Origin of the sequence: Methylosinus sporium, from assembly GCF_003113265.1 — a bacterium.
GTDB lineage: Bacteria > Pseudomonadota > Alphaproteobacteria > Rhizobiales > Beijerinckiaceae > Methylosinus > Methylosinus sporium.
The window spans coordinates 1-57,162 of sequence record NZ_PUIV01000020.1 but is presented as its reverse complement, the minus strand read 5'-3'; the positions used below and the strand labels follow the sequence as shown (position 1 = coordinate 57,162).

The window sequence follows — 57,162 nt, the reverse complement described above, 5'->3', positions numbered from 1 at the left end:
GACATTATCCATGATCTTGTAGGAGGTCTTCAGATTGACGATGCCCCAGGACGGCAGCGTCTTGTCGAGATTTGCCTCGTCGCCCGCCAGATGCACGCCGCTCGTGAAGACATAATCGAGACCGAATTTCCACTCCGGCGTGATATTGTAATCGAAACCCAGCTTGACGCGATGGCGCGGAATTCCCGGCAGCACATTGCCCGGACGCACATGAATCTGGCCATTTTCATCGGCGTAGGGATTGTCGCCGGAGTTCAACGTCATCGAATTGCGGAAGGTGGCGTCGATGAGCGCGTAATCGGCGTAGAGGGCCAGGAAATCATTGCGCCATGTGGCGCCGGCTTCCACGCCCTGCCGGCGCGTCTGCCCGACATTGGCGTAATAGCCGCGGCCCTGGATCACGTCGGAAGGCAGCGCGAGAATGTCGTCCGTGCTCTCGGTGCGGAAGAGTCCCGCGTGATAGTCGAGACGGCCATTGTCGGGGCCGATGGGGTGATAGCCGCGAAAGCCGACTTCCCAGGTGCGCGCCACCACCTGCTTCAGCGGCGGATCGGAGACGAGGAAACCATCGATCATGCAGGGATGCAGGCGATCCGAGCAGCCGTTCTCCAGCGCCGTCGGTGCGCGATTGGCTTCCGAGTAATTGCCGTAGACGGTGAATTCGGGCAGGAAATTATAGGTGAGGCCCGCGACCGGATTGACCCGCTGATAGACCGCGTTGCTATTCAGCGAGACGCCGCGATGGTCGAAGAGCGCGATATCGGCGCTGTTGAAGCGCAGGCCGGCGGTGACGGTGAGCTTGTCGGTCACATCCAGCGTGTCGAGCGCATAGACGCCCCAATAGAAATTGCGGCCGCCGACGCTCACCGGCTGGAAGCCGCCCTCGGGAACGGCGTTCTGATAGACGAGCCCGGTCGATGCGACGGAGAGATCGGGCTGCAGCACGCCGAGCTCGGAATAGCCGCGGAAGTCGACATGCTGGCGATCATGCGAGCCGCCGACGACGAGCTTGTTCTTGAAGCCGAAGATCGCCTCGTCATAAGTCCCCTGCAGCGCGAAACCGAAAGAGCGCGAATCGGTCTTCGTCTTGTCCACGCTCGCGGGCACGCCGCCGGCGAGGACCGAGGCGGGAATGAGATTGCCGGAGACGTCCCGCAAGCGTCGCTGGGCGTTGGTCGGCACATTGACCAGGAACGGATCATTGTCCTGACAGATGAAGGCTCGCGAACTGCAGGTCTCGACATCGGCGAGATTGCCGTCGACATGCTCCTGCCGGAACTGCCGGAAATAGGCGTTGCCGTTGAACTTCAGATGGTTCGTCGCCTCATAGGCGCCTTTGAAATTCACGAAGGCGAGGTCGTTATTGGTTGTCTGCGGCGTCGTGAAGACGGAGCCGTAGCCGCCATTGTTCAAAAGGTCGACGGGCGTCGCCGCCGCGTTGCCGAGCCGCGTGCCTGCGCCGGTGAAGTTCAAATGAAACTCGGTCTTGTCGCCCTTATAGCCGAGATCGGCGAAGCCGCGCAGCACAGAGGAGCCCGAGCGCTGACGCCAGCCGCCGTCGCCAATGCCCTCGAAGGCGAAATAAGCGGCCCAATTGTCGATCTGCTTGCCATATTGCAGCGTGCCGACGCGGCGCCCATAGGAGCCGCCGCGGCCGTCGGCCTCGAAACCCTGCCAGGTGAAGCCGTTCTTCATCTCGAGCGTCAGCGCGCCGCCGATCGCATTGAGGCCGAACAGCGGATTGCCGCTGACGATGTCGCCATTGGCGATGGCGACGGTGGGGATCAGATCCCAATTGACGGCGTCGCCGAAGGCCTCGTTGATGCGCACGCCGTCCTGATAGATGGCGAGGCCCTGCGGCGTGCCGGACACCGGCGAGGCCGAGAAGCCGCGATAGGTCACATCCGGCTGGAAGGGATTGCCGGCCACCTCGTTGATGTTGATCGAGGCGTTGCGCCGCGCCAGCGTCTCGGTGAGGGTGAGCGCGTGATCGCGGTCCAGATCCTTGCGCGAGATGGTGATCGGATTGGTGGAAATCTTCGACTTTTCGATCCCCGCGCCCGCCTCCGGCGATGTCGCGACAATGTCGATGTCGGGCAGGGTCTCCTGAGCGTGCGCCTGCAACGCAGGCGCCGCGGCGACCATCAGCGCGACGAGGGAAATTCGGGAACCAAGCATCGTTTCTCTTCCACTTCCGGCCCGGCCGCTCGGGCGATTGTCTCGTCGAAGGCGGCGCGTCGCGGGTGGACGAACGCAGAATCAGAGCCAACGCCCCGCCTTCGGTTCGTGGAAGTTACGGGGAGTTAACCTACGTACCTATTTCAAAGATTCACATTCGAATTGCCTGTTTTTCCCGTTTTTGTCCGAAACCCGGCCGTAAATCGCCATATTCGCCAAAGCCGAGCTCTAGTCGCTGCGCCTCTCGAAGACAGATTGTCCCGCGACGAAGGTGGATTTCACCCGGCCTTGCAGCCGCGCCGTATCGAAGGGCGTGTTCTTGCAGCGGGAATGCAATTCGGCCGGATCGACCACGAAGGGCTCATCGGGATCGAAACGGATGAGATCGGCCGGCGCGCCTTTGGCGAGGCGACCCTGCTCGAGGCGCAGAATTTCGGCCGGCCGCGTCGACATGGCCCGCAGCAGCGTCGGCAGCGGAACATCGCCCGAATGGACGAGCCGCAGTCCCGCCGCCAGCATGGTCTCGAGGCCGACGGCGCCGGCCTCGGCCTCGGCGAAGGGCATACGCTTCATTTCCACGTCCTGCGGATCGTGATCGGAGACGATCACGTCGATGAGCCCGTTCGCCACCGCCTCGACCAGAAGGCGTCGCTCGTCCTCATGGCGCAGCGGCGGCCGCAGCTTCAGGAAGGTGCGATAGTCGCCGATGTCGTTCTCGTTGAGAGTCAGATGATTGATGGTTGTCCCGCAAGTGACCGACAGGCCGCGGGCCTTGGCCTCCTCCAGCGCCGCCAGCGACAGGCCGTTGGCGACGATGGAGGCGTGGTAGCGCGCACCCGTCAGCTGGACGAGACGCAGATCGCGATCGACGATGATCGCCTCCGCCTCTCGGGGGACGCCGGCGAGGCCGAGGCGCATCGCCAATTCGCCCTCGTTCATCACGCCCTCGCCGACGAGATCGCGATCCTCCGGAAAATGGATGACCAGCGCGTCGAAATCGCGCGCGTAGGTCAGCGCGCGGCGCATCGTCTGAGCGTTGCGCAGCGAGCGCTTGCCGTCGCAAAAGGCGATCGCTCCAGCCTCGCGCAGCAGGCCGAATTCGGAAATTTCCCTACCTTCGCGCCCCTTGGTGAGCGCCGCCAGCGGCAGCACGCGCACCCGGCCGGTGTCGCGCGCCCGGCGCAGCACGAAATCGACGACCGCCGGATCGTCCACGGGCGGCGAGGTGCCGGGCGCAGCGACGATGGTGGTGACGCCGCCCGCCGCGGCCGCCGCAGTCGCGGTGGCGATGGTCTCGCGATGCTCGGCCCCTGGCTCGCCGACAAAGGCCTGCATGTCGACGAGGCCGGGCGCGAGCACATCGCCCGCGCAGTCGACAATGCGCGCGCCTTGCGGGGCAGCCTGCGCGATCAGAGCGGGGCCGAGATCGGCGATCCGGCCGTCGAGGACGAGAAGCCCCCCGCGCGTCTCCACGCCGGAGGCGGGATCGACGAGGCGGGCGTTGACGAAGAGGAGAGGCGCGTGCGGCGGCATGGATGGCGGCATGGAGCCTACTTAGGCCATTTCGCGCGCCAAGGGAATTTCGTCGTCTATCGCACCGATTTTTCCGTCTCGTCGAGGCCGGCGAAACGCACCAGCACATCGGCGCCGTCGGCGGGCGGCGAGGCGAGACGGGCGCGAAATTGGACGCTCTCGCCCGGCGAGAGCCGCATCTTGGGCGCGGCGGCGGTCCAGGCGTAGCGCTCGCGGCCGTCGGCTCCGCGCACGGCCAGCGCCATGGGCGGCACGCGATTGGCGGAGCGCCGCAGATTGACGATCTCGCCCTCGACGGTCAGCACTTTGCGTTGGCCTTCGGTGACGATCTTGGAAGTGACGCCGCGCAGATCGAGCCCGATCGCATCGACCTTCAGTCCCATGGCCGAATAGAGCGCCGTCGCGACGGGGAGGACGCGCACGATCCTTTCGCGCATTCCGATGAGCGCCATGGCGCCGAAGACGATGGCGATGATCGCCGCGATCACCGGCAGCAGACTCTCGCGCCGCTTATCGACGAAATCGCTCTCGCGCGGGGGCTCACGCCATAGCTGGGCCTCGTCCATTTTCTGGGGAAAAGACGAGTCGACCTGGGACCGAGGCTTGACGAGGTCGTTACGCATAGCCGCTCTCCGAGCCCGCTGGCGGCCGTCTTCGGAATCGGCCGCCGGATCATCGTCGATTAACCGCCGATATGGTTAATAGGCGGTGAACTGCTAATCTTCGGAAGGCGCGATTCTCGCGCCGATGGATGCACGCCTTTGCTGAGCTTCGAGAACGTCGGCCTGCGCTATGGAAGCGGCAGCGAGATATTGAGCGATCTCGCTTTTTCCATAACGCCGCGGTCGTTCCAATTCCTCACCGGACCCTCCGGCGCCGGCAAGACGACGCTGCTCAAGCTCGTCTTGATGTCGCTGAAGCCGACGCGCGGGCGAATCAGCCTCTTCGGCAAGGATACGCAGACGCTGGACAAGGATTCGGTCACCGACATCCGCCGTCGGATCGGCGTCGTCTTCCAGGATTTCCGCCTGCTCGAACATCTCAATCTATATGAGAATGTCGCTCTGCCTTTGCGGGTCATCGGCCGCGAGGAGACGAGCTATCGCGCCGAAGTGCTGGAGCTCTTGCGCTGGGTGGGGCTCGACGAGCGAATCGCCAGCCGGCCGAGCGTACTCTCGGGCGGCGAGAAGCAGCGCGCCGCCATCGCCCGCGCGCTGATCGTGCGTCCCGAGCTGCTGCTCGCCGACGAGCCGACCGGCAATCTCGACCCCACTCTGGCTCGCCGGCTGCTGCGGCTGTTCGTGGAATTGCACAAGAGCGGGACCTCCGTGGTCATCGCCACCCATGATCTGGCGTTGATGGAGCAATATGAGAGCGCGCGCCGGCTGGTGCTCGCGGACGGGCGGCTGCATGTCTTCGAATGACGCGAAATCCCGCGCCGCGCTGCGCCGCCTGTCGCCGGCCGCGAGCCCGGCTCCGAGCGACGCCACGCTGGAGGAGACGCTCGGCCGCGAGACGCCGCTGGTGCCGACCTCCTCCATCGCCGGCCGCTCGCTCGTCATCGTCATCGCCATCATGACCTTTCTCGCCTCGCTCTCGGCCGGAGCGGCGCTGATGGTCGCCGACGCCAGCGTCGATTGGCGGCGCGAGGTGGCGCGCGAGGCCAGCGTCCAGATCCGTTCCGCGCCCGACCGCGACATAGAAGCCGATGTGAACCGGGCGACCTCGGTCCTCGTCGCCGCCGAGGGCGTGCGCGACGTGCGCGTCTACACCAAGGCGGAATCGGAGGCGCTGCTCGCGCCCTGGCTCGGCCAGGGCCTCGATTTCGCCGAGCTTCCCGCCCCGCGCATGATCGTCGTCAAGCTGGACGAGAACCGCCGCGCCGATCTCGACGCGCTGCGCCGCGAGCTCGCTCAGGCGATCCCGACCGCGGCGCTGGACGATCACCGGCTCTGGGTGGAGCGGCTCGGCCAGATGGCGCGCACCGTGGTGGCGGTGGCGGCGCTGGTCTTCGTGCTGATCGTCGTCGCCATGGGCCTCGCCGTCGCCTTCGCCACGCGGGCGGCCATGGTCGGCAATCGCGAGATCATCGAAGTGCTGCATCTCGTCGGCGCGGCGGACAAATACATCGCCCAGCAGTTCCAGCGCCGTTTTCTAGCGCTGGGGCTGCGCGGCGGCTTTATCGGCGGCGCCTCCGCTATGGCCTTTTTCCTGTTCTCCGGCTATCTGGCGAGCCGCTGGACGGCGACGCCGGACGGCGACCAGCTCGAGGCAATGTTCGGCAGCTTCTCGCTGGGGCCGCTCGGCTTCACCGTCGTCGGCTGCATTTCCGCAGCGGCGGGTCTGCTCACCGGCTTCATGTCGCAGGAGATCGTCTTCCGGCAGTTGCGACGGTTGGACGGAGCCGAATAACCCCCTCCGCATAATTGCTTCTCGGCCCTGGACGGCCTCGAGCGCCGCTTCCATCTTGTCGGGGAGCCGACGACCAGGGAGCCGACGACGAGGTGAATCGCTTGCGAGCGCGAGGACGAGACGCGGGAACGGCGCGGACCCCAGCGCTCGGTCGCTGGGGCATAGCGGCGCTCGCCCTCGTCTCGTTCCTCGCCGCGGCCTTCGTCGCCGGCTTCATCGGTTTCGCCCTCTCGCTCGAGCGGAGCGAATCGACTCTGACCGTGCAGGCCGACGGCGTCGTCGTGCTGACCGGCGGCTCCGATCGCGTCTATGAGGCCGGCGGGCTGCTGGCGCGCGGCCAGGCGCGGCGTCTGCTGATCACCGGCGTCAATCGCGCGACGCGCGGCCATGAGATCGCCAAGCTCCTGCCCGTCTCACGCGAGCTCTTCGACTGCTGCGTCGATCTCGGCTATCGGGCCCGCGACACGATCGGCAACGCCCTGGAGACGCGCGATTGGGCGCAGGCGCGCGGATTGGACCGCGGGTCGCTGATCGTCGTCACCTCCAATTACCACATGCCGCGCGCTCTGGCCGAGCTCTCGGCGGCGCTGCCCGAAGCCTCGCTCTATCCCTTCGCCGTGGTCAGCGATCATGTGCGCGTCGAGGACTGGCTCGACGACATCGCCGTGACGCGGCTCATCGCGGCCGAATATTGCAAATATCTCTATGTGGCGCTGCGCAACCGGTTGCTGGAGCGAAGCCCGGCGGCGCCGATCGGAAGCGCCGCCGTCGCGGAGCCGCGCTGACGCCGCCGAGCCTTTTGGAAAAACCCGATTTTATCGAAAATGCGGCTCCGGCGCTGCCGAACGGCGAGAAATGCGCTAGGAAGGCGTCCCCGCCCCGGCCCCATGCGAAACCATCAGGCGACAAGGCTATGCTCTTCCTGCGCTCGCTGCTGTTCCACGTCGCTTTCTTCGCCAACCTCATAGCGCTGCAGATCGTCTGGCTGCCGGCGCTGCTGATGAAGCGGCAGGCCTCCATGACGCTCGGCCGCGTCTGGGGGCGCAGCTCGCTCTTCCTGCTCGACAAGATCGTCGGGCTGAAATTCGAGTTTCGCGGGCTCGAGAATATTCCGCAAGGCCCGGTCATCGTCGCCTGCAAGCATCAGTCGACCTGGGAGACCTTCGTCCTGCCGCTGCATTCGCCGGACTTCTCCTATATTCTCAAGCGCGAGCTGGTGCTGATCCCGTTTTTCGGCTGGTATCTGATGGGCGCGGAGCAGATCGGCATCGATCGCGCCAAGGGCGGCAAGCTGTTGCCGCAGCTGATCGAGAAGACCAAGGCGCTGTTCGCCCAGGGCCGGCAATTGTTCATTTTCCCCGAAGGAACGCGGAGGCCGGCCGGCGCGCCGCCCATCTATAAATTCGGCGTCGCCCTGCTCTATCGCGAGACCAGCGCGGCCTGCCTGCCGGTGGCGCTGAATTCCGGCCTGTTCTGGCCGCGCCAGGCCTTCATCCTGCGGCCGGGGACCGCGGTCATCGAATATCTGCCGCCGATCCCGCCGGGATTGGAGCCACGGGATTTCTTCGAGCGGATGCAGGACAGGATCGAGAGCGCCTCCGACCGCCTCATCGCGGAGGCGGTCGCGCGCGATCCCTCGCTCGCCGCGGTGGTGGAGCGCGGACGCCGAACCGCCGAAACGGCGGCCTGAGCGCGAAGAGCCTATCTTCCGTAGGCGCGCAATTCGCTCGCGCCGGCGGGAAACGCCCGGCGATCCTGCAGCGGAAAGGCGGCCTCGACGAGATAGGGGCCGCCGCCGACCGAATCGCGCGAGGAGAACAGCACGAAACGCGCCGCCTCGAAGCGCAAAGGCGGAAAATAGCCGCGCGTCCCCAGATAGGTGGCGACCGAGGCGCAGGACGCTCCGCGCAGCCGGGCGAGCGTCACATGCGGCGCGAATTTGCGCGGCTCGGGCGGAACGCCGATGCGCCGCAGCAGCCGCTCCTGCTCTGCCTGCAGCTCGGCCAGCGCCCGATCGGCGCGCGCCTTCACCACCACCGCGCGCGGCTTGTCGCCGCCGAAACTCGACAATTCCTCGAGCGTGACCGTGATCGGGGAGCGGCGGATGGCGGCCAGCGTCATGGCCGCGTCATGGGCGAGCGCGTCGTCCACATCGCCGATGAAGCGCAGCGTGATGTGGTAGTTCTCGGCGTCGATCCAGCGGGCTCCCGGCAGGCCTCCACGCAATGCGGCGAGACTGCCGGCGACGAGAGGGGGGATTTCGAGGGCGGTGAACAGTCTGGGCATCGGAGGTCCTCCATCCTGGCCTCGCAAGGCGCGCGGGAGCGGGTACAGGCCGAAGTCGCTGTCTGTTCGCTGGGCCCCGTCTCGGCCGTATCGCGGCGGAAACGAAGGGCCTCGTGTCGGCGCCTCCTCGCAGATCGGCGCGCCGCGGCGGGCGCGCGCAAAGGATGGTGAGCGCACTATAGCCCGAATGCGACAGCTGTAACGACGATCGCGCGCGGGCCGACGGATTTTTTGACGATGGCGGCGCGACCTCGGCGCCGGGCCGCGCGGGGACCGTCCCCTCCCTCCCCGGCCGGCGCCCTACTCCTCGATCGGCTCCGGCTCCTCCGGCGCGTCCGGCTCCTGCAGAAAATCCATCTCGAGCGCCGCCTCCGCGTCGCCCTCCAGCGGATCCTCGTCCTCCTTGAGCGCGGCGTCGTCGGTCGGCTGCGGCACGTCGAAGCCCTTGGGCAGGCGGCCGTCGAAAAGGCCCGCGCCCTTCAGCTCGTCGAGGCCGGGAAGATCGCCGATCTGCTCGAGGCCGAACTGCATGAGGAAACTATCGGTCGTGCCATAGGTGAGCGGCCGGCCGGGGGCGCGGCGACGGCCGCGCAGACGCACCCAGCCGGTTTCCAGCAGCACGTCCAGCGTGCCCTTGGCCACGGCGACGCCTCTTATGTCCTCGATCTCGGCGCGCGTGACCGGCTGATGATAGGCGACGATGGCGAGCGTCTCGAGCGCTGCGCGGGAGAGCTTTTTCTGCTCCACCTGCTGGCGCGCCAGCACCCAGCCGAGATCGGCGGCGGTGCGGAAGAACCATTTGTGGCCGGCCCTCGTCAGCGTGACGCCACGGTCGGCGTAATCCTGCTTCAGCCGCGCCAGCACCGCCTCGACATTGGTTCCGTCGGGAAGACGGCGGGCGATCTCGCTCTGCTCCAGGGGCTCGCCGGCCGCGAACAGAAGCGCCTCGGCGATGCGGGCGGCCTCGCGCAGCGCCGCCTCCTCACCTTCGAGGGCCGCATCGTCTTCGAACAATTCGACGGGTCGCAAGGCTCGCGCCAAATTTCTCTCCCTCGCCTTTGGATCATGAGCCCTATGGCTCACGGCTCCGAGGCTTCGCTCAATGAGCCCGAAGGCTCGCGGTCCAGTTCCGTCTCCCGCCGCCGCAGCCAGATCGGCGCGAAGGCGCGGTCCTGGCGAATGTCGAACCGCCCTTCCCGCACCATTTCCAGAGAAGCGGAAAAAGACGAGGCGCGGACGGTGCGCGCGGTTTGAATATCCACACAATATTCCAACAGATAATCGTCGAGCGCTGTCCATTGGGCGGCGATTCCGGCGAGCCGCTCCAAAGTCTCGCGCGCCTCCGCCAGCGACCAGACATTGCGCTGGCGCAGCGTGACCTTGGAGATCGCCTGCTTCTGCCTTTGGCGGGCGTAGGCCGACAGAAGATCATAGAGGCTGGCCGTGAAGGTCGACGCCGTCTTGGTCTCTATCCCTTCCGGCCCGCCGCGCAGGAACATGTCGCGGCCGAGCCGCGCGCGCTCCTGAAGCTTGTCCGACGCCGCGCGGATCGCCTCCAGCCGGCGCAGCCGATCTGCGAGCGCCGCCGCCAGCTCTGCCGCCGAGGGCTCCTCGCCCGTCTTGGGCTGCTCCGGCAGCAGCAGGCGCGATTTCAGATAGGCGAGCCAGGCGGCCATCACCAGATAATCGGCGGCGAGCTCCAGCCGGACGCGCCGCGCCTCCTCGACGAAGGCCAGATATTGCTCGGCCAGCGCCAAGATGGAAATGCGCGCGAGATCGACCTTCTGGCGGCGGGCGAGCTCCAGCAGCAGGTCGAGCGGACCTTCGAAACCGTCGACATCGACGAGGAAGGCGGGCTCCGCCTCCGCGCGCTCATGTTCTCCGGCGATGTCGAAAGCCAAATCCTGCGCCATCTCGCCTCACGGCGTCGTCTCACGCCTCCGCCAATCGGGAAGGCGAGAGATTGGCCCGATCAGACGCCGGCCGCAAGAGCCGCGTCGAGCTGGCGGGCGCCGTCCACAGGATCGAATTCCTTCGGCGCTTTCGCCTTGGCCGCGCGCGCCCGCTCCAGCGCCCGGCCGACGAGATCGCCCGCCCCTTCCGCCACGGCGCGGGCCTCGGCCAGATCGCCGTTGCAATGCAGGACCACATCGCAGCCGGCGGCGATCGCGCCCTCGGCGCGCGCGCGAAAGCCGCCCGAGAGCGCCTTCATCGAGAGATCGTCGGTCATCAGCAGGCCGTCGAAGCCGATGAGGCCGCGAATGATCTCTTCGATCACGGCTTTGGAGAGCGTGCCCGGAAGCTCGGGATCGATGGCCCGATAGACGACATGGGCGGTCATGCCGAGCGGCAGATCGGCGTCGGCGCGGAAGGGAATGAAATCCTGCGCCTCCAGCTCGGCGCGGGAGGCCTCGACGACGGGCAGCTCGAGATGGCTGTCCGCCCGCGCCCGTCCATGGCCGGGGATATGCTTGATGACCGGCAGCACGCCGCCGTCGAGCAGCCCCTCCGCGGCCGCGCGGCCGAGCCGCGCGATCTCGGCGGGAGAGCGGCTATAGGCGCGGTCGCCGATGATATTGTGGGAGCCGTCCACCGGCGTGTCGAGAACCGGCAGGCAATCGACGTCGATCCCGACCTCGCGCAGGTCATGAGCGATCAGCCGCGCGCCGAGCCGGACGAGAGCGGCGGTCTCCTCGGCGGGAAGCCCCAGCCTCTCGAAGGCCGCCGCGGAGGGGTAGGCGCGCCAGACCGGTGGGCCAAGACGCTGGACGCGCCCGCCTTCCTGATCGACGAGAATGGGGGCGTCCGTTCCCAGCGCCGCGCGGATCTCCGCGGTGAGGGCGGAAAGCTGCTCGCGCGAGGCGACATTGCGCTTGAACAGGATCGCGCCCCAGGGCCGCGCCTCGCGCAGAAAGGATTTTTCCTCCTGCGAGAGGGCGAGGCCGGCGCAGCCGCAGATGAAAGCGCGCGTCACGGAGCCGCTGTCTCCATCAATTGGCGGCGACGAAGCAAGAGCCGCCGGAGGCCTTCACCTTCTCGCAGACGCCGACCGCGGCCTCGCGGCTCATGCCGGCGGCACGAACGCGATAGACGCTCTTCTCGCCGACCTTGGCGAGGCGGAAACCGAGCCGCTTGCCGCCGAGCTGGGCGCTGAATTTGGAGTTCACCGTCTGGATCAGCCGGCGCGCTTCATCCTCCGAGCCGGCGGCGCCGAATTGCACGGCGAAGCCGCCATTGCCGCCAGTCGCCGCCTCCGTCTGCGCCGGCTCGATGGCGGCGGTCTGCTCGGGCGGGGCGGCGGGCTTGGGACGCGGCGGCTGCGCGACCTTCGGCGTCGTCGCCGGCTTGGCCGGGCTCTTGGGCGTCGCGGTCGGCGGCTCGATCGGCGCCTCGACGGCGCTCGGCCGGGCGGCGAGAGACGGCGGCCGCGCCGGCGGCGCGACATTGGTCGCCGGACGCGCAATGGCCGGCGTCGGCGCGTCATTGTCGATCACAGTGCCATCGGGCCGCACCGAGACAGTCTTCACCCGTCGCGGCTCGGCGCCATAGGGATTATTGGGCCCGCCGACGGGAGCCGGCTCATGCGGCGCATCGACCGGCCCTTCGCCGCCGAGCTTGACGACGCGCACCGCCGCCGCCGGATCGACGGGCTGCTCCTGCTTGGAGACGACCTTCTTGACCGGGGCGTTCTGATTGCGATCGAGCACGGCGGCGCCGCGGTGGGGCGCAGCGGCTTCCGCCACGGAGGAAGGCTGCACCTTGGCCGGCCCCTCCGGCGCTTTGATGGTGGCGAGCTCTTTCGGCGCGACGACGCCGCCGCGATGGCCCAAGGCCAGTCCGACGCTCAGCGCGCCGACGCCGGCGAGCGCGACGACCGCGTGCCAGGGACGCAGCCGATCGCGCAGCGCGCCGAAAAAGCCGCGACGCGCGGGCGGCTCGTCATAGGGCTCGTCCTCGACGCCATAGTCGAGATAATCCTGCGGCTCGTGATGCTCCCATTGCGTCTCGCCGGGCGCGTGCGCCGCGTAATAATCGTTCGATTGCGGCTGCGATTGCGACATAGGCGGCGGTGCGACAGACGGCGACGGCGACAGCGCGCCGCGCAGCTCGGCGGCGTCGAAAATATCCCTGTCTCTCTGGCCGATGGTCGGCTCCCGCCGCTGCCGATCGGCGAAGACTTTGCCGTAAGGGTCCGCCGCGGCGGCCGCCTCGTCGCCGTGCAGCAACCGCGCCAGCTCGGCGAGCGGATCGCTCTTCCCCTCGCCTTTGCCGGGCGGATTCGCCTGGCCCGGCTGATTTCCCTGCGGCTCGCCGCCACGCAGGCGCCGCTCGAACTCGCTGATGTCGATGGAAGGCCCTCGGGCCGTCGCCTCGCGCATGATGCACCTTCCTGCTCACTACCCGACGGACGCGACGTCGCCACTCCCGGATGCGAGCGCGCGCCGCGCTCTAGCAAAGCGCCGGCCGCGATCACCGCATCTCGTCGGGGGCGCTCACGCCTAGGAGTCTCGAACCCGACGCCAGGACGCAAGTCAAAGAAACGACCAACGCCATCCGCGCATAGGTCGAATTTCTATCATCTGCATTAACAAAGCGTAATTGTGGCCGATCTTTGCCTTTGTTCCAATGCGAATGAAAGACGCTGGCGAGATCGTAGAGATAGAAGGCGATTCTGTGCGGCTCATGCGCCGTGGCGGCCGATTCGATCAACCTCGGATATTGCGCAATGGCTTTGGCGAGCGCGATCTCGCCTTCGTCCTGCAACAGATCCAGCGGCGCGGCCGCGAGCGCCTTGGGCGTCAGATCGAGATCGGGAAAAGCGCCGAGCGCCTGACGCAGCGCCGATTTCGCCCGCGCATGAGCGTATTGCACATAGAAGACGGCGTTGTCCTTCGACTGCTCTATGACCTTGGCGAGATCGAATTCGAGCGGCGCGTCATTCTTGCGATAGAGCATCATGAAACGCACGGCGTCGACGCCCACTTCGTCCACCACCTCGCGCAGCGTGACGAAATCGCCGGCGCGCTTCGACATTTTCACCGGCTCGCCATTGCGCATCAATTTCACGAGCTGGCAGAGCTTCACATCGAGCGTGACCTTATTGTCGGACAGAGCGGCGACGGCGGCGGTCATGCGCTTCACATAGCCGCCATGATCCGCGCCCCACACATCGACGAGCGCGGTGAAGCCACGGTCGATCTTGGATTTGTGATAGGCGATATCGGCCGCGAAATAGGTGTTGGAGCCGTCGGATTTCTTCAAAGGACGATCGACGTCATCGCCGAAATCCGTGGAGCGGAACAAGGTCTGCTCGCGATCCTCCCAATCATCCGGCAATTGGCCCTTGGGCGGCGGCAGGCGGCCGTCATAGACGAGGCCGCGCGCGCGCAGCTCGTTTATTTCCTTGTCGATCTCCGACAGCCCATTGATCTTCTCATGCAGCGTGCGCTCGGAGAAGAAGACCTCATGAGTGATGTCGAGCGCGGCGAGATCGTCGCGGATCATCGCCATCATCGCGTCGATCGCCGCGCGTTTGACCGGCTCCAGCCATTCGCTCTCGCTCTTGTCCAAAAGCTCGCGGCCATATTGTTTCGCCAGAGCTTCGCCGGCGGCCTTCAGATAGTCGCCCGGATAGAGCCCCTCTGGAATTGTGATCGTCTCGCCGAGCGCCTCGCGATAGCGCAGGAAGGCCGAGCGGGCGAGAACATCGACCTGCGCGCCAGCGTCATTGATGTAATATTCGCGCGTGACCTCCGCGCCCGCGAAGGCCAGGAGATTGGCCAGCGCATCGCCGAACACAGCGCCGCGGCCGTGGCCGACATGCATCGGCCCGGTCGGATTGGCCGAGACATATTCGACATTGATCTTGCCCGTGAGCGCCCCCCTGCCCTGCGGCCTTCCATAGGCTTCGCAGTCGTTCAGCACGGCGCGCAGCACATCGGCGTAGAGGCTCGGCTTCAGGCGGATATTGATAAAGCCCGGCCCGGCGACCTCGGCCTCGGCCACATTGGGCAGCTCGGCGAGCGCCGCCGCGATCTCCACCGCGAGCTGGCGCGGATTGGCGAAATTGGCCTTGGCCTCCTTGGCGAAGACCATGGCGGCGTTGGTGGCGAGATCGCCATGGGCGGCGTCCTTGGGCGGCTCCACGACGAAACGCGCATAATCCAGCGTCTCCGGCAGGCGGCCGGAGGCCTTGATCGAATCGAGAATGGCGGCGATGGCGACGTGGAAGTCGGAGAAGATGTTCATCGAATGTCCGGGCCGGGGGCGATTGCGGCCGGGGGTTTAGCAGACAGAGGCGGAGAAAGCACGCCATTCGAAGTCGGCCAGCGATCGAGCTGCGTCGCCTGGCTAGCTTTCATCCACAGATCAACGACGTAAGCCCCTTGCGTCGTCGCGGGCCATGCCATCAGATTGCGCCGGAACCAAAAGGGGCTGGACCGTGACGCATTATCGTTCTATGTTTGTTCTATGAAAACCGAGCGCATTCGAGACCCGATCCACGGACTGGTCACATTCGAAGACGAAGGTCTCGTCGATGAGTCCGTATGGCGTCTACTCCAAACGCCAGACCTCCAGCGTCTCCGCCGCATCAAGCAGCTTGGTGTGTCTGAATTTGTTTTTCCGTCCGCTTCTCATACCCGCTTTGCGCACTCTGTTGGAGTTTTCCACAACGCACGTCGTTTGGTGAAGCTCATTGAACGAGAAATTAAACTCGGGCGAGTAGACGGCGAATTCAATGTCGAGCGTGCCAAGGTCGCCCTGTTCGCCGCTCTTCTGCACGATATTGGGCATGGCCCCTTCAGTCACGCCTTCGAAGAGGCACGTAAGTCCCTTGCTTCTGACGGGTCTTTCACACGACGAAAAATTCGGAAGCACGAGGAATTTACGGCAGATATGATTGATGACCCACAGGGAGAGATCAAGGAGATTTTGTCGAGTGGCGGTGTGAGTTCCGAAGCAGTAGCCGAATTGATACGAGCCGAGACGCCCACGGATATGTATCATTCCGTGGTTTCAAGTTCGTTCGACGCTGATCGGCTCGACTATCTTATTCGTGATCGGTACATGACGGGGACGGGAGCGGGGGCCATCGATCTTGATTGGTTGATGGACAATGTTCGCGTCGCGGAACTCGACATATCGCTACCAGACTCGGAAGACGCGACTCCAATTTATAGTCACGGATTTTGTCTCGGATATAAAGCGCGCGATGCAGCAGAAGATTTCCTACTGGCCAGATATCGCCTCTATACTAATGTATATTTTCACAAGACAACTCGCGGAATTGAACAGCTTGTTGCTGCATTTTTTCGCTTTCTCGCGAGAGAGGTTGCGACTAATACCACTGCCGCAGGCCTTGCCGATGCTAATCCGCTGGTCCAATTCTTTCTACCCGGCGGAGAAACGATATCCAACTATCGCGCTTTAGATGATTCGGTCGTGTGGAACGCATTTCACGCAGTTGCGGCCTCCGGAAGCGGACAAGCCAAGGTGATCGCAAAACGTATTCTCGACCGACAAAAGCCGATCTGCCTCGATATTCAGCAATGCTTTCCGGAAGACGCAGAGTCGCAGCGTCGGCTCAAACACGCTCTCAATGAGAAGTTCAAAGACAATTTCGACGAGAGTGTATTCCGCGATTCGGCGAAGCTCTCGATCTATGGCGAAATCGGCGCCGATGACGGCCGAGCCCAGAAGCGGCTCATGATTCAAATGTCCGACAGAAGGCTAAAAGAAATCACTCATTTCACGGATGCCACAATAGCAGCTACAGGCGGGCAACGTTCGTTCGAGCGATATTTTTTTCTCAACGATTCAGAATACAAGATAGCTGAAGGCATAATCGATTCGGTCAAAAGGAGGCGCGCATGACCATAGATATTCCTAGCCTCATCGTCGCCGCTGGTGGAGAGATCGTCGGAAAAATTCGCCTTCAAAAAGTTGTCTATCTGCTGGATCAGATGGGCCTGGGTAGCGGTTTTTCGTACGAATATCACCACTATGGCCCCTATTCGGCTGACCTCGCCGAGGAAGTGGAAGACGAAGTGATTATCGGCCATGTCGAGTCCGAACAACGGAGACGCCTGAGCGATGGCGTTCCCTATATTGTTTTTCGAGCCAGCACGGCGGGCGACGGAGAACCTTTGGATTCGTCTATTCCCTTGGATATAGCAAAAAATGGGCTTTACGAAATGCAGCGACGATCCGCCACGGTCCTGGAATTGGCAGCGACGATTCATTGGTTGGCTGTGATGGAAAACCGCGCTGACTGGCCTACCGAATTAGTCCGACGCAAAGGCGCTAAGACGCAGAACGGCCGCGAGCAGGAAGCGATTGAGTTGTTGAAAGTACTTGGCCTTCCTCCAGCGGTTGCTTGTTCAGCTGGATAACTACTTCAGCTGTCGTCTATGCTCCAGCTCGCGACCTCCCGCCCATCGCTGTCCAATATGCGGAAGCCATGCGGCAGCGGCTTGTGCTTGCGCTGGACGATCACATTCGAGAACAGCGACTTGGCGTGCGTGACCGCCTTGCGCACGTCGCTGATGTCGGTGTTCATCCGATCGATGACCTGCGCGTTCATTCCCTCTGGCGCGGCGCCGACGAATTCGATGACGAGCATGGGAGCCTCCCGGGTCAGAACCAGGAGGTCGGGCGCGCGAGGGGCGCCGTCAAGGCGAGCTGTGGTCCGCCCTCAGGGCGATGGGGGAAATGAGCGGCGTCGCTCGAAAGCGCGTTGCCACCTCCCCCTCGAGGGGGGAGGTCGAGCGCCGAAGGCGATCGGGAGGGGGTGACGCCCCGAGTTTTTGCTGTTGAACCCCACCCCGTCCGGCTATCGCCGGCCGACCCTCCCCCTAAAGGGGAGGGTGAGCGGGGCAACCGTTCAGCCCAGGGACATTTTCTCCCCGAACAGCTTGCGATATTCGCCGAGCGCATAGCGGTCGGTCATTCCGGCGATGTAATCGGCGACATGGCGGGCGCGGGCGGCGCCCTGCTCGGCGCGGGCGAGCTCGGCCCATTCCGGCGGCATTTGCGCCGGATCGTCGAAATAGACGGGGAAAAGCCGCGAGATCACCTGCTCGGCGCGGTCCCAGACGCCCACGACTTTCTCGTGCCGATACATTTTGGGGAAGAGAAAGGCCTTGATCGAGCGATCGGCCTCGGCCATGGGCGGCGAGAAGGCGATCGTCGCCACGCCGGCGCGGCGCACATCCTCGACGCTTTTCGCCCCGACGAGGCGCAGCCGCTTCTCCGATTGGATGATGGCGTCCTCGACGAAGCGGGTGATGACGCGCCGGCCCAGCTCGTGAATGACGCGCGTGCGCTCCAGCGCGCCATAGACGGCGCGTATCTCGTCCAGCATCACGCCGATGAAGGGCACGGCGGCGATATCCTCGAGCGAGAACAGGTTTGCGCGCAGCCCATCGTCAATGTCGTGGGCGTCATAGGCGATATCGTCGGCGAGCGCCGCCGCCTGCGCCTCGGGCCCGGCGAATGTGTCCAGCTCCAGCGGAAACAGCGCGTCGAATTCCGCCACATAAGGAGCGAGCGCGCGATTCGCGCGAGGCCCGCGCAAAGGGCCATTGTGCTTGACGAGGCCTTCCAGCGTCTCGAAAGTGAGGTCCAGCCCATCATAGCGGGCGTAGCGGCGCTCGAGCAAAGTGACGACGCGCAGCGCCTGGGCGTTGTGGTCGAAGCCGCCATAGACCTCCATGCAACGGTGCAGCGCATGCTCGCCGGCATGGCCGAAAGGCGTATGCCCGAGGTCATGGGCGAGCGCCACCGCCTCGGCGAGGTCCTCGTCCAGCGCCAGCGCGCGGGCGAGCGCGCGGGCGATCTGCCCCACCTCTATCGTATGGGTCAGCCGCGTGCGGAAATGGTCGCCGTCCAGCGGCACGAAGACCTGAGTCTTATGCGCGAGGCGGCGAAAGGCCGTCGAATGGATGATGCGGTCGCGGTCGCGCTGGAACTCGCTGCGCGTCGGCGAGGCCGGTTCGGGAAAAAGGCGCCCGCGCGAGGCCGAAGGGTCGCTGGCGCAAGGGGCGCGGCCGCGGACGGCGGGATCTTCGATCGCCAATCGTCTGCTCCTGTCATTGCAAGGTCACGCGGGCGGCCATATTTTCGCTTCGCATATCCCGCCCGCCCCGTGGAGCGCAAGCGAGCTGGCCGGCGAGACAAAAGCCAAAAAAGAGGAAGGCGCGCCCAAATGACCGATACGGCGACGATTGCGAAGATCGAGATGAGCGAGCGCGCGGCCGAGCGCATCAACGCCATCCTCGCCGGCGAGGCCGAAGCGAAGGTGCTGCGTCTCTCCGTCGATGGCGGCGGCTGCTCCGGCCTGCAATACGCCTATACGCTCGAGACCGAGCCCACAGCGGACGATATCATCGTCGAGCGCGACGGGGCGCGGCTCGTCGTCGATTCGATTTCCGCCGCCTATATCGCCGGCGCGCGCGTCGATTATGTCGAGGATCTGATGGGCCAATCCTTCCGCGTCGAGAATCCGAACGCCACGGCCTCCTGCGGCTGCGGCTCCAGCTTCTCGGTCTGACGACGCCCTCCTCCTCTCCTCCTATCGAAGAGTCCTCGCTTGCAGTCACTATTCATTGGCCATTCCTATATCGACGTGACCATGCGCACGCAGGTCATGCCCAAGGGCGATGAAAAGGATGTGGCGGAGGATTACGCCGTTTCCTTCGGCGGCAACGCCGTGACGGCCGCCTTCGCCTGCTCCAAGCTGGTCGGCGACGGCGTCGATCTGCTGACGCAGCTCGCGCCCGACTGGCTCGGCCATATGTTCATGGACATGGCCGCGACCTATGGGCTGCGCGTGCATCCGCGCCGGGTGCGGCGCTCCTCGCTCTCCTTCGTCCTGCCCAAGGATGGCAAGCGCGCCATATTGCGCGCCCGCGACAATAAATTCCTCGAAGATTTCCCGCGTCTCGATCTGACCGGGGTGCGCGCCCTGCACAGCGACGGACACATCGCCGACGCCGCCCTGCATTACGCACGCGCCTGCCGCGAATCGGGCGCGCTGACCTCGCTGGACGGCGGCGCGCTGCGGCCGGGAATCACCGATCTGCTGGAGTTCATCGACGTCGCCATCGTGGCCGAGCGGCTCTGCGAGCAGATGAATCTATCGGAGGCCGACATGCTGGCCTTTTTGAAGAGCAAGGGCTGCCGCATCGGCGGCGTCACCAATGGCGAGCGCGGAATGCTCTGGTACGACGAGAATGGCGAGGTGCAGCGCCTGCCCTCGCTCCCGGTGCCGGCTGAGCGCATCGTCGATACTTCCGGCGCGGGCGATGTCTTCCACGGCGCCTATATGGCGTCCTATCTCCAGCGGCCGGAAGCGACCTGGCGCGAGCACTTCCGCTTCGCGCGCGTGGCCTCCGGCTACAAGATTCAGCACCTCGGCAATGAGGCCGGCCTGCCCTCGCAGAACGACATAGTGGCGACACTCGCGCTTTTTCCCCCTGCCGATTGAAAGGCTTGTGGGCGAATGTGAAGGAAATCGAGAAAGGCTGCGAACAGGGCTTGGCAAGAGTGCTTAGAGCTTGCTATATGCCCGCCACCGTTCCCCGATAGCTCAGCCGGTAGAGCAAGCGACTGTTAATCGCTGGGTCGCAGGTTCGAGTCCTGCTCGGGGAGCCAGCCGCCTTTTTCCAAACATCCGCCAGCGTCCGGCAAAGGCCGCACTTCCCCTCAGAAATCTGGCGATTGGCCGTGCGCGACAGCGCAACGTCCGCTCGGCGACTATCCCGAACTACGTTCGAGATTGCGCGGAGCGCGCCCGCGATATTCGCCAGCGCATCACTACGGCCGAGACCCGAGCCCGCGCGCTTCTGTCCACGATCCCGCGTAGCGCCGGCTCAACTCATTCATCAAATCGAAAACCATCATCCGCAAAAGATGATGCTGGCCCAGGAAAAGCACTCCGCTCTCGCTCCGACGATCGTCGCGCTCGAGCAATAGCCCTGCCATTAGTTGTTTTCCGATGCGTAATCCCTACGCATTGATAATATATTACGATCAAACTGATTACATTTATTAATATATCAAAATCCGTGAAACCTCTTATCTAGCGCTTATTGACAGAATCGCTATGAAGTCTATCATTTAATTGCGTGATATCTTAATAGACTCGGAGAATGACAATGCTGAAGAGAATCGTTTTGGCTTTTGCTATCGGCCTGGTTTGCTCCTCCGCGCTCGGAGTTCCCGCTTTCGCTCAAAACAACGGAAACGGAAACGGAAACGTCGGCAGCAACAATGGCAATTATAATCGCGGCAGCGGAAACGGAAACGCGAACGTCGGCGGCGGCAACGGCAACTCGAATGCCGGAAACTATAACGGTAACAATAATTTCGGCAGCAACAACGGCAACGGGAATCTCGGCAGCAACAACGGCAACAATAATCGCTGAACGATCGGACGAAGGGCGGTCGAAGCCGCCCTTCGCTCCTCGCAGATCGTCCCTTCGCACCCCCTCGGGCAAACCGCAGACCCTGCCTGAATTTCGGTGGATTTGCTTGAAATTATTCCGATAGGGGAGCGGCCCCTGTGAAATCCGTCTCTCGACGCCTAGATTGGCGGCACGGGAGCCTCGCTATGCAAAAATCCATCGTCGTCACCGTGAGCCATGATCTCGGCGTCGAAACCGCGCGGGCGCGCGTCGCGGCCGGGCTCGATCAGCTGCGGAGGGACTATGTGGACAAGCTCGCCCATTCCGAAGTCGCCTGGACCGAAAACGCCGCCGATCTGAAAGTCGGCGCTTTCGGCCACAATATGCAGGCGCGCATCGACGTGCTCGCCGATTCGCTGCGTATAGAGGTTTGGATGCCGTGGATTCTGGCCGCCCTGACCGGCCGCATCCAATCCGCGCTGGCCGATCGCGCCGGCCAGGCGCTGCGGATCGATCATCGGCCGAAGGGCTGAGCTCGGCGACTATCCACAAAAATTGAAAAAATCTTGCGGTGCGCCGGCGAGCGAGAGGCGCGCTTAACCACATCCGCGCGCGGCGCGGACGATCGGCGGCGCCATGGTCTAGACTGCGCTTCGATTCATGATCGGAGCCGCTCCATGTCGAAAGTCCTGCTCGTCGCATCGATCGTCGCCGGCGTCGCGCTCGCGACCGCCGCCGAGGCCGAGCCTTTCGGCGCCCCGCGCGCCCGGGAGAGCGCAGCCCCGCAACAGTCCCGGGCCGCCGAGGAACAGCGCCGCCATGATCTCTGGGAGGCGCGCGAGCGTCTCGCCGAGCAGCGTGAGCGCCAGCGCAGCCGTCACCGGAATGCGGGCGATTATCCGGGGGGCGGTTACCCGGGACAGGCGCCCTACGCCTATGGCGCCCCGAGTGGCGGCTATGGCTATGGCGACGACGTCGCCCCGCCGCCGCGCCCGGCGCCGCCGCAGTCGCCGCGCGGGCTGCACAATGGCCTCTGGTATTACTGAAGCGTCGGCGTCGCGTTCTCGCCGCCGGAGCGGCGCTCCAGCGCCGAGGTCACGATCTCCAGCGCGATCGCCAGCAGCGCCTCCGCGTCATTGGGCTTGACGAAGACCTTGTCGGCGCCGGCGCGCATCGCCTCCTCATGGATCGACGGCGCGGTCGAGGTCGTCAGCACATAGACCGGCAGGTCCTTCAGCAGCAGCGAGCGGCGCAGCGACTTGAGGAACTTCACCCCGTCGAGCCGCGGCATGTTGAGGTCCAGCACCAGCACGTCCGGAAGCTTGTCCGTGATCTCCTCGCGCGAGACGAGAAAGATCGCATCGAGGCCATTGTCCACCTGCTCGCATTCTATGTCGCGCTCCAGCATGGAACGCACGGATTCGAGCGCCCGCTTGAACAAGAAGACGTCGTCCTGATCGTCCTCGATGATTAAAACGCGGCAGGCCCGGTTCTTCGTCTCGACAGCCGACATCACAATCCCCATCTTCTCGATTGCGCTCGTTTCTCCGACGCTGTTTCCTCTAAGATAGGATGCGGCCGCCCCGCGCGCAGCCGACGAGCGCCGCGAATGCGCACGAAAGGGGTGCGAGGATGAGTTTCGACAGCATAGGCGACGACCACTTTCGCCTGGCGGTGGAATCGGCGCCCGCCGCCATGATCGTCAGCAGCGCCGACGGCCTCATCCAATTCGTCAACGCGGAGACCGAGCGAATGTTCGGTTATCGTAGCGACGAACTGGTCGGCAAGTCCATCGATATTCTCGTCCCCGCGCATATGCGGGCGACACACGCCAGCTTGCGGCGGAGCTTCTTCGCCCATCCGAGCAAGCGACCGATGGGAGTGGGCCGCGATCTCAAGGCGACGCGCCGCGACGGCAGCGAGTTTCCGGTCGAGATCGGGCTGACGCCGATCGAGAGCGAGACCGGCTCCATCGTGCTGGCGACAGTGCTCGACATCACGGCGCGACGAGAGGCCGAGAATGCGCTGTCGCAACGGGCGGCGGAGCTCGAGCGCGCCAATGAGCGGCTCGCGCAATTCGCCTATGTCGCCTCGCATGATCTGCAGGAGCCGCTGCGCAAGATCGCCGCCTTCTCCGATATTCTCGAGCATGCGATCTCCAGCGCCAATGCGACCGACATGAGCTACGCCAATAGCGTCATGCGCTCCTCCGCTCTGCGCGCGCGCGAGCTCGTCGACGACCTCCTCACCTATTCGCGCGCGATCAATGACGCGCAGAATGTGCAGGAGCTCGATCTGCGCGAGGAGATAGAGCTCGCCGTGAACGATCTCTCCGAGACGATCGCGGAAACCAACGCGCGCCTGCACATCGAGGCGCCGCATGTCCCCATTCGCGCCGACCGCTCGCAATTCGCGCGGCTGACGCATAACATCGTCTCCAATGCGCTCAAATATCGCAAGCCAGATTGCGCGCCGGACGTCGTCATCCAGGCGACGCAGAGCGAGCGCGAGATCGTCGTTTCCTTCGCCGATAATGGCATAGGCTTCGAGAGCAAATATGAGCATCTCGTCTTCGAGCCGTTCAAGCGCCTGCATCCCAAAGGCAAATATCCCGGCACCGGCATCGGCCTCGCGATCTGCAAATCGATCGCCGATCGCCATGGCTGGCGGCTGTCGGTGACGTCGCAGCCCGGGCTCGGATCGGTATTCTATGTCGCGATTCCGTTGGGAAGAGCGAATAGCGAATAGCGAGTAGCGAGTAGCGAGTGGAAAATAGCGGCGGAGCGATCGCTACTCGCTCCCCTCACGCGACACGGAGCCGCGACATGATCGACCTCCACTACTGGCCGACGCCCAATGGCCATAAGATCACGATCTTTCTCGAAGAGGCGGGGCTCGCCTATAAAATCGTTCCGGTGGACATTTCCAAAGGCGAGCAATTTGCTCCCGCCTTTCTCGCCATCTCGCCGAACAATCGAATGCCGGCGATCGTCGATCATGCGCCGGTCGATGGCGGCGCGGCCGTGTCGCTGTTCGAATCCGGCGCCATACTCGTCTATCTCGCCGAGAAGACGGGCCGCTTTCTGCCGAGCGATCTGCGCGGCCGCGCGCGCGTGCTCGAATGGCTGTTCTGGCAGGTCGGCGGGCTCGGTCCCATGGCCGGGCAGAACCATCATTTCCGCAATTACGCGCCGGAGAAGATTCCTTACGCGATCGATCGCTATGTGAACGAGACCAATCGCCTCTATGGCGTGCTGGACAAGCGCCTCGCGGGACGGGACTACATCGCCGACGATTATTCCATCGCCGATATGGCCGCCTATCCTTGGATCGTCCCCTATGAGCGGCAGGGACAAAATCTCGACGATTTTCCCAATGTGAAACGCTGGTTCGAGACGATGCGCGCGCGGCCGGCGGTCGAGCGCGCCTATGCGAAGGGCGAGGCCGTTTCGCGTCCGCGCGACGGCTTCACCGAGGAGGAGCGCAAAATCCTCTTCGGCCAGACGGCGGCGAGCCTGCGCGGCGGCTGAGCGCGTTCACTCGCCCTGTTTCTGGCGGCGCTTCTTGTTGCGCCAGGAGGCGAAGAAGATGACGGCGAGAAAGACATTGATGGCGAGGACCCATTTGTCGCTCCACGACAAATAGCCCCAGATCGTCTGCAGATAGGACAATTGGCTCTCCCTTTGCGCGCGCTCGCGGCCCGCTTTTTATCGTTCTCGCCGCCGCGGCGGCGCAGGTCTGGAATTTACGCGCAATGGCGCGCGCGATAAAGGCCCGGCGCTCCGACCGAACGAATGAGACGCGCGTCGGAAGCGGCGCTTCTATCTCAGCCTCGAGGGCCCTCGCGACATCCTGCCCCGGCCAGGACGGCCGCAGCGCCTGATGATGTGCGAATCCGATCGCGCTATCGCGGGAGGGGCGAACCCTACTCTTTCTCCAAAGGCAGATTTGCGTCGGCGACGCCGCCGATCAAATTGGCGGACAGCAGCAATTCCGTCGAAATCTCCCCGCCCATGGGACGGAGCCGCACGCCCGCGTCGACCGCCTCGCTCTGCGCGCGCCGCGCCGCGACGGCCTCCTCGATCGACACAGCGGCAAAGGAAAAGGCCTCGCCCGGCCGCCGCTGCGCGAAGCGGCCGATATCGGCGCCGATGACATTGGCGATCTTCGGATAGCCGCCGGTCGGCTGGCGATCCGCCATCAGCACGAGCGGCGCGCCATCGCCCGGAACCTGAATCGCGCCGAGCGCCACCCCATCCGAGACGATGTCATGGCCTTTGGCGTGAGCGAGGCGCGCGCCCTCCAGCCGATAGGCCATGCGATCGCTCCGCTGCCCGACCCGCCAGCGCGCCGACAGAAATTCGTCGATCGCCTCTGGCGTGAAATAATCCGCCTGCGGCCCGAGCACGGCGCGGATCGGCTCCTCCGAGGCGGCGAGCCAAGACGCCTCGAGCGCCAGCAATGCCCGCGGCGGCGCGGCGAGATCGGCGAGCGGCAGACTATCGCCGGCGCGCAATCCCCGCCCCTCGAGGCCGCCCATGGAAGAGCGCGTATGCGTGGCGAGCGAGCCCAGCGTCGGCGGCAGATCGATGCGGCCCGCGATTGCGACATAGCACCAGGCCCCACCTCGCCCCGCGCGGATGACGAGATGCGCGCCGGGCTCCAGCGCGAGAGCGCAAGCGAAGGGAAGCGGCGCGCCGTCCAGGCGAATGTCGAATTCGCCGCCGGCGATGGCGAGGCCGATCGTCTCGCCTTCCGCCGTCAGCTCCAATCCGCCGAGCGAGACCTCGATCGCCGCGGCGCCCATTGCGGCGCCCGCCGCGAGATTGGCGGCGGCGAAGGCGCGGGCGTCCATCGGCCCGGCCGGCGTCACGCCGAAGCGCAGGCTGCCGCGCCGCCCGGCGTCCTGCACAGTGACGCCCGGCCCCGCCGCGCGAATAATCAGCCACGCGCTCATGTCATCGTCTCGCGCCGCGCGATCATCTCGCCGCAGGCGCTCTTCTGCTCGAGCGCGCGAAATGTCGCTTCGTCGATCGGCTCGAAGCGCAGCGCATCGCCGACCTCGACGAAAAAGGACGGATCGCGCTCCGGCGCGAACATCCGCTCTGGCGTGCGGCCGAGGACATACCAGCCGGTCGGCATGGGATCGGCGCCGATGAGCGAGAGGCCGCCGCCGATGAGCACGGCGCCGCGCGGCGTCGGCCCGCGCGGAGAGGCGCGGCGCGGAACGGCCAGCGCCGAAGGCAGGCCGCCGAGATAGCACCAGCCCGGCGCGAATCCATACATGTAGGCGCGATAGTCGGAGCCCGAATGAAGCGCCGCGACTTGGCTGGGCGAAAGCGAAAGCGCCTCGCCCGCCGCCGCGATATCCTCGCCATGCGGCGGTGCGTAGCAGCAGGGAATGATCCAGCGGACGCTCGCAGCGGCGCGCGCCGGCGCCGCTCTCTCCAGCGCCTCGACATGAGCGACGAGCGCGGCGCGCGTGAGCGCCAGCGGATCGTAGTGAATCATCAGCGAGCGATAGGTCGGAACCGTCTCGACGATTCCAGCGAGCGGCGCGGCGCGCAGAGCCGCGTCCAACGCCAGCGCCTCGGCGTTGATCGCAGGATCGACGCTGTCGCCGAACTCGACCACCAGCGCCGCCTCGCCGGCGTCGAGACAGCGCGGCGCGGCGTAGCGCATCAGCTCACGCCTGCGATGGCGCGAAGGGCAGCAACTGATAGCCCGCGCGCTCCAGCGCCGCGCGCAGGCGCCGCGTCATTTCGACAGCGTGGGCGGTGTCGCCATGCACGCAGATGGAGTCGATCGGCGTCGGCAGTCGCTTGCCGCTCTCGGTCACGATCGCCTGCTCGCTCAGCATGTTGACCGCGCGCGCCGCGGCCCAATCGGGGTCCTCGATCACCGCGCCCTTCTGGCTGCGCGACTTCAGCCGTCCATCGTCGAGATAGGCGCGATCGGCGAAGACTTCATGGGCGATCGCAACGCCCGCATGTTCGGCCGCCGCCACCTGCTCGCTGCGCGCGATGGCGAGCAGAGTGAGGCCGGCGTCGACGGCGCGCATCGCCCGCGCCACGGCGAGCGCGATCTCCGGCTCGACCTCCGCAACATTGGCGAGCGCGCCATGGCATTTCACATAAGTGAGACGATGGCCGCTATAGAGCGCGAGCGCCTGCGCCGCGCCGATCTGATAGGCGACGAGACGCTCCACCTCGGCGGCGGAATAGGGAATGCGGCGCCGGCCGAAGCCGGCGAGATCGGGAAAGGACACATGCGCGCCAATGGCGACGCCGCGCGCCTTCGCCAGAGTGAAGCAACGCGCCATTATGTCGGGATCGCCGGCGTGATAGCCGCAGGCGACATTGGCGGAGGTGACGAGATCGAGCATGGCCTCGTCGTCGCCCATGCGCCAGGCTCCGAATCCTTCTCCGAGATCGGCGTTGAGATCGATTGTCACTGTCACCGGGCTCCCGCGCGCCACGACCTCGGCGATATCTGCTCCGATCGGAGATGCGCTTCGAAATGCTCCTCATCAATTCAGGACGGCGGCGCTCGCGGCCGCTTCTACTCCGCTGCGAGGACCTGCGGCGGCGGAAAGGCGACCTCGATCAAAGTGCCCTGATTCTTGCGGCTCTTGATCGAGAAGGAGGCGCGATTGGCCTCGATCAGCGCTTTCGTCACCGGCAGGCCGAGGCCGGTGCCGCCGCGCGACGCGCCCACCTGTCGGAACGGCTCGAGCGCCGTCTCTATCTCATTCTCCGACATGCCGATCCCTGTATCCTTCACGCGGATCACCACATAGCCGGCGTCGGTCAAGGCGCTCGACACGATCACCTGCCCGCCCGCCTCGTTGAACTTCACCGCATTGGACAGAAGGTTGAGCAATATCTGCCGCAGCGACCTGCCGTCGGCAAGGATGCGCGGCAAACGCGGCCACAGCGACAGGCGGATCACCACGCGGCTGCGGTTCGCCTGCGGCTGCATGATCGACACACATTCGGAGATCACGGCGTTGGCGTCGATGCGCTCGACGTCGAGCTCGAACTTGCCCGCCTCTATCTTCGAAAGGTCGAGCAGATCATTGACGAGGCTCAGCACATGCTCGCCGGAGGTGTGGATGTCCTTGAGATATTCCTTGTAGCGCTCATTGCCGAGGGCGCCGAAGCGCTCCTCCATCATCACCTCCGCGAAGCCGATGATGGCGTTGAGCGGCGTGCGGATCTCATGGCTGACCTTGGCCAGAAAATCGGTCTTGGCGGCGCTGGCGCGCTCGGCCTCGCGGCGGGCGGCCTCGAGCTCGTCGTCCGAGCCGCGGCGACGAACGACATGAAGAATGACGCAGCGCCTCTGCTCGGGCGGCGGGCCGAGCGGCGCGAGGGTCAGCTGCACCGGGAGCAATTGGCCGATGCGCATATGCGCCTGGAGCGGGAGCTGAAGCCCCTCCTCTTGCGTCGGGGGACGGCGGAGGAAATCGGCGACCGCGCCCTGATCGGCGTCGCAGAACAATGAGGCGAGGCCGGAGCCGAGCAGCACGCGCGCCTCGCCGCCGACGAGCCGGCCGAAAGCGGCGTTGACGCTGCGCAGACGTCCATCGGCGTCCACCACCACCACGGCGTCGCTCACCGCGTCCAGCGTGGCGCGCAACTCCTCCGCCTCCAGGCGACGCGACTCCAGCTCCTTGCGTAAGGCGCCGGCTCGCGCCGACACGGGCGCGGCCGAAGCCGGGCGCGCGCTGCGCAAGGTGACGAGCGTGGCGGCGAGGCCGTCCCATTCGATCGGCTCCAGCCGCGCGTCGGCCTCCAGCGGCTCGCCATCGCTATCGATCACTTCGAGGACGCCGCCCGCGCTTCCGTCGGGCGCGGTCGGCGGGCGGCGGCCGGCGAAGAGCCGAGTGGCGCCGCCATCGCCGGCGAGCGCCGCAGCGTCGCCATAGCCGAGATAATCGAGCAGCGTGCGATTGGCGTAGAGGACCTCCGCCCCGCGCGCGACCATCACGCCTATGGGCAGGCGGTCGAGCAGCGCCTCGGCGCGCGAAAGGACGTTATTCTCATTCGACGGCGACGGCTCGCAGACGGATTCGGGCTCGTGGACCGGCTCGGGCTCCGCCGGAGCCGCGGCGGCTTGTCCGGTCGTCGCCTGCTCGATCGTCTCGAACAAGTCGCGCACCGAGCCTTTGGCGGGTTTTTGCGCGGCGGCGGCGAGCGCGCGGGCGATCTCGTCGAAGGCCGTGCGCTCGCTCGCCGACAGCGCCTCGCCGATGGAGGCGGTCGCCTCCTCGAGCCGCGGCGACGGGCGCAGCGCGACGACCTTGGCGCCGCCGGCGATCTGCGCCGGCTCGGCCTCGGCCTCGGCCTGGACCACCGCCAGGGTCGGCGGCTCGAGCGCGGCCGGCGGCGATTCTTTCTCCGGCTCCCGTTCCGGTTCTTTGCGCAGCCGGTCGACATGCAGCACGCCATAACCCTGATAGCCGCCGAAACAGCGCCCGTCGTCGAAGACGGGCAGAGCGCCCAATGTCACCGGCACGCGCGCCGAATGATCGTCGAGCGGCCAGTCGAGCTCGACCCCGCTCCAGGAGCGATGCGAGGCGAAGGCCTCGGCGAGACGGCCGTCCGGGGCGAGCCGCAGCCCGCTGGCCAGATCGAGAAACCGGCGACCGGCGATGTCGCCATTCTCCCGCCCGACGATTTCGGCGAGGGCGGAAGTGACGTCGAGAATCCGGCCGTCGGCGTCCGAACGCCAGAGAAAGCGCTCCGGCCGCACCACACGCGCCGGTTGTGGAGCCTCGGGCTCCGGCACGGCGGCCGGCTTCGGCGCGGAAGAGGCGGCAGCTTCCGCGGCGACGCCGGGAGCCGTGCTCTCTTGCCCTGCGGAGCGCATTCCGAGCATTGCGACGAGGAAAAGAGGCGATCCATTGTCGCCGGCGAGGACACGGCACAATACCGTCGCCGTCTGCGCGATCGGACCGAAAGAAAAGCGCAGCCGCTCGAGTCGCGGCGCCGCCGCGTGGCTCTGCGCTCCGGCGAGCTCGCGGAGCCGGCGCGCGCCGGGCTCCTCGCCGCCGAACAGACGTTCGCTCAGCGCGGCGATATCCCCGCCGAATATCGCGATGGCGGATTCATTGGCGTAGACGACCGAAAGCGGCGCGCCGGCGGCCGCGATGATCGGCGCCCCGGACGCTTCGAGCGCGGCGAAGGCCGGATCGGCGCTGATCCGCGCGGCGACCGCCTCGCTCTCGATCCCCAGCCTGTCGTGCTCGCTCATATCGACAGCGCCTCTTCGGACGCGACAAGCGCCGGAACGGCGCGGAACAAAGCGGCGCGGAACGCGCGTCGCGGCCGATCGAAGGTGAAGGATCGGTTAAAAGAAACTTAAAGGTTCGGCGCGGCTTGGTCTATGCGGCGTCGGACATTTTAACAAGCTTCGACGATTCATCATGAACGGATGCGCCGCCTCGAGGCCATAATTATGTTGCAATGCAGCATGAGTTGAGCCATATTCGAATCGGCGGTACCGTTCCTGTCGCGATGCGCGAGAACGGCCGCAGGCGGTCGGCCGGCGCCCCTTCTTCGGCCGACGGGCGGCCTCGGGCCGACCCGACCAGAAGGAAGCATTCGTGAACGATCCGATCTATCAGATACCGAACGAGGTCCGCGACTTCGCCGAGAAGAGCGTCGAGCAGGCGCGCAAGGCGTTCGAGGGATTCGCCGGAGCCGCGCATAAAGCGATCGGCTCTGTCGAGACGACGACCGCCACCTTCCAGGTCGGGGCCAAGGATGTGAGCGCCAAGGCGCTCGGCTACGCCGAAGCCAATGTGAACGCCGCTTTCGACCTCGCCCAGAAGCTGCTCCGCGCCAAGGACCCGCAGGAGGTTCTCCAGCTGCAAGCGGAATATGTGAAGAGCCAGGTCGAGACCATCCAGAGCCAGGCCAAGGAGCTCGGCGCCGCGTTGCAAAAGGCGACGACCGGCAAGTGAGCCGGCACAGTGAGATGCGACGGCGCCGCGCTGACGCGCGGCTCCTCGACGAGACGATATCGTGCGTTGGCGGGTGAGTAAGGCGACCGAGCCGAAGACGATTCGGGCGCGCGCGACACCAGAAACCAGGAGCCCGAAGCGATGGCCACCCATACGAGAGGTTCTTCCAAACGCCCGGCGCCGCCGAAGGAGCCGCCGATCACTCTGAAAGACGCGCTGGACGACGACGAACCCGAGGCGGCGCCGCCCGCCTCCTCCGCCCCGGCCGCTGAGATCGAGGCCGTCGCCGCGGCGCTGGAGGCCGTGGAGATAGAGGCTGTCACTGCCGCGCTGGAGCCTGTCGAGTTGGGCGTGACGACGGCCGAGGCGGTCATCGAGACATCCGCGGAGCCCGCGCCGACGACCCTGGCGGAGCCTATCGCCGAAGCGCCGATCACGCCTTTCGCCGTGATCGACGCGACGATCGAGCCCCCTGCGCCGAAGTCCGAATCGACCGCGCTCGATCCGAGTCTCTGGCCGCTGAAGACGATCGACCTCGTCAATGAGAACGCCGCCGCCGTCTTCGATCTGGCGCTCGCGCTCGGCCAGGCCCGAACGGTCAGCGACGCGCTGGAGGCGCAATCGCGTTTCGCCAGCGAGCGCTATTCGACCTTCGTGAAGCGCGCCAATGAATTCGTCGAGCTGTCGAGCCGCTGGTCGCCCTTTCGCTTCGCCGTCTCCGCTTTTGTTGCGTGAGGCGACAGCGCTCGGCCGAATGCGACGCCGGAGTCGAAGGGTTTCGAAAAGCGAGCCTAAAGGCTCGCGGTCCAGAGGCGCGCGTGGACCGCGAGCCTTTAGGCTCGGTTCTCACGTCAATTCATCTGGCGCAGGCCCCTGGAGTCTTTTGTTTTGACGCGTTTCCAACGCCGAACCGGCGTCCACTTCGGCTGGAAACGCTCTAGAGCGTGGCCTCGATCAGCGCGCGCAGTTCCGGCGTCGCCTCGGGCATGACGCCGAACCAGTCGCGGAAGGCCGGCCGCGCCTGATGGATCAGCATTCCGAGCCCATCCACGGCGACATTGCCGCGCGCTCTGGCCGCGGCCAGCAGCGGCGTCTCCAAAGGCGCATAGACGATATCGGAGACGAGCGCCGCCGCGGGCAGGCGATCCAAAGTCAGATCGAGCGGCGGCTCGCCGACCATGCCCTGATTCGTCGTATTGACCAGGAGTCCGGCGCCGGCGAGGCCCTCGGCGCGCTCCTCCCAGCGGAACGCCGAAACCGGCGCGCCGAAATCTGCGGCGATCTTCTGCGCCCGCTCGAGCGTGCGATTGAACAGCCGCACCTCCGCCGCGCCGGCGTCGATGAGCCCGGCGATGACGGCCCGCGCCGCCCCGCCCGCGCCGATGACGACCGCCGGCCCGGCGTCCGCCCGCCACATGGGCGCCGCCGCGCGCAGCGATGCGGTGAAGCCGAAACCGTCGTAATTGCGGCCGACGAGCGTTCCGTCCTCTTCCACCACGACGCAGTTCACCGCGCCGATTCGCTCGGCGCCGGCGTCCAGAGCGTCGACGACGGAAAGCGCTGCTTCCTTATGGGGGATGGTGAGATTGCAGCCCGAAAAATTCAACGACGGCAGCGCGCGCAGCGCCGCCTCGAGACGGCCCGGCTCTATGGCGAGCGGGACATACGCGCCGGCGAGGCCGTAGCGCTCGAGCCAGTAATTGTGGATTTTGGGCGAGCGCGAATGCGAGATCGGCCAGCCCATCACGCCGGCGAGGAGAAAGCGGTCCTGCCCATGCATCTGCTTCTCCCCGCTCGTTCTTCCGCCCGCGGCGCCTATTGCTTCGCCGCGCAGCCCCCCTGCCCTTGCGCGGAGAGCGCCGAAAAGAGCGCGGCGTCGGCGTCGAGGCCGGGATTGCCGGCCGTGAGCAGCTTCTCGCCATAGAAAATAGAATTGGCCCCGGCGACGAGGCACAATATCTGCGCCTCGCGCGAGAGGCCGGAGCGGCCGGCCGACAGGCGCACGCGCGACTTCGGCATGAGGATGCGCGTCGTCGCGATCATGCGCACCAGCTCCAGCGAATCGACCGGCGGGCGGCCCTCGAGCGGCGTGCCCTCGATCGCGGCCAGCGCATTGATCGGCACGCTCTCGGGATGCGGATCGAAGGAGGCCAGCACCTGCAGCATATGGGCGCGGTCGCGCACGCTCTCGCCCATGCCGATAATGCCGCCACAGCACATTTCTATGCCGGCCCGGCGCACGGCGGCGAGCGTCTGCAGCCGATCCTCGTAAGTGCGCGTGGTGACGATCTCGCCGTAGAACTCCGGCCCCGTGTCGAGATTGTGGTTATAGGCGGTGAGGCCCGCCTCCACGAGCCGCTCGGCTTGGCCGTCATCGAGCATTCCGAGCGTGACGCAGGCCTCCATACCGAGCGCGCGCACGCCGCGCACCATGTCCAGCACGGATTCGAAACGCTCGCCCTTGGGCGCCTGGCGCCAGGCTGCGCCCATGCAGAATCGATCCGCTCCGGCCTCCCGCGCGCGCTTGGCGGCGCTGAGGACTTCGTCCACCTGCATCAGCTCGACGCGGTCCAGCTTTACCTCACGGTGATGCGCCGATTGCGAGCAATAGGAGCAATTCTCCGGGCAGCCGCCGGTCTTGATGCTGAGCAGCGCCGCCTTCTGCACGTCATTGGGATCGAAGAAGCGGCTGTGCAGCGCGCTCGCCCGCGCGATCAGCTCGAGCAGGGGCGCGTCGTGGATGGCGACGATCTCCTCCAGCGTCCAATCGTGACGGAGAGTGAAATCGGCGGGAGCGTTCATCGAGCGGGCCTTCCTCGGGCTTTGGGTCAACGGGATTTCTTCGCGAGGCGTCGCTCATTGCGCGTGAGCGGACGCTGCGGATCGTGCTCGCCCTCGCTCGCCGCCGACGACGTCGGCCGCTTGCGCTGGAGCTGCGGATCGGCTCCGCGAAGAATGGCATAGACGACATAAGCGGCGACGGCCAGATCGAAACCGGTGAGGCCGAGCGTGAACCACGCCGGCGTGAACTCCGAGCCCGTGCCGAGATAATGGAACTGCAAATGCCAGAACGGATGCAGCGCGAAGCCCACGGCGAGCCACCAGGGCGAGCCGACGAGGCCGAGCAGAGCGAAAGAGCCGAAAATGGCGAAGCCGGTCATTTCTATGCCGAACCAGGCCTTGGGATTGTCCGAGGCGAAAGCGAGGCCGACATAGAGCGCGGCGGTGGCGATGAGCCCATAGGCCAGCGCGCGGCGCGAGCCCGCCTGCGGATAACGCTCCGACCAGCGCGCGAAGAACACGAAGGCCGCGCCGACGAGCGCGCCGACGGCGGCGGGAATCAGAATCGAGGACGCGTGTTCCATTGTCGAACTCGTAGGGTTACGGCCGCAGCGAGGTCTATAAGTCGGACCGGCGGAGGGGACAAGGGAGGGGACGCGGGAGGGCCGCAGCGGGCGCCGACGGCTCGCCTCCCCCGCCTCGCATCGTAATTTCGCCAAAATCTGCTATAGCTGCCCTCACCTACCGCGCCCGACGGCGCCCCCGCTCGAGGATCGACGCCCCATATGCAAGTCGAAACAGACGCCGCCAATTCCAGCTCCTCCGCCATGCTCGACGATCAGTCCTTGCTCGCCGATATTCGCCTCCTCGGCCGCCTGCTCGGCGACACTGTGCGCGAGCAGGAGGGCGTCGCCGCCTTCGAGCGTATCGAGACCATCCGCCGCCTCTCCGTGGCCGTGAGCCGCAATGGCGATATGGAGGCCGATCACAAGCTCGAGGCGCTGCTGCGCTCGCTCTCGGCGAGCGAGGCGGTCACCGTCATCCGCGCCTTCAGCTATTTCTCGCATCTCGCCAATATCGCCGAGGATCTGCATCCGCTGCAGGGCGACGAGGCCTCCGGCGCGCCGAGCCTCGCCAATACTTTCGCCCATTTGCGCAAGGCGTCCATCGGCCCGGGCAAAGTGGCGCAAGTGCTCTCCAATGGCTGGGTCTCGCCCGTCCTCACCGCGCATCCGACGGAGGTGCGGCGAAAAAGCCTGCTCGACGCAGAGCACGCCATCTCCGCCCTGCTGCAAGCGCGCCAGCACGCGCGCAGCAAAGCGGAACTCGCCCATAATGAGCTGCAATTGCGCGCCCGCGTCTCGCAGCTGTGGCAGACGGAGCTCTTGCGTCAGGCGCGACTCACCGTGCGCGACGAGATCGCCAACACGCTGAGCTATTATCGCAGCACTTTTTTGCGCCAGATTCCCCTGCTCTACGCCGATATAGAAGAGCGCCTCGGCGGATTGCGCATTCCGCCATTTCTGCGCATGGGCACTTGGGTCGGCGGCGATCGCGACGGCAATCCCAATGTGCGCGCCGACTCGCTCGCCAATGCGCTGCGAATGCAGAGCGAGACGACGCTGCGCTTCTATCTCAGCGAGGTGCATGAGCTCGGCGCAGAGCTCTCCATCTCGCGCCGCTACGCCGGTTGCAGCCAGGCGTTGGAAGCGCTCGCCGCGCGTTCCGGCGACGATAATCCGCATCGCGACGACGAGCCCTATCGCCGCGCGCTGATCGGCGTCTACGCCCGCCTCGCCGCGACGCTCGAGGAGCTGACCGGCCAGGAGGCGCAACGCCATGCCGTCGCGCCGGCGAACCCCTACCCCAATGCGCGCGCCTTTCTCGCCGATCTCGAAATCGTCGACGATTCCCTGCGCTGCCATCACAGCGAGGTGATCGCGACGCAGCGGCTCGAGCCGCTGATCCGCGCGGCGGAAGTCTTCGGCTTTCATCTCGCCACGGTCGATTTGCGCCAGAGTTCCGACCGTCACGAGGAGACGATCGCCGCGCTGCTGCGCGAGGCGCGCGTCGCGCCGGATTACGCCGCTCTCTCGGAAGAGGAGAAGCGCGCCCTATTGCTGAAGCTGCTCGGCGATCCGCGGCCGGTGCGGCTGGTCGACGCCGCCTATTCGGAAGATGTGGCGAGCGAGCTGGCGATCTTCGAACGCGCGGCGGAGATGCGCAAGACCTATGGCCACGAGTCGATCCGACATTACATCGTCAGCCATACGGAGACGGTGAGCGATCTCTTGGAAGTGCTGCTGCTGCAGAAGGAATGCGGCATGATGCGCGGCACGCTCGATCCGCGCGACGCCAATATCGTCGCCGCCGATCTCATCATCGTGCCTTTGTTCGAGACGATCGGCGATCTGCGTAACGCCGCCGTCATCATGCGCGAATTCTATGCGCTGCCCGGAATCGTCAAGCTCGTCACCAATTCCGGCGCGCAACAGGACATCATGCTGGGCTATTCCGACAGCAACAAGGACGGCGGCATTCTCGCCAGCATATGGGAGCTCTATCGCGCCTCCACCGCGCTCGCGGATTTCTTCTCCAGCCTGCCCTCCATCGCCATGCGCCTCTTCCACGGCCGCGGCGGCACGGTGGGCCGCGGCGGCGGACCGAGCTATGACGCCATTCTCGCGCAGCCGCCGGGCACGGTGAATGGGCAAATTCGCCTCACCGAGCAAGGCGAGGTGATCGCGGCGAAATACGCCAATCCGCAGATCGGCCGCATCAATCTCGAGCTGCTCGTCGCGGCGACTCTCGAGGCGACTTTGCTCTCGCACAGCAAGGCGCCGCCGCCGGAGTTCTTAGAGGTGGCGAAACAGCTCGCGCAATGGGGCATGGACGCCTATCGCGGCCTCGTCTACGAGACGCCCGATTTCGTCGATTATTTCTTCGCCTCGACGCCGATCTCCGAGATCGCCTCGCTCAACATCGGCTCGCGGCCGGCCTCGCGCAAACCCTCGCGCAGAATCGAGGATCTGCGCGCCATTCCGTGGAGCTTCTCCTGGGGTCAGGCGCGCCTCGCCCTGCCCGGCTGGTACGGCTTCGGCTCGGCGATCGCACGCTTCCGCGAGGGCGATGACGGGACCAAGCTCGAGCTGCTGAAGCGCATGTATCGCGAATGGCCCTTCTTCCGCACGCTTCTGTCGAACATCGACATGATCCTGTCGAAGACCGATCTCTCGATCGCGCGCCATTATGCGGGCCTCGTGCAGGATCACGCGCTCGCCGACCGCATCTATGGGGAGATAGAAACGGAGTGGAGCAGAGCCAACGCCGCGCTCGCCGATCTCACCGGATCGAGCGAGCGCCTCGCCGACAATCCGGCGCTGGCGCGCTCGCTGCATCATCGCTTCCCCTACATCGCGCCGCTCAACTATCTGCAGGTGGAGCTCATCCGCCGCTGGCGCAGCGGCCAGACCGGCGACGACATCCGCCAGGGGATATTGATGTCCATCAACGGCGTCGCCGCGGGCCTGCGCAACACGGGGTGAACAGAAGAGGGCGACATTGCGGCGCTGTCGTCAAAGCGTCATGCGCCGCCGCCATTAGGGGTTCCGATCCAGCTGGAACGGAACCGCAATGTCGCCTCTCCTCTCGCGCGTCAGCCCACTCGCGCTCTTCGCCTCTCTCTCGTTCTCTTCCGCGGCCGTCGCAGCGGACATAAATGTCCCGGCCGATACGACCGTCTCCGGCCAGAAGACATTCGGGGGGACCGACAAAATCTCCGTCGGCGCCGGAGGCAAGCTCACCTCCACCGCCAATCCGACGCTCAATCAGACGTCCGCCTCCACCGGCGTGCTCATCGACAATTTCGGCACGATCGAATCGACGGGGACAGGAACGCGTGCGATCCGCTTCAACAGCGGAACTGCTATGAGCTTCACGCTGACCAATGAGGCCGGCGCGACGATCCAATCGCAGAATGACGCGCTGCAGATCGGAACCGCCGTCAAATCCGGGACCATCGTCGTCAATAATTACGGGCTGATCCAGGCGACGGGCACGGGCTCGAACAATGGCCAGGCGATCGACTTCGGCAATGTCGCCGCCGGCACGGCGTCGATCACCATCAATAATTTCGCGACGGGCGTGCTGCAGACCGCCGACGCCGACGGCATTCGCCCCGGCAACAACGCCACGATCAATAATTACGGCCAGATCGTCTCCAATAATTTCCAGACCAACACCGGCGCGGATGGAATCGACTTCCAGACCAGCACGGGCGGAACGGTCAATAATTACGCTGGCGGAATCATCTCCGGCGGGCGCCACGGAATCAACATCAGCTATGATTCCACGGCGAATACGACCAGCTCCTCCATCACCATCACCAATTACGCGGGCGGCCAGATCATCGGCCGCAACGGCTCGGGCTTCGGCTCCGACGTCGGCGGAACCGTGATCAATTACGGCCTCATCTCCGGCCGCATCGACAGTATAGCCGGCGTCGCCAATGGCGACGGCGATGGCGTCGATATCGACTACATCGGCAACATCACCAATTACGGCACGATCGAAGGGACGGGCGCGAAGGGCGTCGGCTCCGACGGCAAGACCAACACGAGCCAGGGCGTCGCGATCGGCGGCGGCGTCATCGACAATAAGGCCGGCGCGACGATCATCGGCCAAGCGGACGGCATTCTCGTCGACAATAGCTCGGAAGGGCCGGCCTTCGGCCCGGTGACGATCACCAACGCCGGGACGATCGAAGGCACGACGCGCTACGGCGTCTATATCAACAGCACGCTGAACAATACGCTCACCAATTCCGGAACCATTACCGGCGGCGGCGGACAGGCGATCGTCTTCGGCTCCGGAGACGACACGCTGAATATTCGCACCGGCTCCGTCATCAACGGCACGGTGGACGGCGGCGCCGGAAACGACCGCGTCTCGCTCTCGGGAACGGGGACTTTCGCCGGCGCGATCAATTTCGAAACGCTGAGCGTCGACGACGGCGTGTGGACGCTCACCGGAACGCAGAGCTATTCGAGCGGCGTCACTGTCGCCAGCAGCGCGGAGCTCGTCGCCGCCGGCGCGATCGGCAATCTCGTCACCGTCGCCGCGGGCGGGCGCCTGTCGGGCTCCGGCGCGCTGGGCGCGCTCGATCTTTCCGGCGTCGTCTCGCCGGGCTCGGGCGCCGGCGCGATCTCCACGCTCTCCATCACCGGCGACGCAACTTTCCGTTCGGGCTCGGTCTATCAGATCGACGCCAACGCCGCCGGCGCGGCGGATAAGATCGTCGTCGGCGGAACGGCGACGCTCGCCGGCTCCGTGCAAGTGAGCGCCGCCTCCGGCAATTACGCCCCCGCCACGACCTATTCGATCGTGCAGGCGACGGGCGGCGTCAGCGGCTCCTTTGCTTCTGTTTCCACCGACCTCGCCTTTTTGACGCCCACGCTCTCCTATAACGCCAACAACGCCTTTCTGACGCTCTCGCGCAATGGCGTGTTCTTCCAGAGCGTCGCGACCAATCGCAATCAGCGCGCCGTCGCCGCGGCGCTCGACACGACACCGACGGCGAGTCCCCTCTTCCTGTCCATCGTCGGCAAATCGGCGGCCGGCGCGCGCGCGGCCTTCGACGGACTCTCCGGCGAAGGCGTCACCGGCGCGCTGAACGTCGGTCTCGAATCGAACCGCCTGTTCGGCGGGGCGCTCGCAGACGCCGGACAATTCTGGCGCTCGGGCGAGACGCGCGACGCCAATGGATTCTCCGTTTCCGCGACGACGCCCGCCCTCGGCTATGCGTCGCTGGAATCGAAAAAGGGTCCGATCGCCATGCGTCCGACGCAAGAGCCGGCGCGGCTCTGGCGCTTGTGGATCTCCGGATTCGGCCAGAGCGCGCGCCTCGGCGGCGACGCTGCGCAAGGCTCGGCGACGCAGCGCACGAGCCTCGGCGGCGGCGCGATCGGCCTCGATGCGGCCGTGCTTCCCAATCTTCTGCTCGGCTTCGCGGGCGGCTATAGCGCCGGCGGCGCCTCGACCGATCTGCGCTCGACCCATGTGGACACGCATGGCTGGCATATCGGCGGCTATGGCGTTTTCACCTTCGATCCCAATTATATCTCCGCCTCGCTCGCCTTCTCCGATTTCGACAATTACTCACGCCGCTCCGTCTTCGGCCTCGGAACGGGCGAAACGGCCAATGCGAATTTCGGGAGCCGCGTGCTGCGCGCGCGCGTAGAGATCGGGCGAGACGTCGATCTCTTCGGGCTGAGCGCGACGCCCTTCGCGGCTATCGAGACGGCGCATATTTGGACGGATGGATTCACCGAGACGACGGCGGCCTTCCCCGGCTTTGCGGGCCTCGGCGCACTCGCCTTCGCCGCGCGCGAGACGGACTCGCTGCCCCTCTATTTCGGCGCGCGCTTCAAACGCAGCTTCGCGCTCGACAATGGCTGGCGGCTGACGCCCGATCTCTCGCTCGCCTATGTGCATGAATTCGAGCCGACGCGCGCGCTTCTCGCATCCTTCGCCTCGGCGCCTTCGGCGGCTTTCACCATCGCCGGCGCGCGTCCTGACGAGAATTACCTGCAGGTAAAAGGCGGGCTGCGTCTCGATGTGAGCGCCTCGGTCGCGCTCTTCGCGTCTTTCGAAGGCGAATATGGCGGACGCACGCAATCCTATGCGGGACGAGGCGGCCTCAAAGTGGTCTGGTGAAGGCCGCCCCTGCTCTTTTACGCGTTTTGCGAAGCGCTCGAGGACCAAGAGCCCTGCTGAGCGACGAGATCCTTCAGCAACGCCTCGACGCTCGATTGCGCGGCGCTGGCGTCGCCGCTCTTGGCGGCCGTGATCAGCGTCTTCAGATCATCGACGATGGTCGAAGAGGAAGACGAGGAATCGGTCGTCGTCGAGGACGATGACGAGGAATCCGTCGAGGACGAGGACAGGAGCGAAGCGAGATCGCTCTCGAGGCTCGTGGCGGAACTCTTCTGCGTCGTCGTATCGCCCGATTGCACTGCGTTCAGCAGCGTCGCCAGATCGGAGACGAAGGAGGAAGCGGTCGAATCCGAGCTGTCGGAAGAAGACGGCGGGGGCGGAGGCGGCGGCGCTTTCAAATGACTCTCGATCGTCTTGGCCGTCGATTGCGCGGTCGTCGTGTCGCCCGACTGCACCGCCGAGACCAAAGTCTGCAGATCGGAGAGGAATCCGGATTGGCCATCCGACGAGGACGATGACGAGCTCGACGAATCCGAGGTCGACGACGATTGCTGCAACAGGCTCTGAAGGCTCGACGCGGCGGTCTTGGCCGCCTCTGTATCGCCGGAGTCGACCGCCTTCAGCAGACTGGCGACTGTCGAGGCGAAACTCGAATCAGAGGACGAAGTGGAATCGTCGCTGGAGCTGGTCGAGCTGGAATCGCTGGCGAAGAGCAGCGAGGCGAGCTGGCCGGAGCCCGGGCTGCGGAAATCGATCGCCGAGCTGGAATCGACGGCGCTGGTCTGCGTCGTGGAGGTGGAGCTGGTCGTCGCCGAAGCGCTCGCGGCAGCCGCCGCTGTCGTGTCGTCGACGTCTTTCGTGTGACGGGAATGATGATGATAGGCGGTTTGAACCGCGCTGGAGGCCAGACTCGATATGGACATTCTGCGTATCCTGCAAGGAGAGCGGACGTGCGCGACTGTCCGCGCGCCGCCTTACGCAAAACTTACCAACATCCACTATCTAGAGGCTATATCGCACAGAAATACTTGTAAAATCGGGCGTTTTCTTCCCATCTCCGAAGAGCGTCGAAATATTTCTATAATATATATGCTATGCTCCACTTTCGTTACGCACCGCAAGCTTGCGCTCCCAATCCAACGCCTGGCGCACGATCGTCTCGAGATCGTCGTGACGCGGCGTCCAGCCGAGGCGCGAGCGGATGCGATCATTGGCGGCGACGATGGCGGCCGGATCGCCCGGCCGACGGCCAGCGAATTCGACCGGGAAATCGACGCCGGAGACGCGCTTCACCGTTTCGATCACCTCGAGCACCGAGAAGCCGTGCGCATAGCCGCAATTGCAGACGAGGCTCTCGCCGCCCCCGCGCAAATGGCGCAGCGCGTCGAGATGGGCGCGGGCGAGATCGGTGACATGGATATAGTCGCGCAGGCAGGTGCCGTCGGGCGTCGGATAATCGGTTCCGAACACTTGCATGCCCGGGCGCAGCCCCAGCGCCGCCTGCACCGCGACCTTGATGAGATGCGTCGCCTTGGGCGTCGATTGGCCGGAGCGGCCTTTGGGGTCGGCGCCCGCGACATTGAAATAGCGCAGCGCTACATAGGCGAGATCATGCGCGCGCGAGACATCCTCGAGCATCCACTCGACCATCAGCTTGGAGCGTCCATAGGGCGAGACCGGCTTCAGGCTCTCGTCCTCCGTCACCGGATTATGCTCGGGATCGCCATAGACGGCCGCGGTCGAGGAGAAGATGATGCGCTTCACGCCAGCTTCCACCGCTGCCTCCAGCAGAGCCCGCGCTTTTGCCGTATTGTTCGAATAATAGCCGAGAGGATCGGCGACGGACTCGGGGACCACGATCTTGGCCGCGAAATGAATGATCGACTGGACATCATGCCGCGCGAAAATATCGCGCAGCAGCGCCGCATCGCCAAAATCGCCCACGATGAGCGGAACCTCTTCCGGAACCGCCCAGCGAAACCCCGTGGAGAGATCGTCGAGCACGACGACCTTCTCGCCGGCGTCGAGCAGCTCGAGCGTCATATGGCTTCCAATATAGCCGGCGCCGCCGGTCACGAGAATGGTCATTCCGCTCTCTTCCTGCTGAAGACGTCATCACGGGAAATTAACGGGCAATGGTTAAGGACGAATCCTGGCCCGGCTCGGACTAGGCGTTGGTCTTTCGCCATTGCGGGATATTCTCGGAAAAGCGCTAGCGCCTTTTCCACAACCCTGCTCGCGCGTCGCGCTCTCGCGCTCGGGTCGCACTCGCTCGAAATGGACTAATCATGAGCAAACGCATTCGCAAGGCTGTATTTCCCGTAGCCGGCCTCGGCACGCGCTTCCTTCCGGCGACCAAAGCGGTGCCGAAGGAAATGCTGACCGTCGTCGATCGTCCCGTGCTCCAGCATGTGGTGGACGAGGCGCGCGAGGCCGGGATCGAGCATTTCATTTTCGTGACCGGACGCAACAAGGGCGTCATCGAGGATCATTTCGACATCGCCTACGAGCTCGAGGACACGCTCAAAAGGCGCGGCAAGGCCAAGGAATATGACGCGCTGGTCGCCGATCTGCCGGCCGCCGGCGCGACGAGCTTCACCCGCCAGCAGGCGCCGCTCGGCCTCGGCCACGCCGTCTGGTGCGCGCGCGAGATCGTCGGCGACGAGCCCTTCGCCGTGCTGCTGCCCGATATGGTGACGCTCGGCAATGGCCCCAAGCAGAGCCGCTGCCTCGCCCAGGCGGTGGAGGCCTATGAGGCCCATGGCGGCAATGTGATCGCGGTGGAGGAAGTGCCGCCGGAGGAGACGCATCAATATGGCATCGTCTCCGTGGGCAAGGATTTCGGCGCCGCTTTCGAGATCACCGGAATGGTGGAGAAGCCGCCGCGCGGAACCGCGCCGAGCAATCTGATGATCTCGGGCCGCTATATTCTGCAGCCGGAGATTTTCGACATTCTGGCGAAAGGCGAGAAGGGCGCGGGCGGCGAGATTCAGCTCACCGACGGCATGGTGACGCTCAGCGGCTCACAGGCCTTCCACGGCGTGCGCTTCGACGGCAAGACCTATGACACGGGATCGAAGCTCGGCTTCCTCGCCGCCAATCTCGCCTTCGGCCTGACGCGCCCGGACATAGCCGACGGGCTGAGGGCGGAGATCGCCAAGCTGCTCGGCTGATCGGAAAAGGCCCCTCCCCGACCCTTTCCCGCGAGGGTGAGGGAGGGGCGCTAACCAAGCCTCGAAAGCTACGCCTTCCGCTTCGGCCGCAGCCGGATGATGACGTCGCAGCCGACGATCTCCATGCCCTCGGGCGGAGCGGGCAGCTTGGCGAATTCGATGGAGCCGTCCACCACGTCGAACATGCGCTTGCTGACCTCATCCATGAAATGATGATGCGGCGCGGTGCGTGTGTGGAAATAGGTGCGCGGTCCCTGCACGGCGATCTCCCGCAGCAGGCCGACGTCGGCGAATTGGTTGAGCGTGTTGTAGACGGTCGAGAGCGACATTTGCAGCCCGGCCTCGCGCGCTTCGGCGTGGAGCGCTTCGGCGCTCACATGGCGGTCGCCATTGCCATAGAGCAGCTTGCTGAGCGAGATGCGCTGCGAGGTGGGACGAAGGCCCGCCGCCCGCAGCTTGGCCTTCAGCTCATGCTCCTCCTTGGCGGGAACCGCCTTTTTTCCGAGTTGGATCGGCGCACGAAAATTCGTAATCATGGGGTGATGCGTCATTTCCGTTTCGCCTCAGATCCTGTCCTGCTCGCGGCTCCTAGTGGAAGTCGAGACATGCCGATTGAAAACGCAGCGCAGCGAAGTGTCAAACAAAATGGCCAAAAGTGTAAAGATTCCAAAGAATGGCCAAGCTCGTGGGCAATTCTGCGACAAACTTTCGGCCACGCTCGCGCCAGTCGCCGCGACGTGTTCAGAACATTGCCCGCCGTTTTCCTACTCTTTGTCCTGACGGCTATTTTCAGTTCCTTCGCCGCCGCGCAGGAAAGCGCCGACGATTCAGATCTCGCGCATTTCCTGCAGCGATTATGGCCAGCGGCGCAGGACGCAGGGGTCTCGCGCGAGACTTTCGATTCCGCGGTCGCGGGCCTGACCGTGGAGCCTGGATTGCTGCGGCGCCCACAGGCTCAAGCCGAGTTCACCATTTCCATCCCCTCCTATGTCGCCGGCGCCGTGAGCGCGGCGCGTGTCCAACAGGGACGCGCGCTCTCGGGCGAGCTCTCCGCGCCGCTGGCGACGATCGAGGAGCGCAGCGGCGTTCCTTCCGAGATCGCTCTCGCCATACTCGGGGTCGAAAGCAATTTCGGTTCCGCGACCGGCGGCGCCGACACGCTGCGCGTGCTGGCGACGCTGGCCTTCGCCGGCCATAGGGGCGCGATCTTCGCGGACGAATTCGTCGCGGCGCTCGTCATGCTGCAGCGGGGCGACGTCACCCGCACGCGGCTGCGCGGCTCTTGGGCCGGCGCCATGGGACAGCCGCAATTTCTGCCCAGCGCCTATCTGAAATATGCGACGAGCTATGCGGGCGGCGCCGCGCCCGACATTTGGACGAACCGGCTCGATTCGCTGGCCTCCATCGCCAATTTTCTGAAATTCTCCGGCTGGGACCCGCGCCTGCCTTGGGGCCTCGAGGTCATCCTGCCCAAAAATTTCGACTATGCCGACTTCGATCTCGACTTCGCGCAATGGCGCGCGCTCGGCCTCGCCGCGGCGAATGGCGAAGCGCTGCCGGCGAGCGGCCCGGCGAGCCTCTATCTGCCGGCCGGCGCGGCGGGGCCGGCCTTTCTCATCACCGATAATTTCGAGGTGATTCGCAAATACAACACATCCGACGCCTATGCGCTGTCGATCGGCCTGCTCGCCGACCGAATCGCCGGGCGGCGCGCGCCCGTCGCCCCCTGGCCGAAGAAGATCGCGGCCCTCTCCACCGCCGACTGCAAGGAACTGCAACGCCTGCTCGCCGCGCGCGGCTTCTATCGCGGCGCCATCGACGGCAAGCTCGGCCGCACCAGCCGCAACGCCGTGCATGCCTTTCAGCTGAGCGAAGGTCTGCAGCCGGCGGACGGCTTCGCCACCAAGGACGTGCTGCAGCGGCTCGCGCGCTGAGCCTGTCGCGCCGAAGCTGCAGACGTCAACGCGAGAAATAAGCTATCTGTGACGCTGAAGAGGCGTCGAGCCGCTCCGCGAGAGCTCCGCCCGCCTGGAGACTTACGTGAGCGATCATATTCTGTATCTGGTGATCGCGGCCTCGTGGACGCAGTCGGTGGCGGCTGTGGCTTCCGCCTATTCGAAGACGATGATCCGCCTGCGGATCGCATCCATGATCGCGAATTTCCTCGGCGTCATCGTCGGCGCGGCGAGCGGCAATATGGCCGTGCTGGTGCGCCACCTCATTCTGTTTCCGCTCGACCTCACGCGGCTGCGCGAGATGCGCAAGCTGGTGGCGAGCGTGAAGCGCGCGGCGGATGGCGAGCTGAAGGTCGAATGGCTGAAGCCGTTCATGCATCCATGCAGCGTGAAGGCCGGCGCGCTTTTGTTTCGCAAAGGCGAGGAGGCCGACCGCGCCTATATGCTGATCGAAGGCGAGATCGAGCTCTCGGAGATGGGGATCGTCCTGCCCCCGGGAACATTGTTCGGGGAAATGGCGCTATTCACGACGCAAGGCCTGCGCACGGCCACCGCGCGCGCCCGCGACGATTGTCGGCTGCTATCGATCACTTACGAAGAATTCGAGCAGCTCTATTTCCAGAACCCGCAATTCGGGCTCTATCTCGTTCGGCTGATCGTTCGGCGCTGTCAGACAAACATGCAGCAGCTCGAGGCCGTCGCCTGGCGCGGAACAACGGAAGATGTCGGCGCCTGAATCGAGGCGCTTGTCGCCGAGCAGACGCGACAAGGCTGCCGCTCGGCGCTATTTCGTAGCGAGCTTCTGCACCGCCTGCAGCGGCACCTCGTCGAGGCCCGCGCCGCCATGGGCGACATGATCGATGATGCCGGCGCGCATACGCGGGTCCCAGAATTTCTTCAAATGCTCGGCCGTGCCGGCCACCGCGTCGGAATGCCTCTGCGCAGCGAAGAACTTGCCGATCTGATTGGCCATTTTGACGAGCCGGTCAGCCGAATTATGCGACATGGGTAGAGACCTGTTCCAGAATGCGTTCGGGGTGGGTGAAGATTTCGAAGTCGCGGCCGCGCACGACCGCCACCAAGGTCATGCCACATTTCTCCGCCGTGCGCACGGCCAGAGCCGTCGGCGCGGAGACTGCGGCGATAATAGGCGCGCCGATGCGGGCGGCCTTTTGAACGAGCTCGACGGAAATGCGGCTCGTCATCAGCACGACGCCCTGCGCTGCTGGAAGCCGCTGACGCGCCAGCGCGCCGGCGAGCTTGTCCAGCGCATTGTGGCGGCCGACATCCTCGCGGACGATCAGCGCATCCGACTCCGGCGCCCAGAAAGCGGCGGCGTGGACGGCGCGCGTCTCGCGATTGAGCATTTGCGCGCCCGGCAGACGATCCATGGCGGCGACGAGCGCCGTCGACGAGACGCGCAGCGCATTGGCGAGAACCGGCAGCGGCCGGCTCGCCTGCTCGAGGCTTTCGATGCCGCAGAGGCCGCAGCCGGTCGGCCCGGCCATGGAGCGCTTGCGCGCCGCATAGACCTCCTGCCGTCCGCCGGCGAGCCAGCTGCGCAGCTCTATGCCGGCCTCGGAGGCGACGATCTCGAAATCGCCGGCCTCGTCGATCGAATCGATGAGGCCTTCGGTGAGCGCGAAGCCGATCGAGAAATCCTCGAGATCGGCCGGCGTCGCCATCATCACCGCGTGCGTGGAGCCGCCATAGGTGAAGGCGATGGGGGTTTCTTCCGGGATGATGCGGGAGCTGTCCGACAGAGCATCATTGCGCCGCACGATGCACGGAACGCGAATGCTGGCCGCGGGGAGGTCCTCGTTCATCCAGATCTATCTCCAGCGCGCGCCCCTTCTCCCGCTTGCGGGAGAAGGTGGCCCCGCAAAGCGGGGTCGGATGAGGGACCGTGCGATAGGCCATCGTCCTCGAAACCGGCCCCTATTCAATCGATGGCGCGCGATGAGACACCCTCATCCGACCCGGCTACGCCGGGCCACCTTCTCCCACAAGTGGGAGAAGGATTCGCGCTCGTCGATTCGGCCCTAGGTCATTCCGCCGCCGTCGCGATGCGACGGGCGTTCTCGGAAAGCTCGCGATATTGCTCCTGCCACTCGGTCGGACCGTTGGAGGGCGAGATCTGCACCGCCGTCACCTTATATTCGGGGCAATTGGTGGCCCAATCCGAATTATCGGTGGTCACGACATTCGCCTGCGAGAGCGGGTGATGGAAGGTGGTGTAGACGACGCCCGGCGCCACGCGATCCGTGACCTTGGCGTGCAGCGTGATCTCGCCGGCGCGGCTGGCGATGCGCACCCAATCCCCATCGCGCACGCCGCGCAGCTCGGCGTCATGCGGATGGATCTCGAGCACGTCCTCCTCGTGCCAACGGCTGTTCTCGGTGCGGCGGGTCTGCGCGCCGACATTGTACTGAGACAGGATGCGGCCCGTCGTCAGCAGCAGCGGGAAGCGCGGCCCGGTCTTCTCGTCGGTGGGAACATATTCGGTGATGACGAACTTGCCCTTGCCGCGCGTGAAGCCGCTGATGTGCATGATCGGCATGCCTTCCGGCGCGGCGTCATTGCATGGCCACTGAACCGAGCCGTCCTTCTCGAGCTTCTCATAGGAGACATTCTTGAAGGTCGGCGTCAGCCGCGCGATCTCATCCATGATCTCGCTCGGATGCGAATAGTTCCAGTCGAGGCCGAAGGCCTTGGCGAGCATTTGGGTGATCTCCCAATCGCCATAGCCGTTCTTCGGGCTCATCACCTTGCGGATGCGCTGGATGCGGCGCTCGGCGTTGGTGAAAGTGCCGTCCTTCTCGAGGAAGCTCGCGCCCGGCAGGAAGACATGGGCGTAATGCGCGGTCTCGTTCAGGAAGAGATCCTGCACGATGACGCATTCCATCGCCGACAGAGCCGCCGAGACATGCTTGGTGTCCGGGTCGGACTGCAGAATGTCCTCGCCCTGGCAATAGAGGCCCATGAACTCGCCGGCGATCGCCGCGTCGAACATATTGGGAATGCGCAAGCCCGGCTCATTGTCGAGTTCGACGCCCCAGGCCTGCTCGAAGCTGTGACGCACATCGTCGTTGGAGACGTGGCGATAGCCGGGCAGCTCATGCGGGAAAGAGCCCATGTCGCAGGAGCCCTGCACATTGTTCTGTCCACGCAGCGGGTTCACGCCGACGCCGCGGCGGCCGAGATTGCCGGTCGCCATTGCAAGATTGGCGATGGCCATGACGGTGGTCGAGCCCTGACTGTGCTCGGTGACGCCGAGGCCATAATAGATGGCCGCGCGGCCGCCGGTGGCGTAGAGGCGCGCCGCGGCGCGAATCTCTTCCGCCGGGACGCCCGAGAGCTTCTCGACCTCTTCCGGGCTGTTGCGATCGTCGGAGACGAAAGCCGCCCAATCCTGGAACTCGTCCCAATCGCAACGCTCGCGCACGAAGGCTTCATTGACGAGGCCTTCCTTGACGATCACATGCGCCAGAGCGGTGACGACCGCGACATTGGTGCCGGGCTTCAGCGCCAGATGATGATCGGCCGAGATGTGGGGCGAGCGCACCAGATCGATGCGGCGCGGATCGACGACGATGAGCTTGGCGCCATCGCGCAGGCGCTTCTTCATGCGCGAGCCGAACACAGGATGCGCGTCGGTCGGATTGGCGCCGATCACCAGAATGACGTCGGAATCGTCGACCGAGTCGAAGTCCTGCGTGCCCGCCGAGGTGCCGAAAGCCTGATTGAGGCCATAGCCCGTCGGCGAATGGCAGACGCGCGCGCAAGTGTCGGTGTTGTTGTTGCCGAAGCCGGCGCGGGTCAGCTTCTGGACGAGATAGGTCTCCTCATTGGTGCAACGCGAGGAGGTGATCACGCCGACAGAACGCTTGCCATGCTTCTCGATGATCGACTTGAAACGATCCGCCGCGAAGGCGATGGCCTCGTCCCAGGACACGACGCGCCAGGGATCGGTCGCCTTGTCGCGGATCATCGGCGAGGTGACGCGCTCCTTGTGCAGCGCATAGCCATAAGCGAAGCGGCCCTTGATGCAGCTATGGCCGTGATTGGCCTTGCCGTCCTTCCAGGGAACCATGCGGACGATCTCCTCGCCGCGCATTTCCGCCTTGAAGGTGCAGCCGACGCCGCAATAAGCGCAGGTGGTGACTTCCGAATGCTCCGGCTGGCCGACGGCGATCACCGATTTCTCGGTCAAGGTCGCGGTCGGGCAGGCCTGCACGCAGGCGCCGCAGGAGACGCATTCGGAATCCATGAACGCCTCGGCCATGCCGGGCGAGACGCGGCTGTCGAAGCCGCGGCCGTCGATCGTCAGCGCGAAAGTGCCTTGAGTCTCCTCGCAGGCGCGAACGCAACGATTGCAGACGATGCATTTCGACGGATCATAGGTGAAATAGGGATTGGATTCGTCCTTCGGCATCCAATCGAAATTCGCCTTGCCGTCGACGCGGCTGCGGGCGAACACATGGTTGGAGCCGTCATAGCCATAGCGCACGTCGCGCAGGCCCACGGCGCCCGCCATCGTCTGCAGCTCGCAATCGCCATTGGCGGCGCAAGTCAGACAGTCGAGCGGATGGTCGGAGATATAGAGCTCCATCACGCCGCGGCGGATCGCCTTGAGGCGCGGCGTCTGCGTGTGCACGCTCATGCCCGGCAGCACCGGCGTGGTGCAGGAGGCCGGCGTGCCATAGCGGCCATCGATCTCGACGACGCAGAGACGGCAGGAGCCGAAGGCCTTCAGGCTGTCGGTGGCGCAGAGCTTGGGGATTTCCGTCCCCAGCTCCATGGCGGCGCGCATGATGGACGTGCCTTCCGGCACGGTGACCGATACGCCGTCGATCGTCAGAGTGACTTCTTTCTCGGACTTCGACGCGGGCGTGCCGTAATCGATTTCTTTGACGAGGCTCATGGCTTTGCTCCTCACTCGGCGGCGGCGGGAAGCGTCGCTTTGCGGAAATCTTCTGGATAATGACGAAGGGCGCTCTCGACCGGATATGGGGCGAAGCCTCCGAGCGCGCAGAGGGAGCCGAACTTCATCGTGTTGCAGAGGTCGGACAGCAGCTCGATATTCGCCTCCACATCGACGCCTTCGACGATCTTGTCGATCGTCTCGACGCCGCGGGTGGAGCCGATGCGGCAGGGCGTGCATTTGCCGCAGCTCTCTATGGCGCAGAACTCCATGCCGAAGCGCGCCATTTGCGCCATGTCCACGGTGTCGTCGAAAACGACGAGGCCGCCATGGCCGATCAGGCTGTCGTGCTTCTGGAACGCCTCATAGTCGAAAGGCGTGTCGAACAGCGACGGGGGCACATAGGCGCCGAGCGGGCCGCCGCATTGCACGGCGCGCACCGGACGGCCGGTCAGCGTGCCGCCGCCGATGTCGTTGACGATCTCGCCCAGCGTCAGGCCGAAGGGCGTCTCATAGAGGCCGCCGAACTTCACATTGCCGGCGATCTGCAGCGGCATGGTGCCGCGCGAGCGGCCGACGCCCAGGGAAGCGTAATATTCGCCGCCCTTGGCGAGGATCGCGGGGGCGGTGGCGAGCGTCAGGACATTGTTGACGACCGTGGGGCGACCCATGAAGCCGACATGCGCCGGCAGCGGCGGCTTGACGCGCACAATGCCGCGATGGCCCTCGAGGCTCTCCAGCAGCGAGGTCTCCTCGCCGCAGACATAGGCGCCGGCGCCGATGCGCAACTCTATGTCGAAGGCGAAGCCGGAGCCGCGCACATTCTCGCCGAGCCAGCCGGCCTTGCGCGCGGCCTCCAGCGCCTCGGTCAGCACCTCGGCGCATTGCGGATATTCCGCGCGCAGATAGATGAAGCCCTTGCTCGCGCCGATGGCGTAGCCGCAGATCGTCATGCCTTCGATGAGGACGAAGGGATCGCCCTCCATCACCATGCGATCGGCGAAAGTGCCCGAGTCGCCCTCGTCGGCGTTGGTGACGACATAGCGGCGATCGGCCGGAGCGTCGGCGACCGTCTTCCATTTGATGCCGGCCGGGAAGCCCGCGCCGCCACGGCCGCGCAGGCCGGATTTGGTGACTTCCTCGATCACCTTGGCCGGGCCGATCTCGAAGGCCTTGGCGAGCCCCTGCCCGCCGCCATGGGCGACGTAATCATCGAGATTCACGGGGTCGATAATTCCGACGCGCTCGAAGGTCACGCGCGTCTGCTTGGCCCAATAGGGATGCTCCTCGACCTTGCCGATGGAGAGCGGATGCGCGCCGCCCTTCAGAAAGCCGGCGTCGAACAGCGACGGAACGTCCGAGGGCTTCACATTGCCGTAGCCGATGCGGCCTTCCGGCGTCTCGACCTCGACCAGAGGCTCGAGCCAGAGCAGGCCGCGCGAGCCGTTGCGAATGATCTGAATGGTCTCGCCACGCGCGGCGGCCTCTTTTTCAATGGCGGCGAGGACGCGCTTGGCGCCCACCGCGAGCGCGGCCATGTCGCGGGGCACATAAATCTTGGTCATGATTTTTGCGCCTCCGACGCCAGCTCGTCCAGAATCTCCGCATCGACGCGGCCGATCGGCTCGCCGTCGTAGAGAGCGCCGGGGCTGTGAGCGCAAAGGCCGAGGCAATAGACCGCCTCGACCGTCAGCGAGCCGTCATTGGCGGTCCCGCCCCATTCGAGCTCGATGCGCTCGAGGAAGTCCTTGGCGATCTTCTCCGATCCCATGGACTGACAGGACTCCGCGCGGCACAGCTTCAGCACATGGCGGCCGGCCGGCGCGTGGCGGAAGTCGTGATAGAAAGTGACGACGCCATGCATCTCGGCCCGGGAGATGTTCAGCGACTGCGCCAATTGCGGCACGACGGCCTCGGGCACATAGCCGAATTCTTCCTGGATAGCATGCAAGATAGGCAGGGCAGGACCCTCGAGCCCGAGATGGGCGTCGATGATCTCCTGCGCCCGCGCCTCGTTCCACGGAACAGCGCCAGACATTTCTTCCCCGTTCTTATCGAGCCGGCCCGTTCTTGAAGAGCGGACCCTTTGTGAGCGACAGCCGCCCATTTTAGGTAATTGCCCCAACAGTGCCGCAAAAAGCCGGCGGGATCAATAATCTGGAACAGTTACACGATAGGCGAATCCTATAGATCGCCAACTATCGGATTCCGCGCGAGCTTCTTCGCCTCGGCGACCAGCGCTGCGACCTGCGGAATGGTCGGCTCGCGGTGCGGGACGACCAAACCGATCTCATGGACCGCCTCGGGCTCGACGATGGGAATAGAGCGCAAAGGGGCGGTGACGCGCAGCGAGTCGACCAGCTTTTCGGGTAGGATGGTCGCCCAGCGTCCAGTCTTCACATGGGCGAAGAGCACGATGACCGAATTCGATTCGAGCGCGGGCTCGGGCTCGCCGCCGGCGTCGCGAATCAGCCGCTCGACGATGCGGCGATTCTGCATGTCGGGCGTCAGCAGGCAGAGCGGGATGCGGCCGACCTCGGCCCAGCTCACCTTGTCGCGATTGCCGAGCGGATTGTCGGCGGCGGTCAGCAGCCGGTAGCGCTCGGAAAACAGCGGCACTGTGCGCACGCGGCCCAAGGGCTCGTTGTCGAGATAGGTGAGGCCGGCGTCGATCTCGAGATTGTCCAGCATGGACAAGATCTCGGTCGAAGAGCTTGTGAGAATGGTGAAGCGCACATTGGGGTGCTTTTCGCGGAAGGGCGTCGTCAGCGCCGGCACCATGGTCAGCGCCGTGGGGATGGCGGCGATCTTGAGCTGGCCGCCGAGCCCCTCCTTCAGCGTGCGGACCTCCTGGCGCATCGCCCTCGCGTCGGCGACGATGCGCTTGGCCCATTCCAGCACGCGCTCGCCCTCGGCGGTGAGGCTGTGGAAGCGCGAAGAGCGATTGACGAGCAGGACGCCGAGACTGTCCTCGAGCTGCTTGATCCCGGCCGAGAGCGTCGGCTGCGTGACGCCGCACAGTTCGGCCGCGCGGGAAAAGCTGCGCTCTTTGGCGACGGTGATGAAGAATTCCAGCTTGTCGATCAAGTTGCGCTCGCGCTCCCTCTCGCGCCCTCGCGGGACCTTATGGGACGCTGGCGGGAATTATATACATAATGGGCTAGCTCGGCGAATGCCTCGCACGAATGGGGGATATCGGATATCCTGACGGCGCAGCGAATGGAGGGCGCGGAATGCCCCATAGCCCACTCTACGAAACCGATTTCTACGCCTGGGCCCTGCTGCGCGCCGGCCGGCTCTCAGCCGCCGACGTGGAGAACATCGCCGAGGAGATCGACAGCATGGGCCGCAGCGAGCCGTTTTACTGGCGCATCTGCTGAAGTGGCGATTCCAGCCGGCGTTGCGCGGCAACAGCTGGCGCTTGAGCATTCGAGAACAGCGACTGCGCATCCGACGTCATCTCGAAGACAATCCGAGCCTGAATGCGTTGCTCGACGCCGCCATGGCCGAAGGCTACGAGCTTGCCGCGATCGTCGCGCAAAGGGAAACCGGCCTCGGCGACGACGCCTTCCCTCCGACGTGTCCCTGGCTTTTCGACCGAGCGATCGCCGCCGATTTCTGGCCCGACGCCGACCGAGCGTGAGTTCGCCGACCGCGCGGCGCCTCGCCGGCATCACTCGCCATGACGGCTGGCTCGAGCTATCTCTCCCGTCAGCCCAGAATCACATCCCGAAGGCAAAGATGAAACGCGCTCTGTCGGTCACGAGAGAAGAGAATTTCGCGCAATGGTATCAGGCCGTCGTCGCCGAGGCCGATATGGCCGAGACGAGCCCGGTGCGCGGCTGCATGATCGTCAAGCCATGGGGCTATGGCGTCTGGGAGCTGATCCAGGGGGCGCTCGACAGGCGCATCAAAGAAACCGGCCACGACAATTGCTATTTTCCGCTGTTCATCCCCATGAGCTTCATCGCTCAGGAGGCGAGCCATGTCGAAGGCTTCGCCAAGGAGATGGCGGTCGTCACCCATCACCGGCTGAAGGCCGTGGACGGCAAGCTCGTCGTCGATCCCGACTCCAAGCTCGAGGAGCCGCTCATCGTGCGGCCGACCTCGGAGACGATCATCGGCGACGCCTTCCGCCGCTGGGTCTCCTCGCATCGTGACCTGCCCGTGCTCATCAATCAATGGGCCAATGTCGTGCGCTGGGAGATGCGCACGCGACTCTTTTTGCGCACCAGCGAATTCCTATGGCAGGAGGGCCACACCGCCCATGCCGACGAGGCCGACGCACGGGAAGAGACGCGCAAAATGCTCGAGGTCTATCGCCAGATCGTCGAGGATGTGCTCGCCGTTCCGGTGATCGCCGGCGAGAAGCCGGAGAATGAGCGCTTCCCGGGCGCCGTGAACACTTATTCCATCGAAGCAATGATGCAGGACGGCAAGGCGCTGCAGGCCGGCACCTCGCATTATCTCGGAACCAATTTCGCTCACGCGCAGAACATCCGCTTCCAGAGCGCGAGCGGCGAGCTGGAATATTGCCACACGACGAGCTGGGGCGTCTCGACGCGGCTCATCGGCGGCGTGATCATGACCCACGGCGACGATGACGGGCTGCGCCTGCCGCCCGCCATCGCCCCGCGTCAGGTGGTGATCGTGCCCATGCTGCGTGAGAAGCCCGAGGACGCCGAGGTTCTGGCCTTTTGCGACAAGCTCAAAGCCGAGCTGGACGGGCTCTTCGCGCTCGGCTCCCCCTTGCGGGCGATCGTCGACAAGAAGCCGGCGCGAGCCGCCAATAAGCGCTGGGACTGGGTGCGCCGCGGCGCGCCGGTCATTCTCGAGATCGGCCCGCGCGACGCCGCCAATGATGTGGTGACGCTGATCCGCCGCGATAGACTGCGCGAGGGCGACAAGATCGTCTCGACGGCGACGCCGCGCGCGGAATTCGTGAACGCGGTCCCTGCCCTGCTGGCGGAAATTCAGGCGGCGCTGTTCGCCGAGGCCAAGGCGCGGCTCGAGGCGAATATTCGCTCCGATCTGACGAGCTTCGCAGAGATCGCCGATTATTTCGGCAAGGCGGCCGAGGACGACGAGGCTGCGGCAGCCTTCAAAGGCTGGGTGCGCGCGCCCTGGGCGCGGCCGACCGGCGCCGAGCTCGAGGAGGTGGAGACGCGGCTGAAGGCGCTGAAACTGACGCTGCGCAACATTCCGCTGGAGCAGAGCGCGCCGAAGAGCATTTGTGTCTTCACCGGCCGGCCCGCGGTCGAGGAGATTTTGATCGCTCGCGCTTATTGAGCGCGGGCGGCACAGCACTTAAATCAATTAACCTCACAACTACAAACCGACCTCAATAGTCATCGAGTTCAACCTTCACAGCCGTATTATCTGTCATAAAGATTCCAACATATATTTCATCAGTTGGATTTATTGTCGATATACAAATTTTTTTATCAGTGTCACTTCGCCAAGCAAACACGACATGTTTTACCTTGAACCGCATACGCACTGAGTTTACGTTAGCGCCTTTCACGCACATAATAAAAGATTTTAGCAAAAATGGCGAAACGACCTGAAGTTTGAAGCTTCGATAATTAGTCATATCAATACGATTTTGCGGCGCGCGCATTTCAAATGCTCGAATGTGACCCACAATCTGATCCTGATTCAGGCTGCTAACTCGTCCAATATGCATATATTCTATATAAAGAGAAGGACCGACGCCGACCGTATCAAATGATCTAACATTTTTTATACTACCACCGACAAGAGAGCCATCGTTATCTAAAAAATAAGTCAGCCCACGCGCCTCTACGCCATCGACATCGATGCCCTCTACCTTTGTTTCGGGAGCAATCTTGATTCCGACGGGACCATACTGTTGTTTCAATTCAGGTAGCATGACGGATTGTGCTACAGCCGTATTTGTTATAATACTACAAAGCGTAGAGAAAAATGTCCTTGCTATCATGCTGCGCCGTGCCGCCTCCTTTTATATCTTGCCTTTATTTTCTTGTGCTTGGACGACGACGTCGGCGATATCTTTGGTTGTTCAGTCCCCGCACCCGTTCTAGATTCTGTGTAAACAGAATTGTTATTGATTTCAGAATCAGTTATTTTCCCCTCATTTTTGAGAAGGATCATAGGCCCACTTACGATATTTTGGTTAGCTTTCAATCCGCTAACAACGCCTCCTGGACCGTTATGAATTAGAGCAGGAGGCACCGACAAGGTAGGAGTCGCGGATTCTGTTTCCAGTCGCGGCCTAGCGGCCGTTCCAGAGGCAACCTCCTTTTGGTCCACCAACAAAGGTGTTCTAAATGTTATATTTGGATATGACTTGTGAAATCCATCCGATACTGGATTCCAAGTCACTGCTAGAAGCATGAGGAACAATAGAATTACGGTAATTATTTTAATACCTCTTCTCGCGGGGGACAGCGCCGCCCCAAATAAAATCAGGCCAAAGGCAATCACGACCAGTAAGGTACGGATCCACCAAGTCAATTCACCAATGGCACACACGATGCCGAGAACAATGCCGATGAGAGCGAGGCAATCGCCTCTTGATAAGGGCTGCAATGACATGCTTTCGAATTTGCGCCTCGGCAAAGGGCTTTGCAAGCTCTGACCTGTAGGAAAGCGCTAATCCGATGCAAATTGCGCAGTTTTCAACGGAGAGTGACAAAGGCAGCACAATGTATGAGCGGCTGCGAGCATGAAGCCTGGAGCCAGCGGGGCCTAGGCTCAGGACCTGTTAATTTCGAGTGAGGCGTGATTCAAGGTCTCCGATATGGAGGCTTTGATGGGTGATTTGTTTTTGCTCAGCGAAACGCAG

52 protein-coding genes, 1 tRNA gene and 1 pseudogene (1 of these 54 only partly in view) are annotated in these 57,162 nt (G+C 64.8%); 23 read left to right on the top strand and 31 right to left on the bottom strand.

Translation table 11 applies throughout. The annotated features are described in order from the left end of the window. The 3 genes from C5689_RS12860 to C5689_RS12850 form a co-directional block, all read right to left on the bottom strand. A protein-coding gene (locus tag C5689_RS12860; RefSeq protein ID WP_108917672.1) for a TonB-dependent receptor crosses the window boundary here: on the bottom strand, positions 1-2,178 show its 5' portion. It extends 156 nt beyond the left edge of the window; only the first 2,178 of its 2,334 coding nucleotides appear in the window; its start codon is at positions 2,176-2,178; its stop codon lies beyond the left edge, outside the window. Between the two features lie 228 nt (positions 2,179-2,406). Next, positions 2,407-3,723 (bottom strand): dihydroorotase, encoded by a 1,317-nt coding sequence (locus tag C5689_RS12855; protein ID WP_425293403.1) that lies wholly within the window; start codon positions 3,721-3,723, stop codon positions 2,407-2,409. Between the two features lie 44 nt (positions 3,724-3,767). Beyond that, complete coding sequence (locus tag C5689_RS12850) at positions 3,768-4,277, bottom strand: hypothetical protein (protein ID WP_244594688.1); 510 nt, start codon at positions 4,275-4,277, stop codon at positions 3,768-3,770. A 195-nt stretch (positions 4,278-4,472) separates the two neighbouring features. On the opposite strand from C5689_RS12850, the gene ftsE reads away from it, so the two are divergent. From ftsE to C5689_RS12830, 4 genes are all read left to right on the top strand, one after another. Beyond that, a complete protein-coding gene (gene ftsE / locus C5689_RS12845; RefSeq protein ID WP_108917670.1) occupies positions 4,473-5,135 on the top strand; it encodes a cell division ATP-binding protein FtsE in 663 nt (220 codons plus the stop codon). Continuing rightward, on the top strand, positions 5,122-6,123 hold the full coding sequence (locus tag C5689_RS12840; RefSeq protein WP_244594687.1) for a cell division protein FtsX: 1,002 nt from the start codon (positions 5,122-5,124) through the stop codon (positions 6,121-6,123). Before ftsE ends, C5689_RS12840 begins: the two co-directional genes overlap by 14 nt. Positions 6,124-6,215: 92 nt before the next feature. After that, positions 6,216-6,908, top strand: a complete 693-nt coding sequence (locus tag C5689_RS12835) for a YdcF family protein (RefSeq protein ID WP_244594686.1) — start codon at positions 6,216-6,218, stop codon at positions 6,906-6,908. Between the two features lie 128 nt (positions 6,909-7,036). Further along, entirely contained in the window at positions 7,037-7,813 is a 777-nt protein-coding gene (locus C5689_RS12830) for a lysophospholipid acyltransferase family protein (RefSeq protein WP_108917668.1), read from the top strand. Positions 7,814-7,824: 11 nt separating this feature from the next. On the opposite strand, the gene thpR is transcribed toward C5689_RS12830, so the two are convergent. The 6 genes from thpR to argS all read right to left on the bottom strand — a co-directional run bounded on the left by thpR (position 7,825) and on the right by argS (position 14,658). After that, the gene (gene thpR, locus C5689_RS12825; RefSeq protein WP_108917667.1) at positions 7,825-8,409 is read right to left on the bottom strand and encodes an RNA 2',3'-cyclic phosphodiesterase; all 585 of its coding nucleotides are present in this window, start codon (positions 8,407-8,409) and stop codon (positions 7,825-7,827) included. 300 nt (positions 8,410-8,709) lie between these two features. Continuing rightward, a complete protein-coding gene (gene scpB, locus C5689_RS12820; RefSeq protein WP_108917666.1) occupies positions 8,710-9,450 on the bottom strand; it encodes an SMC-Scp complex subunit ScpB in 741 nt (246 codons plus the stop codon). A gap of 38 nt (positions 9,451-9,488) precedes the next feature. Then, positions 9,489-10,322, bottom strand: a complete 834-nt coding sequence (locus C5689_RS12815; protein ID WP_108917665.1) for a segregation and condensation protein A — start codon at positions 10,320-10,322, stop codon at positions 9,489-9,491. A gap of 59 nt (positions 10,323-10,381) precedes the next feature. Beyond that, positions 10,382-11,383, bottom strand: a complete 1,002-nt coding sequence (gene nagZ, locus C5689_RS12810; RefSeq protein ID WP_108917664.1) for a beta-N-acetylhexosaminidase — start codon at positions 11,381-11,383, stop codon at positions 10,382-10,384. Between the two features lie 16 nt (positions 11,384-11,399). Continuing rightward, positions 11,400-12,788 carry an SPOR domain-containing protein gene (locus tag C5689_RS12805; protein ID WP_108917663.1) on the bottom strand — a complete coding sequence of 463 codons (1,389 nt, stop codon included), beginning with the start codon at positions 12,786-12,788 and terminating at the stop codon, positions 11,400-11,402. Between the two features lie 91 nt (positions 12,789-12,879). Further along, positions 12,880-14,658 carry an arginine--tRNA ligase gene (argS, locus tag C5689_RS12800; protein ID WP_108917662.1) on the bottom strand — a complete coding sequence of 593 codons (1,779 nt, stop codon included), beginning with the start codon at positions 14,656-14,658 and terminating at the stop codon, positions 12,880-12,882. Between the two features lie 222 nt (positions 14,659-14,880). Between argS and C5689_RS12795 the strand changes: the two genes are divergently transcribed. Beyond that, a complete protein-coding gene (locus C5689_RS12795) occupies positions 14,881-16,284 on the top strand; it encodes an HD domain-containing protein (RefSeq protein WP_108917661.1) in 1,404 nt (467 codons plus the stop codon). Continuing rightward, entirely contained in the window at positions 16,281-16,802 is a 522-nt protein-coding gene (locus C5689_RS12790; protein ID WP_108917660.1) for a hypothetical protein, read from the top strand. Before C5689_RS12795 ends, C5689_RS12790 begins: the two co-directional genes overlap by 4 nt. Positions 16,803-16,807: 5 nt before the next feature. Here the strand turns inward: C5689_RS12790 and C5689_RS12785 are convergent, their stop codons facing one another. Together C5689_RS12785 and C5689_RS12780 are read right to left on the bottom strand one after the other, a co-directional pair. Next, complete coding sequence (locus C5689_RS12785) at positions 16,808-17,032, bottom strand: hypothetical protein (protein ID WP_108917659.1); 225 nt, start codon at positions 17,030-17,032, stop codon at positions 16,808-16,810. 261 nt (positions 17,033-17,293) lie between these two features. Beyond that, the gene (locus tag C5689_RS12780) at positions 17,294-18,487 is read right to left on the bottom strand and encodes a deoxyguanosinetriphosphate triphosphohydrolase (protein ID WP_108917658.1); all 1,194 of its coding nucleotides are present in this window, start codon (positions 18,485-18,487) and stop codon (positions 17,294-17,296) included. A 129-nt stretch (positions 18,488-18,616) separates the two neighbouring features. On the opposite strand from C5689_RS12780, the gene erpA reads away from it, so the two are divergent. From erpA to C5689_RS12750, 6 genes are all read left to right on the top strand, one after another. After that, complete coding sequence (gene erpA, locus C5689_RS12775; RefSeq protein ID WP_108917657.1) at positions 18,617-18,961, top strand: iron-sulfur cluster insertion protein ErpA; 345 nt, start codon at positions 18,617-18,619, stop codon at positions 18,959-18,961. Between the two features lie 39 nt (positions 18,962-19,000). Beyond that, positions 19,001-19,897 (top strand): sugar kinase, encoded by an 897-nt coding sequence (locus tag C5689_RS12770; protein ID WP_108917656.1) that lies wholly within the window; start codon positions 19,001-19,003, stop codon positions 19,895-19,897. 91 nt (positions 19,898-19,988) lie between these two features. Beyond that, positions 19,989-20,064 (top strand) — tRNA-Asn (locus C5689_RS12765). Positions 20,065-20,567: 503 nt separating this feature from the next. Then, positions 20,568-20,837, top strand: coding sequence for a hypothetical protein (locus C5689_RS12760; protein ID WP_174800273.1), 270 nt, complete (start codon positions 20,568-20,570; stop codon positions 20,835-20,837). Positions 20,838-21,022: 185 nt separating this feature from the next. Continuing rightward, on the top strand, positions 21,023-21,349 hold the full coding sequence (locus C5689_RS12755) for a polyhydroxyalkanoic acid system family protein (protein WP_108917655.1): 327 nt from the start codon (positions 21,023-21,025) through the stop codon (positions 21,347-21,349). A gap of 144 nt (positions 21,350-21,493) precedes the next feature. Next, positions 21,494-21,862 carry a hypothetical protein gene (locus tag C5689_RS12750; RefSeq protein WP_108917654.1) on the top strand — a complete coding sequence of 123 codons (369 nt, stop codon included), beginning with the start codon at positions 21,494-21,496 and terminating at the stop codon, positions 21,860-21,862. Here C5689_RS12750 and C5689_RS12745 read toward each other — a convergent pair. After that, entirely contained in the window at positions 21,856-22,329 is a 474-nt protein-coding gene (locus tag C5689_RS12745) for a response regulator (RefSeq protein WP_108917653.1), read from the bottom strand. The genes C5689_RS12750 and C5689_RS12745 overlap by 7 nt on opposite strands. Positions 22,330-22,448: 119 nt before the next feature. Here C5689_RS12745 and C5689_RS12740 point away from each other — a divergent pair, with 119 nt between their 5' ends. Together C5689_RS12740 and C5689_RS12735 are read left to right on the top strand one after the other, a co-directional pair. Continuing rightward, the gene (locus tag C5689_RS12740; protein WP_108917652.1) at positions 22,449-23,564 is read left to right on the top strand and encodes a sensor histidine kinase; all 1,116 of its coding nucleotides are present in this window, start codon (positions 22,449-22,451) and stop codon (positions 23,562-23,564) included. A gap of 77 nt (positions 23,565-23,641) precedes the next feature. After that, a complete protein-coding gene (locus C5689_RS12735) occupies positions 23,642-24,346 on the top strand; it encodes a glutathione binding-like protein (RefSeq protein WP_108917651.1) in 705 nt (234 codons plus the stop codon). Between the two features lie 6 nt (positions 24,347-24,352). On the opposite strand, the gene C5689_RS18965 is transcribed toward C5689_RS12735, so the two are convergent. The 5 genes from C5689_RS18965 to C5689_RS12715 form a co-directional block, all read right to left on the bottom strand. Next, entirely contained in the window at positions 24,353-24,487 is a 135-nt protein-coding gene (locus tag C5689_RS18965) for a hypothetical protein (RefSeq protein WP_255461818.1), read from the bottom strand. A gap of 254 nt (positions 24,488-24,741) precedes the next feature. Continuing rightward, positions 24,742-25,773, bottom strand: a complete 1,032-nt coding sequence (locus tag C5689_RS12730) for a 5-oxoprolinase subunit C family protein (RefSeq protein WP_108917650.1) — start codon at positions 25,771-25,773, stop codon at positions 24,742-24,744. Then, a complete protein-coding gene (locus C5689_RS12725) occupies positions 25,770-26,498 on the bottom strand; it encodes a 5-oxoprolinase subunit B family protein (protein ID WP_108917649.1) in 729 nt (242 codons plus the stop codon). Before C5689_RS12725 ends, C5689_RS12730 begins: the two co-directional genes overlap by 4 nt. A gap of 4 nt (positions 26,499-26,502) precedes the next feature. After that, positions 26,503-27,270: a LamB/YcsF family protein gene (locus C5689_RS12720; RefSeq protein ID WP_108917648.1), complete on the bottom strand. Its 768-nt coding sequence runs from the start codon at positions 27,268-27,270 to the stop codon at positions 26,503-26,505. 107 nt (positions 27,271-27,377) lie between these two features. Next, the gene (locus C5689_RS12715) at positions 27,378-30,074 is read right to left on the bottom strand and encodes a sensor histidine kinase (protein ID WP_108917647.1); all 2,697 of its coding nucleotides are present in this window, start codon (positions 30,072-30,074) and stop codon (positions 27,378-27,380) included. 352 nt (positions 30,075-30,426) lie between these two features. On the opposite strand from C5689_RS12715, the gene C5689_RS12710 reads away from it, so the two are divergent. After that, entirely contained in the window at positions 30,427-30,786 is a 360-nt protein-coding gene (locus C5689_RS12710) for a phasin (protein WP_108917646.1), read from the top strand. Between the two features lie 141 nt (positions 30,787-30,927). Then, positions 30,928-31,521, top strand: a complete 594-nt coding sequence (locus C5689_RS12705) for a phasin family protein (protein ID WP_108917645.1) — start codon at positions 30,928-30,930, stop codon at positions 31,519-31,521. Positions 31,522-31,723: 202 nt separating this feature from the next. Here C5689_RS12705 and C5689_RS12700 read toward each other — a convergent pair whose 3' ends face one another. Genes C5689_RS12700 through C5689_RS12690 form a run of 3 tightly spaced genes read right to left on the bottom strand, consistent with a single transcriptional unit; the run spans position 31,724 to position 34,151 of the window. Further along, positions 31,724-32,566 (bottom strand): shikimate dehydrogenase, encoded by an 843-nt coding sequence (locus C5689_RS12700; protein ID WP_108917644.1) that lies wholly within the window; start codon positions 32,564-32,566, stop codon positions 31,724-31,726. Between the two features lie 35 nt (positions 32,567-32,601). Continuing rightward, entirely contained in the window at positions 32,602-33,588 is a 987-nt protein-coding gene (bioB, locus tag C5689_RS12695) for a biotin synthase BioB (protein ID WP_108917643.1), read from the bottom strand. A 26-nt stretch (positions 33,589-33,614) separates the two neighbouring features. After that, entirely contained in the window at positions 33,615-34,151 is a 537-nt protein-coding gene (locus C5689_RS12690; RefSeq protein ID WP_108917642.1) for a hypothetical protein, read from the bottom strand. Positions 34,152-34,352: 201 nt separating this feature from the next. Between C5689_RS12690 and ppc the strand changes: the two genes are divergently transcribed. Both ppc and C5689_RS12680 read left to right on the top strand, forming a co-directional pair. Next, entirely contained in the window at positions 34,353-37,112 is a 2,760-nt protein-coding gene (ppc, locus tag C5689_RS12685) for a phosphoenolpyruvate carboxylase (protein ID WP_108917641.1), read from the top strand. A gap of 88 nt (positions 37,113-37,200) precedes the next feature. Beyond that, entirely contained in the window at positions 37,201-40,281 is a 3,081-nt protein-coding gene (locus C5689_RS12680; RefSeq protein WP_108917640.1) for an autotransporter outer membrane beta-barrel domain-containing protein, read from the top strand. A 17-nt stretch (positions 40,282-40,298) separates the two neighbouring features. Here the strand turns inward: C5689_RS12680 and C5689_RS12675 are convergent, their stop codons facing one another. Both C5689_RS12675 and galE read right to left on the bottom strand, forming a co-directional pair. Further along, positions 40,299-41,204, bottom strand: coding sequence for a hypothetical protein (locus tag C5689_RS12675; protein ID WP_108917639.1), 906 nt, complete (start codon positions 41,202-41,204; stop codon positions 40,299-40,301). A 169-nt stretch (positions 41,205-41,373) separates the two neighbouring features. Further along, positions 41,374-42,369: a UDP-glucose 4-epimerase GalE gene (galE, locus tag C5689_RS12670; protein ID WP_108917638.1), complete on the bottom strand. Its 996-nt coding sequence runs from the start codon at positions 42,367-42,369 to the stop codon at positions 41,374-41,376. A gap of 200 nt (positions 42,370-42,569) precedes the next feature. Between galE and C5689_RS12665 the strand changes: the two genes are divergently transcribed. Further along, positions 42,570-43,454: a UTP--glucose-1-phosphate uridylyltransferase gene (locus C5689_RS12665; protein ID WP_108917637.1), complete on the top strand. Its 885-nt coding sequence runs from the start codon at positions 42,570-42,572 to the stop codon at positions 43,452-43,454. Positions 43,455-43,522: 68 nt separating this feature from the next. Here the strand turns inward: C5689_RS12665 and irrA are convergent, their stop codons facing one another. Continuing rightward, positions 43,523-44,005, bottom strand: coding sequence for an iron response transcriptional regulator IrrA (gene irrA / locus C5689_RS12660; RefSeq protein WP_108917636.1), 483 nt, complete (start codon positions 44,003-44,005; stop codon positions 43,523-43,525). Positions 44,006-44,191: 186 nt separating this feature from the next. Here irrA and C5689_RS12655 point away from each other — a divergent pair, with 186 nt between their 5' ends. Continuing rightward, positions 44,192-45,388: a lytic murein transglycosylase gene (locus C5689_RS12655; RefSeq protein ID WP_306432198.1), complete on the top strand. Its 1,197-nt coding sequence runs from the start codon at positions 44,192-44,194 to the stop codon at positions 45,386-45,388. 106 nt (positions 45,389-45,494) lie between these two features. Next, entirely contained in the window at positions 45,495-46,145 is a 651-nt protein-coding gene (locus tag C5689_RS12650; protein WP_108917634.1) for a Crp/Fnr family transcriptional regulator, read from the top strand. 48 nt (positions 46,146-46,193) lie between these two features. Here the strand turns inward: C5689_RS12650 and C5689_RS12645 are convergent, their stop codons facing one another. The 6 genes from C5689_RS12645 to C5689_RS12620 all read right to left on the bottom strand — a co-directional run bounded on the left by C5689_RS12645 (position 46,194) and on the right by C5689_RS12620 (position 53,420). Continuing rightward, complete coding sequence (locus C5689_RS12645; RefSeq protein WP_108917633.1) at positions 46,194-46,415, bottom strand: formate dehydrogenase subunit delta; 222 nt, start codon at positions 46,413-46,415, stop codon at positions 46,194-46,196. After that, on the bottom strand, positions 46,405-47,235 hold the full coding sequence (fdhD, locus tag C5689_RS12640; protein ID WP_108917632.1) for a formate dehydrogenase accessory sulfurtransferase FdhD: 831 nt from the start codon (positions 47,233-47,235) through the stop codon (positions 46,405-46,407). Before fdhD ends, C5689_RS12645 begins: the two co-directional genes overlap by 11 nt. 221 nt (positions 47,236-47,456) lie before the next feature. Continuing rightward, the gene (gene fdhF / locus C5689_RS12635; RefSeq protein WP_108917631.1) at positions 47,457-50,333 is read right to left on the bottom strand and encodes a formate dehydrogenase subunit alpha; all 2,877 of its coding nucleotides are present in this window, start codon (positions 50,331-50,333) and stop codon (positions 47,457-47,459) included. Between the two features lie 11 nt (positions 50,334-50,344). Continuing rightward, entirely contained in the window at positions 50,345-51,898 is a 1,554-nt protein-coding gene (locus tag C5689_RS12630; protein WP_108917630.1) for a formate dehydrogenase beta subunit, read from the bottom strand. Beyond that, on the bottom strand, positions 51,895-52,371 hold the full coding sequence (locus tag C5689_RS12625) for a formate dehydrogenase subunit gamma (RefSeq protein ID WP_108917629.1): 477 nt from the start codon (positions 52,369-52,371) through the stop codon (positions 51,895-51,897). The genes C5689_RS12630 and C5689_RS12625 overlap by 4 nt, the downstream gene beginning before the upstream one ends. Before the next feature lie 146 nt (positions 52,372-52,517). Further along, on the bottom strand, positions 52,518-53,420 hold the full coding sequence (locus tag C5689_RS12620) for a LysR family transcriptional regulator (RefSeq protein WP_108917628.1): 903 nt from the start codon (positions 53,418-53,420) through the stop codon (positions 52,518-52,520). Between the two features lie 98 nt (positions 53,421-53,518). On the opposite strand from C5689_RS12620, the pseudogene C5689_RS12615 reads away from it, so the two are divergent. Together C5689_RS12615 and proS are read left to right on the top strand one after the other, a co-directional pair. After that, a pseudogene (locus tag C5689_RS12615) lies at positions 53,519-53,976 on the top strand (DUF29 domain-containing protein). Positions 53,977-54,074: 98 nt separating this feature from the next. Further along, on the top strand, positions 54,075-55,622 hold the full coding sequence (gene proS, locus C5689_RS12610) for a proline--tRNA ligase (protein ID WP_108917678.1): 1,548 nt from the start codon (positions 54,075-54,077) through the stop codon (positions 55,620-55,622). A gap of 52 nt (positions 55,623-55,674) precedes the next feature. On the opposite strand, the gene C5689_RS18250 is transcribed toward proS, so the two are convergent. Both C5689_RS18250 and C5689_RS18245 read right to left on the bottom strand, forming a co-directional pair. Next, positions 55,675-56,226, bottom strand: a complete 552-nt coding sequence (locus tag C5689_RS18250; protein ID WP_146188383.1) for a hypothetical protein — start codon at positions 56,224-56,226, stop codon at positions 55,675-55,677. 65 nt (positions 56,227-56,291) lie between these two features. After that, positions 56,292-56,912: a hypothetical protein gene (locus C5689_RS18245; RefSeq protein ID WP_146188382.1), complete on the bottom strand. Its 621-nt coding sequence runs from the start codon at positions 56,910-56,912 to the stop codon at positions 56,292-56,294. Positions 56,913-57,162 lie beyond the last annotated feature (250 nt).

Bases quoted from the DNA above. Each gene is read 5' to 3' on its own strand.
- C5689_RS12855 (WP_425293403.1), bottom strand. From the start codon at position 3,723: ATGCCGCCATCCATGCCGCCGCACGCGCCTCTCCTCTTCGTCAACGCC.
- C5689_RS12850 (WP_244594688.1), bottom strand. From the start codon at position 4,277: ATGGACGAGGCCCAGCTATGGCGTGAGCCCCCGCGCGAGAGCGATTTC.
- C5689_RS12840 (WP_244594687.1), top strand. From the start codon at position 5,122: ATGTCTTCGAATGACGCGAAATCCCGCGCCGCGCTGCGCCGCCTGTCG.
- C5689_RS12830 (WP_108917668.1), top strand. From the start codon at position 7,037: ATGCTCTTCCTGCGCTCGCTGCTGTTCCACGTCGCTTTCTTCGCCAAC.
- thpR (WP_108917667.1), bottom strand. From the start codon at position 8,409: ATGCCCAGACTGTTCACCGCCCTCGAAATCCCCCCTCTCGTCGCCGGC.
- C5689_RS12815 (WP_108917665.1), bottom strand. From the start codon at position 10,322: ATGGCGCAGGATTTGGCTTTCGACATCGCCGGAGAACATGAGCGCGCG.
- C5689_RS12805 (WP_108917663.1), bottom strand. From the start codon at position 12,788: ATGCGCGAGGCGACGGCCCGAGGGCCTTCCATCGACATCAGCGAGTTC.
- argS (WP_108917662.1), bottom strand. From the start codon at position 14,658: ATGAACATCTTCTCCGACTTCCACGTCGCCATCGCCGCCATTCTCGAT.
- C5689_RS12795 (WP_108917661.1), top strand. From the start codon at position 14,881: ATGAAAACCGAGCGCATTCGAGACCCGATCCACGGACTGGTCACATTC.
- C5689_RS12790 (WP_108917660.1), top strand. From the start codon at position 16,281: ATGACCATAGATATTCCTAGCCTCATCGTCGCCGCTGGTGGAGAGATC.
- C5689_RS12785 (WP_108917659.1), bottom strand. From the start codon at position 17,032: ATGCTCGTCATCGAATTCGTCGGCGCCGCGCCAGAGGGAATGAACGCG.
- erpA (WP_108917657.1), top strand. From the start codon at position 18,617: ATGACCGATACGGCGACGATTGCGAAGATCGAGATGAGCGAGCGCGCG.
- C5689_RS12760 (WP_174800273.1), top strand. From the start codon at position 20,568: ATGCTGAAGAGAATCGTTTTGGCTTTTGCTATCGGCCTGGTTTGCTCC.
- C5689_RS12755 (WP_108917655.1), top strand. From the start codon at position 21,023: ATGCAAAAATCCATCGTCGTCACCGTGAGCCATGATCTCGGCGTCGAA.
- C5689_RS12750 (WP_108917654.1), top strand. From the start codon at position 21,494: ATGTCGAAAGTCCTGCTCGTCGCATCGATCGTCGCCGGCGTCGCGCTC.
- C5689_RS12745 (WP_108917653.1), bottom strand. From the start codon at position 22,329: ATGTCGGCTGTCGAGACGAAGAACCGGGCCTGCCGCGTTTTAATCATC.
- C5689_RS12740 (WP_108917652.1), top strand. From the start codon at position 22,449: ATGAGTTTCGACAGCATAGGCGACGACCACTTTCGCCTGGCGGTGGAA.
- C5689_RS12735 (WP_108917651.1), top strand. From the start codon at position 23,642: ATGATCGACCTCCACTACTGGCCGACGCCCAATGGCCATAAGATCACG.
- C5689_RS12730 (WP_108917650.1), bottom strand. From the start codon at position 25,773: ATGAGCGCGTGGCTGATTATTCGCGCGGCGGGGCCGGGCGTCACTGTG.
- C5689_RS12725 (WP_108917649.1), bottom strand. From the start codon at position 26,498: ATGCGCTACGCCGCGCCGCGCTGTCTCGACGCCGGCGAGGCGGCGCTG.
- C5689_RS12715 (WP_108917647.1), bottom strand. From the start codon at position 30,074: ATGAGCGAGCACGACAGGCTGGGGATCGAGAGCGAGGCGGTCGCCGCG.
- C5689_RS12705 (WP_108917645.1), top strand. From the start codon at position 30,928: ATGGCCACCCATACGAGAGGTTCTTCCAAACGCCCGGCGCCGCCGAAG.
- C5689_RS12700 (WP_108917644.1), bottom strand. From the start codon at position 32,566: ATGCATGGGCAGGACCGCTTTCTCCTCGCCGGCGTGATGGGCTGGCCG.
- bioB (WP_108917643.1), bottom strand. From the start codon at position 33,588: ATGAACGCTCCCGCCGATTTCACTCTCCGTCACGATTGGACGCTGGAG.
- C5689_RS12690 (WP_108917642.1), bottom strand. From the start codon at position 34,151: ATGGAACACGCGTCCTCGATTCTGATTCCCGCCGCCGTCGGCGCGCTC.
- ppc (WP_108917641.1), top strand. From the start codon at position 34,353: ATGCAAGTCGAAACAGACGCCGCCAATTCCAGCTCCTCCGCCATGCTC.
- C5689_RS12680 (WP_108917640.1), top strand. From the start codon at position 37,201: ATGTCGCCTCTCCTCTCGCGCGTCAGCCCACTCGCGCTCTTCGCCTCT.
- C5689_RS12675 (WP_108917639.1), bottom strand. From the start codon at position 41,204: ATGTCCATATCGAGTCTGGCCTCCAGCGCGGTTCAAACCGCCTATCAT.
- galE (WP_108917638.1), bottom strand. From the start codon at position 42,369: ATGACCATTCTCGTGACCGGCGGCGCCGGCTATATTGGAAGCCATATG.
- C5689_RS12665 (WP_108917637.1), top strand. From the start codon at position 42,570: ATGAGCAAACGCATTCGCAAGGCTGTATTTCCCGTAGCCGGCCTCGGC.
- irrA (WP_108917636.1), bottom strand. From the start codon at position 44,005: ATGACGCATCACCCCATGATTACGAATTTTCGTGCGCCGATCCAACTC.
- C5689_RS12645 (WP_108917633.1), bottom strand. From the start codon at position 46,415: ATGTCGCATAATTCGGCTGACCGGCTCGTCAAAATGGCCAATCAGATC.
- fdhD (WP_108917632.1), bottom strand. From the start codon at position 47,235: ATGAACGAGGACCTCCCCGCGGCCAGCATTCGCGTTCCGTGCATCGTG.
- fdhF (WP_108917631.1), bottom strand. From the start codon at position 50,333: ATGAGCCTCGTCAAAGAAATCGATTACGGCACGCCCGCGTCGAAGTCC.
- C5689_RS12630 (WP_108917630.1), bottom strand. From the start codon at position 51,898: ATGACCAAGATTTATGTGCCCCGCGACATGGCCGCGCTCGCGGTGGGC.
- C5689_RS12625 (WP_108917629.1), bottom strand. From the start codon at position 52,371: ATGTCTGGCGCTGTTCCGTGGAACGAGGCGCGGGCGCAGGAGATCATC.
- proS (WP_108917678.1), top strand. From the start codon at position 54,075: ATGAAACGCGCTCTGTCGGTCACGAGAGAAGAGAATTTCGCGCAATGG.
- C5689_RS18250 (WP_146188383.1), bottom strand. From the start codon at position 56,226: ATGCTACCTGAATTGAAACAACAGTATGGTCCCGTCGGAATCAAGATT.
- C5689_RS18245 (WP_146188382.1), bottom strand. From the start codon at position 56,912: ATGTCATTGCAGCCCTTATCAAGAGGCGATTGCCTCGCTCTCATCGGC.